This is a genomic window from Pseudomonas sp. UMAB-40 (assembly GCF_900095275.1).
GTDB lineage: Bacteria > Pseudomonadota > Gammaproteobacteria > Pseudomonadales > Pseudomonadaceae > Aquipseudomonas > Aquipseudomonas mandelii_B.
In genome coordinates this window covers 1-56,625 of sequence record NZ_LT607564.1, presented here as the reverse complement: position 1 = coordinate 56,625, position 56,625 = coordinate 1, and the positions used below count along the sequence as shown (strand labels likewise).

The window sequence follows — 56,625 nt, the reverse complement described above, 5'->3', positions numbered from 1 at the left end:
CCCACACAAGCCATAAGCAGAGAAAAACAAAGGCAAAGATCGAGTAGGGGAGCATCTTTCCGTTATCACCGAGTGCGTTGCCAATTTTCCACATGGCAATCATGATCAGCATGAGCACGGCATAACCAGCGCTGAAAACAAATGGCGCAAGCGCCAGGCACACGGCAACACGAATAGCAGTCTTCTTTTTGCTGCCTGGTTGATTCTTTTTAAATCGACTCATGGTCATCAGCATATTGGTAGTGTCCTGTTCAATGCATCGTGAAACGCTGTTGTACCTTGCTCACACTTTCGTACTGAAATTGGGCCTCAATAGGCGGGTTTGGGAACGCCGAGAGGTCGGTTTCAGCCATGGCGCTGAGCAAGTTGATTGGCAGGCTGAAATTCCCTTGTGGGACGGGCTTGCTGTATTTGAAGCGGCTGAACTCGGAAGGGTGGAAAACGCCATGGGGGGCGTCTGCGCCAAACCACATCCGTGCCCGGTAGTCGACGATGGCGCCGTCTGACAGCGTGATCCAGCAGTGGAGCACTTTTGCATTCGGATCGGTGGCAGGGAGGCTGGTATCAACCAACATGCCCATAAACACCGTGTATTGAATGCTGGCTCGATTGAAAAGGGCTGCAATCACCCTCGACATGCCGTCGCATTCCAGCGACAAATTTTCGAGGGGGTAGAGCCAGCGCTCGATGGCGGAATGCGCAGCAAGCGAAGAGGCGGGGTGCAAATTCATTTGGATGGTCCTAATTCAAGCAGTGATGCGGCCTTCTCAGTCAGGAACACATGCCGGCGCCCGCTGGCACCCCCTAGATACTCGCCTTCGGCAAGCTCGCAGAAACCCATGCTCCGCAAGCGAGTGATGCAGTTCTCTGCTGCTGTGCTGGCGCGGGTGCCCGTTGTTCGCTCATAGATGTTTGCCGGCGAGTCGCCCTGGTTATGAATCAGATCAACGGCCACCAGCAGCATCAACGCGTTTGTACGTGGGTGTTCGGCCAGTACCTCACCGACAAAACGGCAGAGTCCTTCAACGCGTGGTGTTGTTTCGTAGAGCATCAATCATCATCCTTAGCCGTTCCCGTACATCGTAGAGTATCACGATACGTTGCCTATTGACCTTGTTCAAGGTGAACCGCTGGTTTTAAACGCGGAGAGTGCTGTTTTCCGAAGTTGATGTAGAGTTTTGGAAATTGCTGAAACAAAAAAGCCCGCATGAGCAGGCTTGGGGGGGGGAATACCTTTCGTTAACTCTTCGCGTTAAGCGTGAAAGCCGCAATCCAAATTATCTGTTTTGGCCTTTGAGCCATCACGACGTTCTTGGAGGATGCGATACATCTCTACCTGAGCATCCGAATCGCCAGCTTCGGCCAAACACTCCAGGCAATCACCACCGCAATCTTGAAGCTCAGGCGCAGTTCCAAGCGGTCGCTTACAGATCAAACAAGCATTCATCGCGATATTCCTAAGCTGATTCTGCGTCGGGGATTATGTCACTCCGCCCTCGATGCTCTCGACTATAGGGGCTTTTCTTTCGTCACACATTCCATGTTTCTCGTTTATTTCGACTTCGCCGAGCTTGGAAAGCGCCTCCAGTTCGCTGGCCTTCTGCATGTGATTTTTGTAACGACTTAAACGCACTGAGTCGGAGGACTCAGAATAAAGGGCGGCAGTGGCCATAGCCCTGTGCGCCTTAGCTCGATTGGCTGGACTAGTAGGATTTAGGCTAAGCACCCGGCGCTTTTTCTTTATGGCGTCACTCAAGAATGCGGCTCCGTTCTTTTACATTTAAGCGTTCACTCGGTGATTTTCCGTTACAGGTTGTAGGTTTGCAAATAGGTGATGCAGTCAAGCATCGCTTCGCGCTCTGACTGTGCAGTACCCCAGCCATAGTCTTCACTAGCTCGTGAATCTGAGGCGATGCCAAACGTAAGCAAGAGTGCAGCCACGCATGGGAGGACTGAAGGGGGCTTGAGCATCAGGTTTTTCCCTGCTCGATCCTGGGGAGCGAAAAGCGTCCCTCTCTACGTCTTCGGCCCCAGCTTTTGAGGGTCGGGGCTTGGGATGCAGCGGACGACGTTTCCGTGGACTAAAAGGGATTGAACAGGATCAGTAACGCCGCCGCGATAACAGTCCATGCCAAGACGGTAATTTTTCGGGCCGGCTTACCTCGGCGCTTCAACCACACAGATCCTTTGTCGAAGGTCAGGATCGCCGGGTACTTCTCGGTGTTGTTCTCTTCCTGCGAAGGGATAGGATGGATCATGATATTTTCCTCTGCCTTAGGAATGAACTGAAGCCATTGGTCTACGCTAATAGTTTTTCGAGCAAAGGGCCAAGCATACGCTCGCAATAATTCGAGCCGTCCATTAGCAAAAACACGCCACCGATGCGTAATGCCTCCAGTGTGATGAACCCCGCTGCCTTGCTCGCCTCGCTTACTGTGGTAACGCACGATGTGAGTAGCGGCGCCGTCCTGATAAATACCGGGGTAGGCCTTAGCAATCTCGACCGCCTGTTTCAGCGTCGACAAGTCATTGCGATAGGGAAAATCATCCGAATTCGAAATCCCTCTTACCTCGTATTTTGTCCAACTCTTACGGGTTTCCATCGTCATTTTCCCTTAACTGGGGGCCTGATCGAGAGCGGCTGTGGAATCACGAAGATTTACGCTTAGCCCCCAAACACCAATGACTGCTACACCGACAAAGCCCGCGATTAAAAACGCCGGCAGGACAAATGCTAGGGAGTTGAAACCGTAGATGCCTCCGAGCGAAATGAGCGAGAGGAAAGCGGCCAAAAACGCGAGCAGTTTGGTAGGCAAAGACTCCCGCTCACGAACCCATTCAGCCTTCAATGTATCGACCCGAGATTGCAGGATTTGCGATGGGTACTGCATCAACTGCTCGGTGTGCTTGTTCATGCTTTGTTCCTTGTTCATCTCGTGTTTTTCAAGTCGGTTCTGTTGGCAGAGGCCTTTCGCTCACAGCGAAGGACGATCATCAAGCCAACCAACATCAAAATCAGGCCCATCCACCAGCTACCGAAATAGAATGTCAGATAGCCCAGCTCTAAGGTTACGAATGCGCAGATCCCCAACTGTCTAAAGCCTTTAGAGGCACAGACTTTGCCGGCTATGGCCGCTGTGAGAAACAAAACGATATGGCTCAGAATTGCGAGCATCGAATTTTCCTTTACACCTGAGGTGGAACGGCGGGGCCAGGTTTGTTGTCGTCAAGGTTCATCGCTGTGACCTTGAAGGTGAACCCCGATTTTTGGTCCTTCATTACGGTGTTGCTTTCGGGGATACCCTGGAGCAATTGATCGAAAGCCTCCTTGAGCGCCTGCTGCAAGTGCTCAGGCGAGGCCCCATAGAGGTTCAAGGCGACATGGACCTGGAACGGCAGTTGATTTGACATATCGATTTTCCGTGATCAGTTGATTGGTTTTTCATCATGTGAAAAATATCCGCCGTAAGGCTCGTCGATCTGCTGACGTCTTTCGTCCGCTGCGTCTTCTGAATTGCTTGGGCCAGTGAGCCACATTGCTTCGGCAGAAGCCCGACTTTCAAACTGCCAACGTTCTTGGCCGTCGCAATGAAGATCTACGGTCAAAACCACAGAAAGCTCTGTGCCGACTGCCCCAGCCGGCTCCGCAAACTCGATACATCCAGCGCAATACCAATCCCAGGCTGCTTGGCGGGTATCAAAAAGCGGTCGCCTAGCGTTGCCCACGGTTCCGTCATAGATCAGGTACAGCCTGCGGCCATCCTCGAAATCAACCGCGCCTAACGAACGTGACATACATTTTCCCTCAACTTGACGCGGCGGTCGGATGGCCAAGATCACGCAGCCCTGATAAAACCGCGCGAGGTTCTGCACCGGCCAAAATCTGATCGGTAAACGACTGAAGCAACCCGTTTTCTTCAAGATGACGCCAGTCGTCACCTGTTAGGATTTGACTGTACAACTTCACACCGTCCGCCTCGGTCATCACGTAAACGTGAGACGTGGGCGATGGGCATTCCTCGGGATACCAGTCGCCGTAGCTTTCTGCACGCTCCGAACCCTCTTCCTGTTCAACCCAGTAAGAGCATTCGGCATTGCTATCAGTGACGATGAGAAACTCGGCGGACGCCTTTTTGAAGTGTTGAGACATGACCTTTCCGCGTTACTTCGGCTGCAAAGCCGTGGTGGCCATTGACGCTGCGAACGCTGCGGCATGCTCTTGCTCAATTTCGCGCAGGGCCTGCGCGCCCTCGGCACTCATACCGGTGTCGTCTTGGTTGCCGAATTTCAGCAATGCGAGCATGGAGTAGAGGTGCAGGAGAAAGTCATCGCGGTTTTCTTGGGTGACGACGCCCTGGGCACGCTTTACGTAGAAATCTTTTACCACTTCCAACTCTTGGCGAGCTGCGTGGATCATCGTGTTTTCAAGCTGGCTCATCGGCTGCTGATCCTCAACAATTTGTCGAACGCAAAACTGCGCCCGTCTACGACCTCGGCCCGCACGAGGCGGGCTTTAGGGTGCAGCGGTCTTTACCTCGATCACTTCGACGCTGCGAGATAGCTGCCATCTGCGCGCCGCAGCATGGCGCGATCACCAGAGCGCTCTACTGTCCAAATTTCATCTGTAGGGCCGTCTGACAATCCCACAGTGACCGATACGGTTTTTGTGTCAGGTGCGATGACAACACACGACCGTTTGCCATCATCAGAATCAGGTCCGAAGATCGAAGTCATGACATTGGTGTTGGCCGGTGGGCACTCATCTTTGCCAAAAATCGGAACCTGCCGACCATCCACAAGCATTTTGTAGCCTGAGTTGAAAACGAGGGTCATTGGAGCATGATCCGAATTTTTGGCGACCTTTGCGCCTAGCTCTTTCGCTGCGTCACAACCCGACAAACCGAGTGCAAGAACCAAAAGTAGCGGTACGTTTTTCATTGTGAATCCCTTGTGTGATTGAGGTGGCGGTTTGCTGCCACTCAACTCATCGCCTCCCGGTCCACCGACCGGTAAAAAATTTGGCGGACAATTTCTATAACAAATCAGGCTTTGTATCGGCGCATGAGATAAGGGGTGGTAGCTTTGGTGGGCGGTCAGCTGGCCGTCCACGCAGCCCAACACGCTATAGGTTGGCGCCGCCGTCCCTGACCCACTGCATTGCGGTCGCGTTGTGGTGGTGCAGCTTGGCGGCAGTCGCCTCGCTCATCGGGAGCCCACCGATACCGGGGTATGCAAGGTCAGTCAGCGCGGTAAGTCGGCTGACCTGGGCATGTACGTCCGGTTTCTCCACTCCATCGGTTTTCCGGTGCTCGCTCTTGATAAGCCATCGGAGCTGCACCAGAGCTTTCTCAACCGCGACGATCAAAGCCACCTCCCAGTTTTCAGACATACCAGTTGCATCACGTTTTTCAATCACAGGGAGTCCTTAAAAGTTTTGGTTGGGCAAGTTGTTTATGATCGAATACTTTTGACTGGAACGCTAAATGCGTGCTTGTACTGACGAAGGCAACAAAGGGCCGGCGTGTTCTGCGATTTTTCCTATTGCTTAACGCAAACCGCTTTCAGGAAGATGTTTTGCTGGGACTTCTGCCATTTGCTAATGGCAAGTTCACAGGTTCTTTCGGATGTGAAGCCCGGAACGTAGAGCATTGGCTGATCCTCTGGACTCAGAATAAGCACCCAGCTTTCTCGTGAGTCATCGGCTTGAACCATTCCCGCTACAACCATAAGCACCGCGATAGATATTGCTTTCATCTGTCCTGCTCGATCCTGGGGAGCGATAAGCGTCCCTCTCCTACGGCCTCGGCCCAACGTTTGACGGCTGGGCTTGTGGTGTACCTGGGCGCTTTCCTAGATAACTGCGATCACTGCGCAGGACGTCGTTGTCTCGCGATTACAGACACAATCAACACACACCCTGCCATTCCAAAAATGGCAAGCGGTGTTGGTACGCCAAACACATGGCTTTGTGCGATGGATTCAACCAGCGACAGCCAAGGCCGGTCGTTGGGTGCCATGCTCGGAAGGAGAAACAGCCCGAGCGAAGCAATCCATACTGCAACAAGCAAAAGAACCGGTTGAAAGATCATGCAGACCGATTCCCATATCTTGGCGAGCAATACGCCAAACAACATGAACGGCAGCAGGACCAGAAAAAACAAAAACTCAAGTAGCACTATCATTGATGGCTCCTAGTGGTGGACGCGAATGCTGAATCCTTCTACTGCGTCGGCCCCGGCTGTTTGATTGGCCAGGGCTTGGGGTACAACGGGCGTTTTCCCTCAACTGCGCATGTTTTCAAAAATGACTCCAGCCAACTTACCGGCGGCAAGCCAGTCCGTTAGAAGATCGAGAGCCATCACTTGGAAATCGACCGTACAAGCTGCGTCTCGGAGTGCCTGCTCCAGATCACTAAGCTCCAGTCGCAGTTCATCGACGTCAGTTGCCGGCACCGAGTGAGTCAGCAAAGCGGTGGCGAGTGCTTCGTCAAGTTTTTGATCGAGGACTTCAGCCTCAGCCTGCGTCAATGGATTCCGGTTGGTTAGACGATCGTAAACCGTCAATGGGTGTGGATCTGAGCGCATCGCTTTCCTCGATCAGTTAGGCAACATGCTGGAGAGATAGAGCGCTGACCATGCCAACATTGTTGCGCTCGGTTGCTCCAAGGCCACACGAACCATTTCTTCGGCGTCCTGGCCGGTGCATGAATGCACCGCATGCCCGAGTCGCAACAACTCAACAGGAACACCCTGATTGCGGGCCATCGTTGCAAACTCGTACGCCTTGGCCTGACCGTAGACCGTGACCGCATTGAACCGCGAACAAAGCATTGCAATGGCCTGCACCTCGGCTTCTGGCAACAAAATGGTTTCACCGTCGCAGAAGACCTGACGGATGCCTTCCAAGGCATCTAAAGCTTCCATGTAACGCGTTGGCTCTACAGTTGCCGAAACAGATGGATACTCCGGGTAATCGTGTTTCATGGCGCATTTTTCCTTCTACTCAGCTACCGAGCTTTAGCCCGGCATTCTTGACGATTGCACCACCCTTATTCAAGGCTCCAGCTTGGTCTGTGACGACCGCGTAGTGCCCATCTGGAATGTCACTAGTCAGAGGCCCGCCGCACTGAGGACAGACTGGCACAGCGACAATTGCAACGTCAGACGGCACATCGTTTTGCCACCAGACTTTCCGGCAGATACCAAGGCAGGCATGGGCGGGCTTACCTTTATTGGCGCTGTAGATCAGGTGATTTTTCGTTTTTACGATTTGCATAAGCCTATTCCCTGGACTCTTGTCTACCCGAGCTACTTCATCAGCGGTCGGGCTGCGGTTCTCGTCTAAAGCTTTCAAGCCAATGTCGGATCGCTCGCTGCGCAGCTGTGCGACTTCCGCCCGAAGGCTTTCCACGATGTGGATGTAGTGGGGGAGCCCGCAGAATTCGGAAAAAATCGTACGCTAAGGTTTTTCGATCAGCCGTAGGGGCCTGATTCTGTGGCTCTGCGGTACGCCGAGATGAAGGAAATTTAGGACATTGGCTCTGTAGGCCATTGTTTTAAAGCCATTAGGTTGTAAATGCCCATGTCTCGCGGGTGATGGCCGCAATGGTGACAGCCAAAGCCTCGGAAGGGCCTCCTGCGACCAAACAACGTTGCCATGGCTCCACCTCGATTGCGGCATTTTTAGCCGTCGGGCGCACGACTACGAAGGCGTTGAACCCAGGTGATGCCTCTTCGACCTTCACATCCCACTCATAACTGGACGGCATGCCACGATAGCGTAGCGACAACAGGCGGATCGCATCGTCCAGCTTTTGAGTGGGCTTGAGCTGCTGAGACTGAATGCCTAGCATTTGCATGAGTTTGCGGTCTAACAGGTCCGAACCACCCTTGGTCTCGCTACGGGTAAGCTCCTTGAGTAAGTCGTCCAGTGCCCAGCGTGTTGCAGCGTTCGGAGTGCAGCGAGCTGTCGTCACCTCCCGGATTGCCAAGTCGCGGCCATCGGGTGGCAGATCCCAGTACCAAGCAGCAGCGGGTAAGCGATCACTTTGAAGCATGCCGTCTCGGTAGCCAGGTAACTTAGGCGTTGTGATATCGATTAGCACTTGCACTACGGCTCCGACAAGGAAGCCTCCCACGAGGCTGACCATAACCGTGCGACTCATTTCTTCGGTGGTGGCTGTCAGCAGAAATTGCCGCATGCTCTCGTAGTCACCAAGGGCACCAACAAGCAGCAGAAAAAACGGAGCCCACGGCGCGAGCCTGCCCCCTCCAACTATCGACTGGTGAATGACCTGGTGTAGGGTTGGGCGAGTCCAGCGGGACTCGATTTTGGCCCTGTGCTTACCAAGTATGCCGCTCACTGCGGCGTTGAGTTTTTCAATGTCCAATCCACGCATTATCGATCCTCGCGTGTGTGCCACAGGCGCAGCAGATAGATGGTGGAGCCCTGAATTTCGTAACGCAGCTCGTAGTGACCGATCTGAATTCGGCGCACATCGCGCGGATCGAACTCTTCCAGTCGTTCGCCAATTCGTGGATTAGTCAGCAACGTGGTTGGAGCAGTCGTGAGCTGTTGGACCGTATGCGCGGCAGCAGGTTGGTTCACGGCGGCCAGAAACTCGTACAGCCGGGTAATGTCGGAAAGCGCCTTGCTTGTCCACTTCAATTCCATCAGCGCGGCACCGGCAACGGAGTGTCGGTGCTGAGGCTATCTGCCCAGGCCTGGACAGCTTGGTGGTCAATAACGCGGCCAGCGTCAACATCGGCCAATGCCTCACGGGTCAGGCGACTACGCTCTTCTTCCTGGTCTATCCAGGCGGAAAGAGCCTGCTTCACGATCCAGTTTTTGGAGCGCTCTAGACGCTCTGCCATCAAATCAACCTTCTCAGCCAGTTGCACAGGGACGTGAGCCGTGACGGATCGAGTCTTGGCGGTAATAGCCATAATAATTACTCCAATGCTGCGAAATGCTATTTGTGAGAACTTGGGCGCCAAACAGGCGCGGCGTTCGCAAGCGTCATAGACCCTTGTTTGGTAAACCAAGCATGCCTATCAATTTCAGAGGCAAGCCGTGCAATCTCCAGGTGAACTAGCTCTTTAGACCAATGCGGGACTCGGGTAGAAAAGTCGCCGGCGCTCTCGATCAAAGCACGAATCAATTGATCCTCGAATCGAGTTGACGAAAAGCACATCAACCATTGCTCCAATTCTTCCTCAGTATTCATATCTGGCAACGACGCTTTCAGTCGCTCAGCCCGACTGGCCCCACCAAAGAAATAAATGACATCCTTTGCAGGCATCAAGACGTTGTTTTTAGCAGGCGTGGCCCAAAAGCGGGGTGACGGAACTCCGTGTAGTAGCCTGGCGCAGCGGGTGCCGGAGTATGGGTTGCTCAGCCACACATCTATCCGCACCTCATCTTTCCAACTGCCTGCCTTGGTCAACGCGTCTCGGGCGGAAATGAGTAAGCCATCCACCGTGCCGGAAATCTTAGTGGCAGCTCGTTCGAGCAGCATGGCTTCGGTCTGATTAAAGCGAGTCATCAATTACCTGTCCTTGCCTCAGTAGCGCTGTTCAGTATTTTGAATCGTAATGTATCACTACGATGTATTGTCAATCATAGTTAATAATTTCTTGTCGTCAAGCTCTGCTGTCAGTTTGGGCTATACCCTATCCTGATGTCAGGACGCTATAGGACAATCTGTCAGGTTAGAGCGTTAAATCATATTTATTGACACTTGCTAACAAAGGTCATAGATTTAAACCTGACACAACTGACGTGTTGAACGTCATCCACACCAAAAAGGAATCAATATGCCATCGATCAAATCAATACTTCTCGCCGGTGCCAAGCCGGAGGCAGGAACTCTATTGCAAGTGCAGGAAAAAATGGGGACACGCCCAGGGCAGTCGCTGGAATTTATGGTCTTTGAAGTCGAGTACGACCGAAAGAAATATTACTGCTGCTGGGCGGGTGGAGAGATAAAGGGCGGTGAACCGCATATGACCTTGGTTGGTCAGGCAGCCCTTGAAGCACTGTCCAATCTGCCGCTGGGACACAATGACTCGCTAATTTTCCAAGAGCTGAAGCTCGGTTCTACACCGCTTCGGAACAAGGTCAAAGCAACGCTTAAACGTGCACCGGCAAATTCGAAAATCTGTTTTATCGGTGATATGCAGGGTGAGTTGGATGGCCATCTGGCCCAGGTATTCAACTTACAAAAAGGCTCTATCAGCGTTTCACATTGAGAGCCACCGTATTGCAAGAAGGTTAAGAGGCGGCAAATGCTGCCTTTGATCAGTAACAATTGACCCAGCTTACGGAGGCGCCTTGCAGGGACAACGTATCGGCTATGTCCGGGTCAGCAGCTACGACCAGAACCCGGAACGCCAACTGGAACAGACCGAGGTGAACAAACTGTTCACCGACAAGGCCTCTGGCAAGGATACCCAGCGTCCGCAACTGGAGGCCATGCTCGGCTTCGTTCGTGAAGGTGATACGGTCGTGGTGCACAGCATGGATCGCTTGGCCCGCAACCTGGATGACCTGCGCCGGCTGGTGCAAAAGCTGACCAAGCGCGGCGTGCGTATCGAGTTTTTGAAAGAAGGTCTGGTATTCACTGGTGATGATTCGCCGATGGCCAATCTGATGCTGTCGGTCATGGGGGCCTTCGCCGAGTTCGAGCGAGCGCTCATTCGCGAACGACAGCGCGAGGGCATTGCCTTGGCTAAGCAACGTGGCGTTTACCGGGGCCGCAAGAAGGCCCTGTCTGACGAACAGGCTGTCGCAGTCCGGCAACGGGCCGCTGCCGGTGAGCCAAAGGCCCAGTTAGCCCGTGAGTTCGGTATAAGTAGGGAAACCCTCTACCAGTACCTTCGCACGGATGACTGATACATGCCCCGTCGCTCGATACTCTCGGCCTCTGAGCGCGACACTCTGCTTGCGCTGCCGGAAAGCCAGGACGATTTGATCCGCTACTACACCTTCAACGAGTCTGACCTGTCGCTGATCCGTCAGCGACGGGGTGATGCCAATCGCCTCGGCTTTGCCGTGCAACTCTGCCTGCTGCGCTACCCCGGTTACGCGCTGGCCAGCGACAGCGTGCTGCCAGATCCGGTCATTGAGTGGGTGGCACGACAGGTTCAGGCTGCGCCCGAAAGCTGGGCTAAGTACGGTGAGCGCGATGTCACCCGCCGTGAACATGCCCAGGAGTTGCGAACCTACCTCGGCTTGTTGCCGTTCGGGTTGTCGGAATTTCGCGCCTTGGTACGTGAGCTGACTGAGTTGGCCCAGCAGACCGACAAAGGCCTGTTACTGGCCGGACAAGCCCTGGAGAGTCTGCGTCAGCAGCGGCGGATCCTACCTACGCTGACGGTGATCGATCGAGCTTGCTCCGAAGCCGTGGCACGAGCCAACCGGAGAGTCTACCGTGCGTTGATCGAGCCACTGAGTCAGCAGCATCGCAACAAGCTCGATGAACTGCTAACCATCAAGTCAGGCAGCAACAGCACCTGGTTGACCTGGCTGCGACAGTCACCGTTGAAACCAAATTCGCGGCACATGATGGAGCACATCGAACGGCTGAAGATCTTCCAGTTGGTGTCCCTGCCTGAAGGGCTCGACCGGAGTATCCACCAGAACCGGCTGCTGAAGCTGGCCCGCGAAGGTGGACAGATGACGCCTCAGGATCTTGGCAAGTTCGAGAATGAACGGCGCTACGCCACCTTGGTGGCCGTGGTGCTGGAAAGCACCGCAACGGTGACCGATGAGCTGGTGGATCTGCACGACCGTATTCTGATCAAACTGTTCAGCAGCGCCAAGAACAAGCATCAGCAGCAATTCCAGAAACAGGGCAAGGCGATCAACGACAAGGTGCGTCTGTACTCGAAGATAGGTCAGGCCCTGCTGGACGCCAAAGCATCAGGTGACGATCCGTTCGCCGCCATCGAGGCGGTCATCCCTTGGGATGAGTTTGCCCAGAGCGTCACTGATGCCGAGCTGCTGGCCCGCCCCGAGGCCTTCGACCATCTGCACCTGGTCAGCGAAAATTTCAACACCCTGCGCCGTTATACACCGGCCTTTCTGGAGGTGCTTCAGCTGCGAGCTGCACCGGCAGCGCAACGCGTGCTGGATGCCATCCAGCAACTGCGGGAGATGAACGCGGACAATCTGCGCAAGGTGCCGTCGGATGCACCGATTGCGTTCATCAAGCCGCGCTGGAAACCGCTGGTGATCACACCGGAAGGCATTGACCGGCGGTTTTACGAGATATGCGCCTTGTCCGAGCTGAAAAACGCGCTGCGCTCCGGCGACATCTGGGTCAAGGGGTCCCGGCAGTTCCGTGACTTTGAAGATTATCTCCTGCCACCCGAGAAGTTTGCCGCACTCAAGAAGGAACAGGCGCTGCCGTTGGCGATCAACCCCAACAGCGACCAGTACCTGGAAGAGCGCTTGCAGCTGCTCGATGTGCAGTTGGCCACCGTCGCCAAATTGGCCAAGGACAACGAACTGCCGGACGCGATACTCACCGAGTCAGGACTGAAAATCACACCTTTGGATGCGGCGGTACCGGACACCGCTCAAGCGCTGATCGACAAGACAAGTCAGTTACTGCCACGTATCAAAATCACCGAACTGCTGATGGACGTGGATGAGTGGACGGGATTTACCCGTCACTTTACCCACTTGAAGGATGGGGCCTTGGCCAAGGATAAAACCCTGCTCCTGTCCGCAATCCTCGGCGATGCCATCAACATCGGACTGACCAAAATGGCCGATTCGAGTCCGGGCATGACCTACGCCAAGTTGTCGTGGCTGCAAGCCTGGCACATCCGCGACGAAACCTACGCGGCGGCATTGGCCGAACTGGTCAATAGCCAGTTAAACCATTCCTTTGCGGTCAACTGGGGAGACGGCACCACCTCATCGTCCGATGGACAGCGCTTCCGCGCAGGCGGACGAGGCGAAAGTACCGGGCACGTCAACCCGAAGTACGGCAACGAACCGGGACGACTGTTCTATACCCACATCTCCGATCAGTACGCACCGTTCAGCACCCGCGTGGTGAATGTCGGTGTGCGAGATTCGACCTATGTACTCGATGGACTGCTGTATCACGAGTCAGATCTACGGATCGAGGAGCACTACACCGACACAGCGGGCTTCACGGATCACGTCTTCGCCCTGATGCACCTGCTGGGCTTTCGTTTTGCCCCGCGCATCCGCGACCTTGGCGAAACCAAGCTGTATGTACCACAGAGCGTACAGGACTACCCGACACTGCGGCCAATGATCGGCGGTACGTTGAACATCAAGCACGTCCGGGCTCACTGGGACGAGATTCTGCGCCTGGCCGCGTCGATCAAGCAGGGCACTGTCACCGCCTCGCTGATGCTGCGCAAGCTGGGGAGCTATCCGCGCCAGAACGGTCTGGCCGTCGCCCTGCGGGAGTTGGGCCGGATCGAGCGCACGCTGTTTATCCTGGACTGGCTGCAAAGTGTCGAGCTGCGTCGCCGCGTGCACGCTGGGTTGAACAAGGGCGAGGCCCGCAATGCCTTGGCCAGGGCGGTGTTCTTCAACCGCCTTGGTGAAATCAGGGATCGTAGCTTCGAACAGCAGCGCTATCGGGCCAGCGGACTGAATCTTGTGACCGCCGCTATCGTGCTGTGGAATACCGTCTACCTGGAGCGGGCAACCCAAGGGCTGACTGACGCCGGAAAGCCGGTGAATACCGACCTGTATCAATATCTGTCGCCGCTGGGCTGGGAGCACATCAACCTGACCGGCGATTACGTCTGGCGGCAGAGCCGCAAACTTGAAGATGGTAAATTCAGGCCGCTACGACAGCTCGGAAAACCTTAGCGTACGATTTTTTCCGAATTCTCTAGGCTCCCCTAGTGCAGTGTCATCACCCCAAGCGTGACCTGGAGCGATGGATAGTTGAAGGCGTCACTCATGATCCACTCCCACGAATCGCGAATATTGAAGGGCGGATTTCAAGTTTAGTGTTCCGTGGAGCCCTCGTAGGATTGCGAGCCCAAAGGTCACGGAAAATTAGCAGCCGCGACTTTCCTCAAGCCGCGCCCATCCAAGAGATAAACAACGCGATATTCCTGCATTGCCCCGCGCTTCCGTGGCACTGCTGGCGATCCACGCTTATTTGCCCAAGAGATAAACCTCGCGATATTCGGCAAGCTCCAGCGCCTGCCGCTTTCAGAGTTAAATCCGTTCAACTCCCCCAAGAGACGGATGAGGCGATATTCGCTGCGGCCGTGCGCCGCTGCCCTAGCAAGGCTGGAAATCACACTGCAAATGGCAAAGAGATAGATCATGCGATATTCGGCAATGCCCCGCGCAGCAACGGTTCTGAAAGGGAACGACGCGCTAAAGGCCAAGAGATAGATCACCCGATATTCGCTTCCCCCAGCGCGGCGGGCCCTGTACAGCAGATGACCACGCCGCTCAAACCCAAGAGATAAAACACAGGATAATCGGCAAAGCCCCAGCAAATGTGGCCTGCACGAGAGCAGGGCGCGCAACCCAGAGACAAATCACGGGATATTCGCCATATCCCCCAGCGCAGCTGCCCTGCAAAGCAGGAGACCAAGCAGCTCAAACCCAAGAGATAAACCAAGCGATATTCACTTAAGTGCCCGCCGCTGCGGGCTCTACACGAGATATTGGCGCTGAAACGCCCAAGAGATAAAACACGCGATAATCAGGAAAGGCCCGCGCAGCAAGGGCCACGCGAGGGAGCGACCCGCTGGACCCCAAGAGATAAATCACGTGATATTCGGCTCAAGCCTGGCCATCTACGTCGCAAGGGGCAGCAGAGCGCCCGTGTAAAGCCAAGAGACAAAGCACGCGATATTCGGCAATGCCCCGCGCAGTAAGGCCCTCGCGACGGAGAAACCACTCAACCCAAGAGATAAAAGACTCGAAATTCGACGCACTCCCCATCGCATAGCGGGAGACCAACTCGCGTATAGCCAAGAGATAAAACACGCGAAATTCGGCAAAGCCCCGCGCAGCAAGGTCTCTGCGGCGGAGTTACCCGCTCAACCCCAAGAGATAAAACACTCGATATTCAGCGCAGGCACCAGCGCTGCTGCCCCTGCATAGCAGGAGACCAACTCGCGTATAGCCAAGAGAAAAAACGCGCGATATTCGTCAAAGCCCCGCGCAGCAAGGACTCCGCGAGGGAACGATCCAATCAGCCCCAAGAGATAAATCACGCGATAATCGGGTTAGGCTTGTGCATCTAAGCCCCGCAGGGCAGTAGACGGGCCGCGTAATGCCAAGAGATAAAACACGCGATATTCAGCAAAGCACCAGCGGCTACGGGGCTACGGGGAGGGGAGGGAGGCGATTCAACCCAAGAGATAGATCACGCGATATTCACATGGCCACCGCACCTGGTGCCCCAAGAACTGCCGACAGAGGCCAAGAGATAGAACACTCGATATTCACGATGCAGCCGGGGAGGCAGCTCGAACGGGAGCCTCAAGGGCAAGAGATGAAACCACCTAAAACCGAGAGACAGAAGGCTCTATATTCAAAATTGATCATAAATCAAACAGTTGCTACCCACTTATCCAGAGTTAGATGCCGCTGACCAAGAGATAAAAGGCGCGAAAATATAATCAGCCCAAGAGATAAAAGAACGTTTATTCCAGGCGCGGTGTAAAAATACCGAGCGCCACGGCTCAAAGCCAAGAGATAAAACTGCTTAAATTCACCGCTCAAAAGAGACAAATCAGCTGAAAACCAAGAGATAAAACGCCGTAAACCCAAGAGATTATGGCTCGCTTAATGCTGGTAAAACTCAATGGGGCTGGGGTTTACGGCCGATTCCCTTCTTTGCTTTTTCCCTTCTCCTTGTAATCTTGTATATCCACTCTACTACCGAGCTACTGGTCACCACTTGGCCTGGGTGACACTCAGCGCGGACGCACCCAAAACAGCTTAGGGAATATCGGCTTTGCCGACCAAATGCCCTCAACTCGGTGAGTGCATAGGTCAAAATCAGCTCTGAGACCATGAAAATGGATTTAGGTCGAAAAAATCATTAATCCTTGCAAACGCCCTGCGTGGCCCTACAGGCAAGGCTCTGTGAATATCCGCTGTTTTATCTCTTGGCACAAAACACGGAATAAACGTTGGTTTATCTCTTGGTTAAACGCTGTTTTATCTCCTGCCCCAGTTGCTAGCCAGCTGTGCAGGCGACTAATGTTCATCTCAATGTTTTCTGGCATACACCCCCAAAAGGTATATTCGGATGTCGAATCCCTCCCTCGCAGCTGAAGAGAAGATCAAGCTCTTTGGTCAAGATGGCGCTTTCACACCTAAGCCAACCCCACCAGCAAACCGCCCAGCTGAAGCCCTGCGATTGTTTCAAGGCTTCCTGTGCAATAGCGAGCTTGAGCGCAATGGCTTAGGCAACGTTATTGCTCTGTGGGAGCAAATCCCGAAGTACAGCGGAGAGCACCTAAACAACAAAGACGGGCTCGTTCCAAACGATCACGTCATTGATTTCACCATTGGGGACCAAGATGCACGAGTTACCCTGTTCCCTGGCACTTACTATCCGAACAGAAAGAATTCGCAGCCAAAACGCCGTTTCCCTGGTGTGAGAGAGCAAGCAGTCGAGCAAGCAATTATTCACCATGCCTGCCTGCAAGCCGAGACACATTCGGTGAAAGGGGAAGTCGCCTACTACGTGAAGTTTTCCATTAGCGGGCTGGCGCGCACCCTGAAATTTATGGGTAGCACTCTTAGCAACACGCAGATTCGCGAAGCACTGGAAGTCTTGTCCAGCAGCATCATGACAATTGGTTCGGGCGAGAACCTACTCAAGGATAACCGCGACCCAATCTTGCCGGGGTTTGAACGCAACAAGGATGAGCTTGAGGTTTCGAATGGCGATGATGTGTGGCGCGTAAAGCTGCATCCGTTGATCGCTCACGCGATCCTCAACGTCACCTACCGACAGTTCCCCATGGGAATCACGAAAGATTACACGCCGCCAGGCGCGTACCTGATCAGGTACATGCACTACATTGTCCCGAACATTTCGACCGCCACTCCATTTTCATTCAGATTGTCGGAAATGAAGCGGCTCACAGCAGGCCTTAATCACACACGAATCGCTGGGAGCATGGCTGCGTTGCTGAAGGATCTGGACAAGATGAAACTCCACGGGTTGCTGGAGTATTTCGACGTTGAGCAAATATTTCCTGTACGCCGCCCTCGTGGCCGTCCGAGTCCAATTGACTTTGAAATCACGATGTATCCTGGGCGGGAGTGGATTAAGAACGTGAAGGCCGCGTCCACTCGGGTAACAGTTACCGAGCAATCTCTTGGGCTACCTCGGAGTGAGCGCCAGCAGCGACAGCTGAACCTGCCAAACTTTTGAGCATAGTTGTGTCGCTGTCCCGATCAACCGCCATTCTGCACTATCAGCAGCAGCCTTCTGGCTGCTTGTGATTCATCGCGTTGGCCCGTGATTAAGCGGCATTGGCCGGAAGGCGTAAATGCGTGATGGCGTAAAGTCCCATGATCCCCTGCCAAGGTAAAAGATCATTCAGACCAAGGGCGAACTGCGACGGGGTCAGCGCTCCAAAACGTCGAACAGGCCATCGGCGCGAAGTAGATCGACAATCACCTGTTCATCACCCAGTAACCATAAACACAGCGGCGAGCGATCTGGACGCTCCCATCAGCATCAACTACCTCACTTTCGCGCGATGGATCGAAAGTGTCGTGGATCACCCCATCGACCACAGCAGTTGTATGTTTGCTGAGCTTCACGACCAACCTTCCCATCGGTAATTCACCGTGCGAAAGGTGTGTAGTACATCCCTTTCCGACGTACATCGTTGGCACCCAAGTAAACCCAAGCTCTAACATGAAATCTCGGAACCACTTACGCCGGGTATGCACTCCGCGCCGCGCTGTTGCGCCCATACTGCCGCGCTCCGCACCAACACCTTTTGCGATAGCTGCATAAACCTCGGCATAGGGTAGGTCGGCAGCTATCGCCACTGCGCGCGCAACACAATCATCGGCCTTACCGCGAAAGCCCGCAGCGGCTCGACCGCCATCGTCGAAGACGAATGGTAAACGTAGGCTTAGGGCAGGCATGCGGTATTCCCTGGATCATCTCAAGGGTAGGTAACAGCCACGTCAGAATCTTCGCACCAGCCCTGTTATTCGCTGCTACTAGCCCGCATTACCTAGGGTATCCATCTGGACCGACACGGCCTACAGGGTAGAAGTATGCTGAAGCCACGAGACAAACTTTTGCAAGGTCAGATTTGTTCTCTGGACATTGCTCAATCCTACTGACGAAGTGACGTTGGGCAATGAATGTGCAAGCTTTCCGCCGATCCAGTTGATGGCAAGGAAGAAGCCGTGAGACAGCAAGGTCAAACTCGTCAGGCGTGACGTCCCAGCGGACAGGGAAAGCAGAGCAATTGCCCAGTGGCACATCGTAATCGTGAAGACATTTTAGATCCCAATCCCGCTCCGACCTTGGCAGTCTTCTTAGGCCACGAAGCAGGATATGTAAAAGCTCTTTGTCAGAGCGCGGAGGATAAAGCCATTCAGCAGCCCACCACATCGAAAACTCCCACCAGAGCTTGGCCACCTCAGTTTCTGTCGTGCTGACCCCTGCTTTACTCAGCACCCGAATAAATCTTGCTACATGCTGCGGGTATTCAGCCATCATACGAAGGCCGCCATCCAGTCTTTCAGCTTCTGCCAGATCCATCTTGGTTCTCCTTATCTAGAAGTCCGCTCCAGACGATGGGGATTGCTGAGCCACTTATTAGGTAGCGGATCAGACCGAAAAGGTGCGCTCGATAGCAAATACTGTGCAGTCGTCGCCATATTCAACGCCGAATTGTGAGTTTAGCCATTCAGTGAGGAACGTCGGCATTTTCCCAACAGTTGGAACAGGCTTGAAGCCCTCAAAAGTCGCCACCATGGCAGGAGCACCAAACAGGGTGACGGTTGCGTCGGTAAGGTAGTCGATGACCTGGGTGGCGCGCATGAATTTGAGTGACAGGATCAACGATCCGAGGGGAGGTCGCTTTCCGTCCATTGGGGTGTTGATGTGAAGCCCTGGAGTAACGTGTGAAACCATCGTGAGCCCCGCTCTCATGTCCGTCATGGACAATTGCGAAAGGGTTGATTTGACGCGGTACTCAAATGTCGGCTCATTTCTAAACGCCATGCCTGTATCTGTCGAAACGTGCAGAACATCCATCACATCAACGGCATCATTGCCGATGAATAGCCCCATGTTCTTAGGCACATCCTGCTCTATCGCTGCGCGAGCAGCACGAGCAAGCCCTTTCCAGTCAACCTTGCTGTAGTCGGTCAGCTCTGGCTCGCCAGCATTGTTGAGCAGAGCACCACCGTATGGCGAATGCGGGCATACCAAGAAATGTAGCGCGATTGGCAATTCTGAGCGTCGAGCAGCGAGTTGCCATTCATGGTCTTCCATCGAGTGTGCACTCCAAGATTGAACTGATCCCCGTTTAGGCTAACGCCCTAATTGAGTGAGCCACCACAAACTATAGGTGTAGCCCGCGCTACCGTTCGTCGCTGTGCCGGCGAGTCTCAAGCCATGAGGAGCTGTCGAGAGTTACGCAACCCATCGGCTCATCAGCTGATGTACGCGCTGCCAGGGCCTGGCCTACAGCGCGCTGTCGCAACAGGTTTTAATCTTCTGCGACAGGTTTAATGGTCCGAATTGACAACGGCTGGAGCAATGATCCACCCCGTAAAAGATAGTCCATCCTCCCATGGATCCTTGGCCACCACCGCCGCACCGCCGCACCGCCCACTGCGTGGGCTACCTGGTCACACCGCACCACCGGCGCAAACCCGCCAGATCCCCACATAAATCTAGTCCATCCTCCTAACCCTAAGGGGCAGATCCACCGCCGTCCCGCCCCCTCCGGGGGCTGCCTGTACACCTTCTGCCGGCCCACCTGGGCCAGCCTGCGCCGCCCTCGCCAAGCTTGAATGCCGCCCCTGCGGGGCGGGCTTATCCCTGGCCACGCTCTCCGGTGCGGCGTGGCGGCCGTAGGCCGCATCACCTGGGAGGTGCGCTGTGGCTTTTCCCAGCGGGCTTGCCCGCGTCACCCGCGCATTGCGCGCCCGAGCGCAACCCCGCAGGGGGAGGCCCTTGTGGGTGTGTGCATTCTTTCGGACTGGGCGGGGGGGGGTGGCGCTTTTGCTTCTACGTGAGCGGTGTAACGGCTTTTACCGCTTTCGTTGAAAAGCGTTTTTCCCGTGACGTGTAAAAGCTCTTACGCCAGCGCAGGTTGTGCGCTGGCGTAGGACTCGTTGACCTGGTTGATTTCGCGTTGACGTAGAAGCAAAAGCTTCGTGTACGCATTGATGGGTTATCGCTGGGAGGGTGCGCGGTAACGTGGTGCTTCGTTATCGCTGACTTGCTGTGTGGCGGATTGATCCATGATTGGGTAGCGAACCACGGAGAACCAGATGGTGCGGTCACCTGTTTGAACGGTGTTAGGGCATTTCTCGCCGAGTTGCCCCCAGTAAGCTTGAACAAATTCAGCGCCGTATTCCTTTTCGGCTTCAGCTTGCGTCATCACGTCATCTTTGAACGGCGCCTCATCGTTGATCTGTTCGACCATCCGGTAGCGCATTTCATAGCGGGTTGAATCGTTCACGTCTTGTTCTGGGTCAGCGCTGATGATGCTGTTGAACGTCGGTAACGGAGAAAGGTTGTGACGGTTGGCAATGGCTTCAGTGGCGATTTTTAACGCCATTTTTTCCAGTGATTCAAGGACATTCATCAGCTGTAGCACTTGTCCTTGACCTTCAATCAGGAACAGTTTCGGGTTATCGATCACGTGATCGATCACCAGATTGCGCAAGTGCTCTGTCGTAAACGGAGCATTATTTTCTTGAACGTCATCGTCGTGATTTTCGCTAGCCATAAATCATTCCAGGTGAGCACACTTATGCAACGTACAATATCATAGTACGATGATGGCGCATGCTGGCGTGAATCTGCTTTTAACGTTAGCGCCGATAGGTCCGCTGACCCATTCGGACGTTAGCGCTACAAGCTTTACACGAGGGCGTAGAAGCGCTTTCAAGCGTTGACGTAGAAGCGCTGGCGGCAGCTTGCAGCCCAGCCGACTCCTCCGGTGTTGCTCGATGGGCGTCCAAAGGCCGCCTGCGGCGGGAGGGGAGAAGAGCAGGGCGGTGGTGGGTTCACAAATGATTTGTGGGGTTCACCGCGTCGCCCCCGAAGGGGGCAGGGCGATCTTGATGTTAGGGGTTCGCTTGGGAGGATGGACTAAATATAGGGTGATTGGATTGGCGTTTTGTGGCGGGTTTGAATTTCAGCCTTTGCGGGCTGGCCAAGTGAGTGTGGCGGTCGACGTCGACGGGCAGGCGCATGCGCTGCGTTCCGTGCGGACGGCGGCCGGTGCGTTGACCTGGGCGAACCTTGAACGGGGAAGCTGTGTGGCGCTGGCGGCCGTGGGCGCGTTCAACGCCTTCCACGCTCGCGGCGTGCGCCTGTTTCGCGGGCAGGCTTTGTCCAGCGCGCGCCAGTTGGCGCAGCTGGTCGTTCACCGCGCCTCGATCCTCACGCTCGCCGGTGGCCACAACGCGGCGGAGATTGAAAAGCAGGCGATTGAGGAGGTGCTAACCGCTGCCAGTGGACACAGCATCGCGTTCTCGCTGGAGCAGTTGCCACGGCTGGGCCTCGATATCGGTTACAGCCGCCAACGCCACGCCCTGCAACTGGTCATTAACCTGGCCGAAGCCAACGGCCTCGCTCAGCTGCTCGATGACCTGGTGATTGAACCGTGTGCGCAGTCCGGCGTGCAGCACGCGCGCAACTGGCTGCGAGATTACGCAACACCGCAAATGCTCAACGACATGAGTGAGTTTGCAAGCGTCGACGGGCTGGCACGCCAGCTCATTACATTTCAGCGCCAGCACTGTGAGTGCCCGCAGATCAATGAGGCTTTCCATGGTTGAGCAATTCGAAGTGGCTGTGTCGCGGTACACCTTCGTCGGCGACCAGCTGCAAGAGCAGCTGAGTCAAATGGCGTTGAAGGCCGTGACCCAAGAAGAGCTGACGGCGTTGCTGGTCAGCTACCAGCTCAAGTTCGTCCAGTCTGCGCTGTTCCTGAACAAGGCGGTGGCCATCGGCTCGGGCAATGTCCTACCGGATCTGATGTCGCAGCAGCAAGGCGGCACGCGGATCTGTTACGGCATGGTCGTATACGCGCTCGATGGTGAGGCACCGACGGCGCAAAGCATTCCGTTGATCGTCGACACCTTTGGCCTTGAACTGCGCCAGAGCTTCGGCAGTTCGCCGCGTTCCGCTGCGCCACACCGCGCTCCTACGCCAAATCTGAGCGGTTTGCGCGCTCATAGCCCACGGATGGCACAGGGGGCGCTATGAATCAGTATCTGGTTGAAGTCAGCGCCAAGAGCAAACCAGATGGTGAGTTCCGTCAACGGATGTTGCCGACGTACATCAGCGAGCAGCGCCTGTTGCGGATCTTCGAAACGCACGGCCTGGTGAAGGGCGCGCACCTTCAGCACGACGGAATGGTCGCGTTCTATTCGGCCGAGGGCCTGTATCCGCTCACTCGCATGCTGGTGCTGGAAAAGCCGCCACTGGAAGGGTCCGAGGCGTGGTTCGAGCTGCTGCTGTCGTCGCTGCAAACGCCGGTGACGTTCATGCCAGCTGTGCAGCTACAGCACGCATCCACATCCATGGCCTAACCCAATCGACCAGTCTTGTTGATTGGAAGGGAGTACCACATGAAAACGCCCCAACTTGCGCTGATCGCTTCGATGCTGCTGCTGTCACTTGGCGCAATGGCTGAAGAAGTCGAGACGTTCAATACCGTTGATCAATTGAAGGTCGGCCAGTGCCTGTATGGGGGCGTGATCTACGAACCGGGTGAGTTCTTCTACGGGGACGCACCGGGCGTAGCCCATGTCTGCACCAATGTGAACGGCAAGGGTGTTGCGCTGACAGTCACCAGCACCTCAATGGATCAGCTGAATATTTCGTCGACCGTGAAGTACCGAATCGTGTACGCCTTCGGTACACAGATCCGCCTCGCCGATACCACGTTCAGTAAGGATGGCGTGGTGACTGTCTGTAAGCAGCACCTGAGGGCTGCCGATCAAGATGACGTAACGCTCACGACCAGTTTCAAAATCCAACAGGACTGTACCCAGCGCAGCGCAACTCGCGCAGATGAAACCCAATGAGAGCGGATAGGAGCCCGTCATGACTGTAGCGTTCAGAGGTATCTTGGTTTTGTTTTGCCTGCTCTTCAGCGCGCTGATCTGCATAGTGTTGCTGCGCAATCCACCCGGTTCGAATTCGTGGATTGGTGTTCTGCTGTTGCTGGCGGCGCAGTTCGTTATTGCGGTGCTGTCCGGTTGGTTTGATCGCGATGATGGTCAGCAGAGAAAGGCTGCTGCCGCAAGGAAGGCAATTGCCGCTCGTGGTGGTTATACCGACCCTGCAAGAAACAAGGTCGTCTCACTTCAGCAACTTGAACGGGATTGAGCAGGTAGACCATGCGAACGTGCCAGATCTGCAATAACGACTTTATGGGCAAGTTGGACGATAAATTTTGTAGCTCCTGCTTATGGAGTGAGAGCCGATACAGCGAAGGGTTCTTCGAACTCGACGATAACTATGGCGAATTACAGCCGGCGTTGTTGCTCCCAACACGCAAGCTGACGCTCGCCGAACGATTGGAGTGGTGGGCGGGCAATGCCAACACGTCCATGTGTATGCGCTTTTATATCGTTGGCCTTGATTGCCTGCTGATCCCGCGTAAATGGCGCCGACTCTTTGCCCGCACAGAATGGCACCGCGCCTGGCTGAACGGGTACATGGCGATTTACCGCGAAAGTGGCGAGTTTCATGGTGTTTGTCAGCGCGACTGGATGTGCTGGCGCAGACGGCCTGATGGTGCTCCCGACGACAACATGTGGCTTGTGCTCAAACACCTCGCAGCGCCTTGGAGCCGGCCGATTCCGGTAGTGGACCGGTAACGGAGTTGACGATGGACACTACGCAAGGTGCTGGAAAGTTTGAGTTCAAGCCTGTCTCTGAGCCGGAAGTTGATGCATTTACTGGCGGTCCGCTGATAGGCGACGTCGTTAAGTGTTCTAAATGCCTGTGCTGCTACGGGGCCGAAAGTGCTGTCGCGCTTCGTGAACACAACCGAGGGTTGTGCATTGGGTGCGGTGCACCTGTAGATCCAGCAACGGGCAGCGAAAAATGATCATGCAGTCACAGGCATTTGAGGCATATTCAGCGCCCCAGCAGAATGACCACTCAGCGCCCGTCGGGGTCGCTGCCGGCCAGAATTGTCACTGATAGGAATCCGAACATGCGCCAGCCAGTAATCCTCCAAGTCAATGGCCTGGGTGTACCAGTCATCGTTAGCGGTCCCTCCGATGTACCAGACCTGCGCTGGTCCTCGGATCCGGATATCAGTCCAGACGCACCCGCGTACTTGTTTCGCGAGTCGACGGACATCCGCAACTTTCTGACCCATGGCATCGACAAGCGCTTCATCAGCGAAAGTTCGCTGGAAACCATCCGCGTTGAAGCGCCAGAGTCGGCTATGTGCATTTCGCGTGAGGAGGCCATTAGCTTCGGCGCCGACGCTTCGAGCTGGGATATGGTCCGTGCAGGTATGATTATCAGCGGTAATGCCGCCACCGGCCCTGTGAGCGATGCCTTGGAGTGGGTCGGCGAGCGCGCCGAGTACCAGCTTGGCGCGCACATGATGGAAGCGTTCCAGTACGCCCGTAAGCGCGAAATCACCAATCCCATCATCATCCCGCACAACGAATCCGGCCATACGCTCAATGCAGCCGAATTCATGACCAATTTCCATAGGACCATCAAGCCGCAGTTGCTCAACGCGCATCAGGTGCTCAATCGCCTGAGCGGTGAGCTGATGGCTTTGGACCTCGACGCGATCAACCCTGACCGCGCGCACCACATTCTGCGACAAGTACAGAGCGCCATCGCCGACCAGCAGTCGCAAGACAATCTGCTGCGTCAAAGCCTGGGAATGGAAGTCAAAGAACTTCCTGTGCCCGAGCAACCGCAAACCCGGATCACTGCATCCACTGAAGAAGTGGCCAGCAATTATTCGGTGTCGGTTTCACCCGCAGAGCCCGACCCCCAACTTTTCCGTAGCCCCAGAATGGGCTGACACAATTGGAGTGACAGGGCATGCCCGGTCTTCAGAGCCTGTTCGATACGTTTGCGCCTTCTTCACTTGGATACGCCCAAAACGGCGAGCTGGTTTTTCAGCACCCGTTGACGTCGATGCGCCTGGCGCTGGCCGCTTCAGCGGATACCGCTGAACAACTCGCCAGTTACGGCTGGGCCATCGCGTCCGGCACCGACTCGCCAGCGTTTAACACGCTCAGTGCGCTGCGCCGCGCCTTTCCTGGACTGCACAGCCAGCATCCCGACGATCTGGCCAAGGTGCTGAATCAAGGCAGTGTGCAGTTTCTTCTGGAGTCGCAGCCTGAGGAACAGCGCGGCCGCTTGGCGCGCTGGTTGATCAGTCGCAGTCAATCCACCGGAAACGCTGAGCTGGCGCGCTGGACGAAAGAGGCATGCCACGAACTTCCAATGAAGGCTGACCACCCGTTGGCGCCTTCCGCTGACGGTGCAACGTATTTGGCTTCGCCGGCCGGCGTGGCGCGTATCACTGGTGATGAGCTGTCGGGCTACACCCTGTTCCAACGTTTCGACTCTACCGGGCGCACGCACCTTGTCTCGGCGCCGACGCTCGATGACCTCTGGTTCCCAAGCAACGAATGGACTGTTGCGCAGTGGGACGCTTACGAGCAGCTGCTCGTGTCGTCTGCATGTGACGCGCAGACTTTCGCACTCCGCGCGCGCGCCGACGTGGTTGTCGCAGCGACAATGCCCCAGCATCTGCTGGCGCAAACCATTGGTATTTCGGCGTACCTGGGCGCTGCCGTCGACGACATTCGCCGTAAATTCCGCCATGCGCCAACGTCGCAATGGTTGGACTTGGCCAGCGCCAGCACCGGTATCAGCTTGCACAGTGCCGAAGGCATAAAACTGCTGACTGACCTGTACCTGGTTGAGCAACTGGATGACGCTGCTGTTGCCGATTTCATTGTGCCCGCGATGCGCGCGGCCGATGACGTGCTGGCGCAGTTGACCGTCGAGCAGCTGCTCGCCATTTGGCGCAATGCCTATGACGCGGTGCTCACCAGCGCGCCAGCGTCAAGGGCTGGGGATTCGATCAAGTTCCGGACTGGCGAACCAGCACCGCGTGAACGGTCTACCGCGCAAAGCATGCGAACGCTGCTCTCTGGCTACTACGGCGAGTCCGCCATCGAGTCTCTTGAGCGGTCTGGCAAGTTGCACCTGGTCACGCACATCAACGAACTGCCGTCCGAGTTCCGCGATGAAATCATGCTCGGTGGGATGGGCAACGGTCCGTCGGCGTTCTGCTTTGAAAACACCGTGTACATGATCGGCGACAACATCGAACCGGATCGCGTCTGCGGGACGTTCCTGCACGAAGTTGGTGAACACGCGGCACTCAGCCAGATGCTGGGCCGTGACTACGGCCGGATAGTCAGCCGCTTCAATCAGCTGCTAGCAGAGGGCGATACCTACGCCCTGCAAGCCGCGATGACTGTGCCGGCGTCAACGCATCCTTCGAACCTTTCGAGCGAACATCTCGCTTACCTAATCCAGCTCACGGCTCAAGACATGGAAGCCCGTGAAGGCGGTGAGCAGGGGTATGCACTGGGTGAGCGGTGTATTCGCGATCTGCGCACCTGGTTGTACCGCCAACCGCTCATGCGCGATTTGGAGCGCCAAGGCGAGCTGGAGAATTTCAAGCTGGACCCGCAGGACATCGCGACGCTTGCCCGCGAAGCGGTTGATTACTACGTTGCCGGTTCTACGGTGCCTTCGCTCGATCACAACCAGTGGGAGTCACGACTCGACGCTCAGCTGCTCGGCGCCCTTCATGGCATGACCAGTGCCGCACAGGTTGAAGTGCTCGAAACCATGCCGGCCGATCTGCAAATGGCCTACCTGTATTCGCTGGCCAGCCTCAACTCGCCGCAGGCGTATGCCACGCTCACCAGCATGGCTGAAGCGGTTGCCAACGCAACCACCAGCCATGACCCGGATACCCGCGCCACGGCCGGCGAAATCACCACGCTGACCTTTCGCCTGAGTAATCGTGGCCGCGCCGCCGCCAATCTGGAAAGTACCGGGCTCTTTGCCGCGATCAGCGGAACCGGCAGCCCTGAATCATCCGTTTTGACGATCATCCGGCAAGTCGCCGACAACGAATGGCAGGCAGAGCATTACTCGCGGGGCTTGGGTCTCACGCTCACAGAGAGTTTCCGCTCCATTGAAGAGGCCGCCCAGATAGTCGGCCACACGCACTTTGCCGTTGATGAGGGCGAATTTGATTCCGTCGTAGCTCAGTGGGGCCAAGTGCTGGCGCAGGAACATGGCCAAGTCGATAGCCTGGCGTTCGAGCGCTGGCACAAGGGCAGTGTGGCCAAACACAACGACGGCTCACCGATGGTTCTTTACCACGGCACCGCGACGGACTTCTCCCGCGCCAAAGGGATGTTCTGGGCCAGTGCGCCAACACCCGCCGAGTTACGACCTCAACCGACACCCGCGCCAGCGCCGGCCGCTGAGGCCGCGCCTGTTGATCCATTTGGGGAATGGTTTGCCGAATCCAAAATAATTGGGGACGACGGTAAACCGGTGAGGCTCTACCACGGCACAAACGCGAACTTTAGTACCTTCCAGATCAGTCGTTATGGCGTCCTCGGCGCCGGCATCTACACAACGACCAGCAGCGGCGACGCCCAGCAGTATGGCGATACCGTGATGGCGCTTCACGCCAGCATCAGCAACCCGCTGTACGGCACCCACGCTGAAATAAAAGCGATGCAGCGTCCAAATGAAACCTCGGAAATGTTCACCGAGCGCCTGATCGGGCTCGGCTACGACGGCATCGCCACCCTGGATGCGGAAGGCGACTTTGATTACGTGGTCACCTTCAGACCTGAACAGCTCAAGTCCGCTACAGACAACAACGGACAGTACGATCGTTCGAATGCCGACATCCGTTTCGATACGGCAACGCGTCCACTTGGCATGACGGACAAGCCAGAATTCCTGAACTGGTTCGACGGCTCCAAGATCGTGGATGGACGTGGCCAGCCCATCGTCGCGTACCACGGCACCGGCGCCGACTTCACACGTTTTGAGGAAGGTCCGACCTACTTCACCAGCCGCACTGATTACAGCTACATCCGCAACAGCGCCGTTGTCATGCCGGTATATCTGAATATTCAGAACCCATACCGACCAGCTGATCAGAGCGAGATTGAAACCATCCGCTCAAACCCAGCACGATTCGAAGAACTGAAGGCGCAGGGCTACGACGGCATGGTCTGGGCGAAGCCAGGCGACATGCTGCGCGGTGGCTCTGGATGGGGCGATGACCTGCCGCAATTTGTCACGTTCTACCCCAGCCAAGTGAAGTCGGCCATTTCCAACGTCGGTAGTTTCGACCGCGCCAGCGCCGACATTCGTTTTGATGCAGCCCGCGCCATTCAGCAAACCGAACTGCCGGCGTTCAAGCGCTGGTTTGGCCAGTCCGAACTGGTTGATGCAGGCGGTTCACCTCTGGTTCTGTACCACGGGACCAATCAAGATTTTTCGACGTTCGATAGCTCTGCGATCAACTCGCGGTTTCCCTATTCGTTCGGCTTCCACTTCACTGATTCGCGTAGGGAATCCAGCATCTACGCGGATAGCGTGACCAACGCGATCACCGGCTTTAATCCGACGTCACGCTTTTCCAAGCCGCCGATGGTAGGCGGGAATGTCATGCCGGTTTACCTGCGCGCTGAAAGGCCGTTGATCATCTACACGGATCAAGTGGCCGCCTCCATGGAAGCGGACCTGAATCGCAACCAGATCACCGCCACCCTTGAGGCTGCACGACTGGCAGGCAACCCCTACGATTCCGTCATCATCAAGCGCGAGCGCGGCGATGAATTCGACGGGATCAATGTCATCGTGTTCGACCCGGCTCAAATCAAGTCGGCAACGGCAAACGTCGGGAGTTTTGACCTGGCGAGCGCTGACATTCGCTTTGAGATGGGGAACAGCATCGCCCCTGTCCAGCAACCGACGTTTCAAAATTGGTTTGGCCAATCCAAAGTTCTCGACGCGGCCGGCATGCCGCTGGTTGTTTACCACGGCACCGGTGCGGACATAACGACCTTCAATCCCGATTCGTTTTGGACTGATGATCCAAGCATTGCGCAGATGTACGCCAAGGCTCAGTCGCGTCAAACCGATGGATCAGGGCCTAACACTGTAGCCGCGTACCTGAGCCTGCAAAATCCGTTCGTGTTTGACGACGCCGCCGCCCGCCGCAATGGAACCTCGTTCTTCCAGACGGTGTGCCCCGAGGGCGCCAGCGGCCCGCGCATGAAAGCCGCCTTTCGCGAGCTGGAGCGGCAAGGCTATGACGGGGTAATCCTGCACAACTACGCGGACCTCGGCGGCCACCAGACGCAGTACGTCGCCTTCAGCCCAACACAAATCAAATCGGCGATCAGCAACGTGGGCAGCTACGACCGCGCCAGCGCCGACATTCGCTTCAGAGCTGACAGCCGTGTCCCGCAAACTGCGCTGCCGACATTTAACCGGTGGTTCGGCGAATCCAAGGTGCTCGATGAGAGCGGGGCGCCGTTGGTTGTTTACCACGGCACACACAACCCATTTACCGTGTTCAGCAATCGAGACGGCGCGCACCTGGGCTTTCACTTCGGTAACAAGGAGGCGGCGAATACCCGTCTCGAAGACACAGCCGACGCCCACTTCAACCATGCCGAGCATCTGCGTCTGCATGAGCGCGCATCCAAGCTCTGGCTGGATGTGAGCGCCTACCAAGCCAAGCTGGACAAGAAGGCCGCGACGACCAGTCCCGAAGCCATTATTGAGTACGCGACGCAGCAGGGTAAGCAGTTGTGGGAGGTCATCGGGGACTTCGCCTATCGGCCAACCCCTGATGAGGTCGCGGAGTACGAGCGTCTGAAAGCTCGGTACGATCAGGCCAACGTCGACGCGCATAAATACGGCGCGGGAAGCCATATCGACGCGTTCTACCTGTCAATTGAACGTCCGCTGCGCCTGCGTGATGTCGGGGACTGGGGCACGCTGGCCAACGTGGTCAATGCGTTGCCGTGGGACTCCGATGCGGATGAGTTTGAAGACTTCGAGGATTTGATCAGCGCGATCAAGCAGCGCGGTTATGACGGTATCGTTTACAAGAACGTCGTTGAAAACAGTCCTGGGCAACAGGCAGATAGCTTCATTGCTTTTGATCCCGAGCAGATCAAGTCCGCCATCAGTAATGTGGGTTCCTTCGACCGCGAAAGCGCCGACGTGCGTTTCACCTTTGCCGGCCAAGGGGCAGCCACTGCCTCGCGCTCGCTTCTGTCTGAGGCGAAGTCGCGTCGTGAACAAGGCGAAGATCCTGAGCAGATCCGTCAAGAGACTGGCTGGCTACAGGGTGTTGATGAGAAGTGGCGTTTCGAGATTGATGACAGCACTGCGCGGGCCAGACAAACCTGGGGCTTGTTCAGCCAGAACAAATCCCCTGCAACCTTCCGCCTGGTGGACGTGCTCGATCACTGGAAGCTGTTTGACGCGTACCCACACCTTCGGTACATGAAGGTAACTGTCGATCCGGGTCTAAACCTCGCGAATGGCATGTTTGACAAATTCGAAGGTGGCGTGTGGTTGTACGCCGAACGCGATGAAGGGCTGACCAGCCTCAGCGCGGGCCAGATGAAGGCATTGATTCACGAGGTGCAGCACTGGATTCAGGACAATGAGCAGTTTGCTCAGGGCGGTTCGCCGACGGATATGGCACTGCCTTCCAACGAGGCGGTGCTGAAGCGACTGAATGAAACCTTCGGCGCTCGCAGCGATGAAGTCAGGAACAGTCCGGAGTACTCCGCCTATGTTGAGGCGCGACTGGCCGAAATTCCCCCCGCCGAGCGCATGCGCGAAGGTCGTAATGGTCTCTATGATCATGGGATGGACGTTGCGCGGAATTTGGCCTACGAGCACTTCCTTGAACCGATTGATCAAGAACGGCTGGCCAAGTTCGACGCCCTGAGCGCATTAAAGGGGCCGCTTGAGCCGTGGGAAGGTCGCGCACTGGCGTATCGTCTGCTTGCCGGCGAGACTGAGGCTCGCAATGTTCAGGAGCGGATGCTGCTTACCGCTGCTGAACGACTCGCCACGCCGCCGCACCTGACACAAGATGCACCTGATGACTCCCTGTACTTGTGGCACAACGACGAAGTGCAGTTGGCCAGCGAATTGCGCGCGCACAACGCTGCCGCACCCGAACTGCTCGTGGCCAACGGCCGGATCCGGTTCTCGTACAGCAATGCCAACCTCAACGCCAACATGGCCGCCCTGGCAGACTTTTACACCAAGGACGATGACTACCAGTTCAACGAATATGAGCAGCGCGAAACCATCGTTCAGGCGTTGACCGAGCAACTGGCCAGCGACGACTCGTTCAAGGGCATGATTTTACCGGTAGGCTTCGGATTCATCACCATCACACCTTCAGCCAAACAGGTTGGCGCGTGGCAAGTCACCGCGCTGAACCCGCAGATGAGGCCCTTGAGTGATGAGGGCATTCAATCCAAGGAAGTGGCCTTGGCCACCTTCTTTGAGCAGTTCGATACCCGCTCGGCAGTCGCGGTGCAAAACGGTCATACCGAGGATGTCCAATTGGCGGCGACGGCGACGGCGCCGATGTCCGACGCGGCGCTCAAGGGATCGATCCTCGCTGATCAATACGCTGAAATGCGGCAAGACTTTTCCCTGTACAGCGAAGATGAGCTGGATGCTAAAAGCGCCCTGATCATGCCCGTGTACCTGAGTGCGAAGCATCCGTTCGATGCGGACCAGTTCGAATCGACCACGCTGGAAATCGGCAGTTTCCGTGATGAGCTGGTGCGCCAGGCTGAAGCCGCTGGCCGGCAACTGAACATCCCGAAAATTGGCGGGCTGGTAAAGACGTTGCGGCTCGCTGCGCGCAATGAAGAAAGCGGGCCGTACTACCGCGTCCACGACTTCTGGCTCAACAATTCCTATTCGTTTGGCGGTGCCGGCAATGCGGCCATCCGCCAACTGTTCGAGGAGTGCGGGTTCGATAGCGTGAAGTACACCGAGCAGGACCACCTGTCTTTCGGCGTGTTTGAGCCGTCGCAAGTAAAGTCGGCGATTGGCAACACAGGGCTGTTCACCTCAAGTCCTGACATTCGCTTTAGCTTTGCCGGGGTGAAGGCCGCCAACCACAACCCAACCCGCCTGCAAATCGCACAGCAGATGCACGAAGAGTCGCTATCGCCCGAGCAAATCTGGCAAGAGACCGGATGGATGTACGGAGCTGAGGGCGCATGGCGATTCGAAGTCGACGACTCAGCGGCGCGCATTCGTGGGTACGACTACGAGAAGGACGAACCTGAGGTCACCACCACAGATCCGTCAAATTACATGGACTGGGCTGAAGAGGCCCTGAACAGCTCCAATGGTGTGCCGCTGAGCATGGTGCTCGATCACCCTGCGCTGTATGAGGCATACCCACAGTTGCAGTCACTTCGGGTCAAGGCGTTCGAGCGCAAACCCGATGAATTGACCTATGGCTATTTTGCCCATCATCCGCAGAACTTTAGTCGATCCAAAGTATTTGTTGCCACGCCCTGGACGATGCCGGCCGGCACTTTGCTGACTGCCCTGTCCCACGAACTACAGCATGGTATCCAGCAGATTGAGGGGTTTGCATCCGGCGCCACCGTAGAGGCGTTCGAGAAAGAGACGCAAGACTCTAGCCCGTACCTCAAGGCTCAAATGCAGCAGTACATTGACATCGAAGTTGGTGCCAAGGACTTGGGTTGCTCGCCTGAAGCATTTGCTGTGATGTCCGGCTATGAGCCGCTGGTAATTGAGCGCGTTAAAACGTGGCAGGAAAAGGGGAACTGGGACAGCAACGTGGCGTGGTTTCGCCGTAGTCTCATGACGCCCTATGACTTGTACTTCCACGAAGCGGGAGAGGTCGAGGCACGCAATACCCAAGCAAGGTTGGCGATGAACACCGAGGAACGTGTCCGGGTTTATCCTGGCGCGACGACTGACGTGGACGCGGCCTTGGTCAAGGCAACACGTTTCATCTACAACGTTGCCGCGAGCAACGATGAAGCGCAAGGCTACGTTGATCGGGCCGAGCATTCGCTTGGCTGGGCACTGAAAACGCATCGTTGGCACGATAGCCTGCAAGATGGGGCGGAACTGGTCCACACAGGCGACACCTACAACCTGTTCCGTATTGCCCACCAGATTGTCAACGCTACCCGCGACGGCGAGCTGTATGCCGTCACGTTGCAAGGGGCGGTCATAGGAGCGTTTCTCTACGGTCCGGGGCCTGACTCATCTGTTCAGGTTGCAGCCATGGTCGCTCCAGATCATCGCCGCCGTGGCATCGCGAGCGCCGCCCATGACGCCGTGGAGCGCATTACAGGCAAAACACTCACTCGTGGCGCCGTTGCGATTTCAGAGAGCGCCAGCGCGTTCTGGGGAGCCCGCGAAGCCAAAGACACAGCCGCCGTGCAACCACAACCGGCTGATTCTCTGGCGCAGTGGTTCGGTGAGTCCCACACAACACAAGCCAATGGCTCTCCGAAAACTTTCTACCATGGCAGCCTGGCTGCATTCAGCCGCTTTGATGCAGCGCGTCACCGCTCCATTTTGAACAACCAGTACCAAGGCGATGCTTTCCATTTCACTGAGTCGCCGGAGGTGGCCAGCACCTACGCTGTTGCTGCGCGTAACCAGATGTTCCGCCAGCACGACGTGTTCACTGCGCTCGAAAGCGCCCAATCTCAGCCTATTGCCGATCTGCTCAAGGACTTTGTGCTTCAGGGTGACGCCGTGTGGAACGGGATGACTCCCGAAGGCTTCAACCAGTTGCGCGAGTTGGCCACGGCGAGCGGCTTCGATTTGGACGACATTCGAGAGGTGGCAAGCTACGTTGAAGGCAGCGCCTGCGCGCAAGATCACGAGAACTTTAATCTCTTCGCAACGCACCACAACAGCGACATGCCGGATCACATCAAGGACTTAGCCCAAGCCATGGGCCTTGGTGAGGCAATCCCCACGCCAGTGGTCATGCCTGTGTACCTCAAGTGCAATAACACGCTCTACACGGACGACCGGCACCAAGCGCGTAATGCTCGGGCGCTGGGTTATGACAGCGTTTGCTACTCGGGGGAGGACGCCGTGGCCGGCAAAGCTGAATGGATGGTGTTCGACGCCAAGAACATTCGAAGTGTGTTTGAGTTCAACAAGGACGCGCAGATCTTGAAGCCGCAGCAAAACAATACCCCGCTCCTGCCCCCCGTATCCCCAATTGCAGCTCCAACCGACGCCGGCTTTGATCATTGGTTCGAAGACAGCCATTGCAAAAACCTGTTCGGCGAGCCGCGACTTGTCTTTGCCCAGAGCAGCGATGGGGCACCGTTCCAAATGTTTGGCGACGCCGATACTGCCTCTGTCGACGCCTACGGCCGCATCACGCCAGCCTACCTGGCAATGCGAGCGCCATTTGTCGTCACCAACAGCCCGATCATCAGCCAGACCGACCTACGCGAAAAGCTCGGCGAGCGTAAATCGGCGATGTTGATGGGTGACTTGTCGCGAGACGGTCAGCTCTTCATTGAAGACATCATCGGCAACCCGCGCGGGGCAAAATGGCTGGAACAGGCTGGGTTCGACGGTGCGATTTATCGCAACAGAGCTGGGAATAACAGCTACGTCTTGCTTGGCGCTGGGCAGTCAATGACGGCCTCGCCAGTGAACCGCGATTTGTCTGGCCCTGTAGTCTGGTCACCGGTGCCAAAGTTACCGCCGCGCATGTTCGCCGGCGAGCGCGCTTTGGGTCGGCAGTTCACACTCACCAACCTCAACAAGCCCCACGGCCATGTCGTGCCCATGGACTCGGCGGACCAGTTCCTGGCGACATCGGATCGACTCTATGCCAACTGGTTGAATGGCGAACGTATCACCGCTCCATGGATTGCCGATAAGTGCAAAGACCATGGCACGCCAGAGAACCTGAAGGATTTCTTGAAGCAAAACAGAAAGGCGCTTATAGGGAAAAACCGGGTCGAAGACGTGTTTGTATCGCACATGGCTAACCTGCGCGAAAGCATTGAAAACGCACGCAGAGAAGGGCGGTACGACTCAGCTCAGGCCAGCTACCATCGGGTGATGGAAGACAAAATGTGCAATGCACTGGCATGGGCGATGGATTGCTCAACCCGCTGCAAGTCCACACGCGGTGTCGTTGCCGCTGACCTGCTGCAATGGAACAAGTCTCTTGATCAGCAAAGCACGATGGTTCAACAAGCCCTCAGCACCCTTGGCATTGACGGGTTTTACCAAGTGGAAAGAGATGGCATTGCAATACTTCAAACCGGTAACCGGTACAACGCGGAGCAAAGTGCGAGCGAACATGGCGGAACCTTCAGCGCGCTCGAAGCATCAGCAGTCACCGGCCGCGCGTGTTACGAGGAGTTGGCAAACGATTTGGGTGGAAGTAAATGGGCGTCAAGCGTGCTGGCATCCATGGGAATTCTCGGCGCCCAGCAAAGTGCAGGGGAGGTGATGCTGTTCCAACCTGAGTTCAATCATCAACCACAGGCAAAGATGCAGATCAACAAGGGCAGTCGATCAGGCCTGAGCACCGATTCGGTCCAACTGAACGATCTTGGCGGTGTTTTGATCGACGGGGGGATTGGTCGTGCATGCATTAGCATCGAGTCCAGCCAGAACCGCGCGCTTGAAGTCACGGATGCCAACATCCGGCTGCTGATGGCCAGGGAAGCCAACAGGGATCTTCAAATCGGCTCAACTTCAGGTTCAACTGAGCAGACAAGGGCGTTGCTCGCCGATGCTCGCTCGCTGAAAAAAGACCTGTCGTTCATGGTCACCACGCGCGATTACCTGTCGTGGAAAGAACCAATGACGGAGCAGCAGGTGCAAAAGCTGGCGCCGCTCATTCAACTCGATCATTCGCACGCGCTACCTGGTTCAGCTGCGGTTGAATTACTCGCTGGCCAGCACGGTGTTCGCCGCGCCGTCGAACTGCTGAGCCGCGTCGGCATTGCCGGCGTTCACTCAGACAATGAAACGGTGTGTTGGACCAAGGGCGCACTGAAGGTGTTCAACGTGGTGAACGGTGATACTCCGCGAGCGGGCTCAGAACAGGCAGAACGATTGGACGTGAAGCATGAAGTGAGGATGGGAATGAGCGCCTGACCGAAAAAGATGCAAAAAAAGGGGCCTTCGTTGGCCCCTTTTCGCTCGCTATTTCCACCGGTTGACGTCAATCGCCTTGATATTGAAGGTAACAATCGTCGGGTCATATTCAAGATATTGACTCATGTTAAACGTATAGCTGCCGGGTGGAATATTACGAACACTAGCCGGCCAAAGCTCGTCAGTAGACACGGGTGAACCGGATTTGTCGTAGCCGGTTATTTGAATTTGCACTCCGACGGCCTCTGCGCAAGTGTTTTCCAGCGTGGCGACGCCAGTCATGTGAGGACTGCATTTTGTGCCCCCACACGTATCCACAAACTGGGCTTTCATCGCCGTTATTTTGATGTCCGACACCGAACAGCTGGCATGGGCGAACTGGGTAGCCGCCAAAATGGCGAGCGCTACGATGTACTTCATTGGGTAAATTTCCTTTTAATGGTTGTGCAGCTCAAATGTGTGGGCTACTCAAAAGGTATCGCGCAAAGCGTGGTCAGGGTGACCATTCTGAAGCAATAGCCACAATCGTCGCAGGCCATACGCACTCTCAAATAGCGGAAGCGATTAGCACGCGTATTCCGCTGCGAACGCCATAGGTGATTTGTCCGGGTCGAAGTATGGCCTTACAATCATTTAAAAATTAATACCTTCAGGCCTCCAAATGCACATACAGCACTTCACAATCGTCCAACACAAATTCCTTTACGTGAACGAGAATTGCGAAGCCTTTTGGTTTCATGAAGGGTTACATCCATCAGATGGGATCAGGCAGCGGCTAATCCCCGTACTAGTCCTTACGCTCAACGTTGAGGGTTTGGGTCTCTATCATCAAAGGTATTACCGACATGATGAGGGAATCTCGCTCGCGGAGTTCTTTCACGATGCTTGGACGAATAGCACCGTCCTCAAAGGAATCCCTGAGCAATTGTGCATAGATAAGGAACTGCTAAATGCGGCTCCGTTAATCGACATCCTGAAGCAGGTTGATGAGCATGGACATATCAAACACCTGGTAACTAATGGTGGCCGGGTATTTGGCGCAAGCAAGGCACAGGCGCAAAAGCAGACTTATACTGCACTCAGCTGGGACGACATTCGTGACAAACCAAAGCCAGACTCAATTAAATCAATGTTCAAACTCTTTAGTGAGAACTTAAGAGACCATGAGTCGTTTTGCACTCAAATTACTTCAACTCGCCCGAAAAGCCAGTTGGAAAATTTTTACCATCATATGGCTAGGACACCTGAACTTCCTTCCCACCCAGAACAATCTGACTTCTATCGATTCAACGAAGGTTGGGTGACACGACCTTCCAGTAAAGTCCCTCCCCTTGCTGAAGGGCAAGTTTTTATCGGCGAATTGGATAAGGGATGGGTGCACTGGGTTTCTCTGGGTTATGAAGACGATCATTTCGAAGACGAAGATGCCGAAGATGAAAACGACTTCGTGAGCGCCCCTCTATGGGGTGATAGCCACTACTGGGCATCCGAACTAGATGGCTTGCAGCCCGCATTGCAGGCCTTGCCTTACCCCCTTGATCATCACTTACCACTTAGTCTGCCAAGCACTCAATTTCAGGCATTTCTGGCAGGCCGTGAAGCATTGTCTAAGTTTAGAGTTTCCGATCTTGTTAACTTGATACACTCTCTCCCCTTAATAATTTTTCCTAAAACCTATAATGATAGCAGGCTGAGCTTCGAGTATCTAAGTCATGGCGGCGACTGTCGGTACATCGTTGAGTTAGTTGGCGGTCTTCACACCAATTCAAAATACAGAGTTTTTGCCTGTGATGGTTGCGCGGTAGGGCTGTTTCTCATTGTGATTAAAGCAGAATCAAAAGCCAACGGGCCTAAACTCAAGTCCGCATTTTTCTGCATCGACGAAGATCTGAACATAGGACAGGCAGGCTTCGCGGCACTAACATTTTGGATAGACAAAGTTGCAGAGCTTAAGTCTGAAAAGCTCTGTTCAGTTGTTTTGGACATGGTCCGAGAGATTCTGAGAGTTTCGCCTCCCGCGAGAATTAGTTATTCGTGATCAGCTCTTTGAGACGGTTGGCAGTCAGCCTGAATAACGGTAAAACTGGGAAGTTTTGCGGCTAGCATTACCTGGTGCTCAGCGCTAAAGAGAAAAGGCAGCCTAGCGAGGTCAGCCGCACGGCACACTGCCATGCGATTGTTGCCGCCGACGATCACTAACTTTCCCATATTGACAGCCAGCATGGGCGGGGTGATCAGAAGACCATTGCACCAGTAGAGAATGCAGCGCGCCACTTTGTCTTGGCTGTTCAGCCAAAGCTCGCTTTTTTTTCTTCGGCTGCTGCCGTGCAACTCACCATCAATTTCTGCAAGATTCGCTTCGCCGATCAGTACGTGGCTGTAATCATCAGAAAAATCACTGGCACTTTCACCATCGAGAGCACGGTGAAAGTGCTGCGGCGAATAGTCCCACGCGATGGAGAACGTAGCCGGCCATTTATCATGCGGCGCACCTCGGATTGCCTGGTTTTCAGGATGTGAACCTGTATACAGCTGGTCCTCAGTGAATCCGTAAAGGTCACGCATGTCGATGGTGTCAACGGCGCCTGTATTCATTCCCATAGTTTCCCAGCGTTGTGGCCTATCCAGTATGACCGGAACGACCTTGTGAATTCAGCGGCACTGATCATAAACCCGACGCCACCCAAACAAACCCTAACAAAGACCAAACAAACACCAAACTTACAAACAAAAAAGGGGCCGAAGGCCCCTTGAGTGTGTTGCCTGGGCATTACTCACGCCGCAGCGTCTTCCTGGTCCTGCGCATTCGCGAGAATGTCCAACTGGTTCGGATCCGACTGTTGTGTCTCTGCCGGCTCTGTCATCTGCGCCTTCAGTTGTTTCAGCAATTCCAGATCTTCCGCAGACACTTCAAGGAAGAACTTGTCGTCGATCAGTCGTACCGACTCGATACGACTGCTGAGACCAGTGAAGCTGCGAGTCATGGAAGCAACGACCTGTTTGCTGAGCTTCGGCGCCGCGCCAACTAGACGGTCGATATGCTTTTTCATTACTTTCGGCTTGGCTGGTTTGGCAGGCTCGGGAGGGGTGCTAGCCGATTCCTGCGCAGTAGTGACTGGTGCCACGCCCGAGTCTGTTGCCGACGCCACTACAGCGGATTCTGGGGCTTGAACCTCAGCAGCGTGAACAACCGTTTCAACGCTGCCGTCCAGCACATCCAGAAGATCGCCAGTCACCAATGCCGCAACGCCTGCGGTCGTCGCTTTGTCGGTGGCTGCCTCCAAATCCTTCCGCTGAATCTCGGCCGCTTGCTTGACCAAATCTACCGAGTCACTGCCGTGTTCTTTGTACAGATCCAGTGCCAGCGTTGGCGTAATGGTGCCATCAGTGATCAGCTTTTTCAGGGCAATCGGCAGCTCCAGCATCGAACGGTACTGACGCACATGCTCGCCCGTCTTGTTGAAGCGCTTGCCAATCTCGGCATCACTAAAGTCCCAGTTGTGATATTTCACGTAGTGGGCCGCCCGTTCCAACGGCTTCAGTTTCTGCCCCTCCTGGGACATCAGCACCAGATCTGCTTGCGCGACTTCGTCGCCCTTTACCTCGACAACAGGGACTTTTCCAATTGTCGCACCTTCAGACACCGCGAGTTTAATGGCACGGAGTCGACAATGGCCGTCACGCACATAAGGTGTGCCGTTGCGGATAACGATAAACAAATGAGGAAAAACGTCACCACGCTTGTAGCCATCCGCCATTTTGCGGATATGAGCGACCAGATCCGGATCGTCGTAATTGCGCGGGTTAAAGCCTTCTTCTTCCTCAATAACCTCCCATTTCATCGAGTAGCCATCTACACGAGTCACGTCATCGTCGGTGTACGCCTTGTAGGCGGAGAGGGTATTGATCGCCTTCGAGGGCTTACTCGGGGCAACCGCATTTGCCAATGGGGTTTTGTCCGCCACCTGCGCCGATGCGGTTTTGGCCGCCGACTTGGATGCTGGCTTTGCTGCGGTACTGGATTTATTTGCGGCAGTAGTCTTAGTGGTGGCGGCCATGGTCACATCCTCGCTGTAATTTGTGAGATTGCCTCTGTTGGAGCTGATTCTAGAGAAATCCCGGGGCTCTTGCAATATCCAAGTACAGTACTTATTAATTAATTAACCAATAGCTACGCAAAGCCTTTAAATTAAAGGCTTGGCGTGATGGTTGGGATTAGGTATTTCTGAGTTTTACGCGTGTGGTTAGGCCATTTGAGACCTGAAATGTGCACGAATTTCATCACTATCGGTCATGTCGTAGCGTTGCGTCGTCGTGATGCTTTTGTGCCCCAAAGCAATTTTGGCGAACGATATTCCCTTCGCGCGGATCAGGTTTGTGGCCACTGTTCGGCGCGCATCATGCGGCTTGACCACAGGAATGCCGGCAACCAGTGACCGGAGCTCCAAGGCCTTGTAGAGCCCGCCTGGCTTCATATCATTCAACGCTCGGCCGCCATTACTCACGCGCCGCAGAACCGGCCCTGTGGTCTGTCCCTGCTCGGCAAGCACGCAAAGCCACTCCTGTAAAAGCTTTATCGCCCAGCCAGCGAGGTACTTTTCAACAAATCGGCCACCTTTGACTGTCACTCGGAACGAGCCTTGAGAGAGGTCAAGGTTTTCTATCTCCAAGCTGACAGCTTCCGCGCGGCGGATTCCGGCCCCAAAGAGTAAGGCGATGATTGCTTTATCTCGAACCGCCAGCGTCCGCCGCTCATCAACCTCACAGCTTTCAAGCAGCTTGTGTCGGTTTACATCCTCAACGTACTTGCCGCGCCCAACTTCGTTGGTGTCACCGGCAGCTTTGACCTCGCTGAGCAGGGCGTAAGCGTGCTGCGAAATCAGGCCATGGGTGAAGCATGAGCGCAGCAAGCCACGCACTGCGTACACGTGCAACTTGAGTGTTGCTCCAGCCATGTCGGTTTTCCAGATTCCAATCAGCCTCTGTAGAACCGGGTAATCGACTTTGTCCCACGGCACATCCTTCAGGTCGAAATCATAAAAGCCCAAATCACTTGCAGCCCTGGTAAGGGCGTAGCCAATGGTGATCCAGCTCGACGGCATCATCCGAGCTTTAAACGCCTCCAACGCATGCCCGACGGTGTACCGCGTCGATCCATCAGCGAGAAGAACACTGTCGACCAACTGAACGGATGGTGGAATAAGAGCGATATCGTTCATATGGGTGCCTTTATTACCTTTGTCAAAACTCGCCAGCTGGCAATAGAAACTAAAGTCACAAACTAGCCATCTGTGAAAAATAAGCTTTTCCGATGCTTAAAATATCCTAGCTCAATTTATAATTAAGCAATAGTAGTTTCCAAAGTTAAATCATCATGAGAACAAAGATCAATATTATGCTGATAATTTACTATTGGCGGAGGAGGGCAGGGAAGGGCGTTCACTATTTTTTACGGCAAAGTAAGCAGCCCATAAATCAACAGAGAAAACCGCGCCAAAACATCGCAAACCCCCTATTTTAGAGGGTCTCACCATGAATCCAAAAAGCCTTGCACGATTTTTACTTATTATAATTAAAATCAAGAACTAACTTTTAAACAATAAGAAGACAGTATATAGGGGAGGGCGCACATAACGTTAAAGCAGCAATCAAATGTAGAACCTGGCTATCAATTGACCGTGTTCGCTTTTCTACAATTGGTACGCCGACAGCAAATTATAATAATACAAAACCCCGAACCATTACGCTTAACCCATTGAAGACCGCACAACCTAAACCAACTAACAGATATTAAACAACCCAAAAAATTCAGAATTACTTATAAAACCAGCGAGTGGCGCGGCCAACAACCGCTACAAGCAAACCCCGAAGCCGCCATATCAGCCGCCACGGCGCTGACTCAGACGCAGGGGGCACTCCCGGCACGGCCCTGCGCTGGTGCAGACGCAATCCAAAAGCATCTTGGATCGTACAATCCAAAGTGATGACGCTACGTGAAATTTGCTGCCCAACCACCCTGCTAATCGCTCAGATTTCACGTAGGAACGCGCAAAATCAATAAATCGTTTAAAATCAATGACATAGGGAATCTAAAACGTCTTCGTCGCGAGTTAGTCGACATCCCAGCTGCAAAACGGCCTGGTACAGGTCCGGCCTCGCCGAGTCCGCGCCGTGACGTCTCAATGGCATATAACCAAAAGGAATTAAATCTACTAAATAGTGATTTAGTAGATCTATCTAGGCTTAATATTACTAAACCATGTCAGCGAAGCTTAACAGAGACGCCGGCCTAAGTTAATCGCCTAAACTATGATTTTAGCGACTAACTGATTTCGCGCTGGGGAGGCCTTCAGGATCGGCTGCCAATCCTGAAAAGGAGAAATTCCTTGGGAGAATCCTGGCAGGCCAGCTCGGCGGCCTGTAGGAAAACACGGCTCTTGATGAGCTGAGGCTGGCCAGCTTCCAGCGACTTACGAACTGCTTCAAACTGCTTGGCTGTACTCAACGATCACCATAGCTGGTGATTTTACTCCTTGCTCGGCGAAGCCGACCTTTGCCCGACACACGGTTAAGGCCGCCGCGAGCATCCAGACGAAGGAAATGCACATTGCTGATTTTGACTCGCCGCAACACAGAAAGCCTGATCATCGGTGACGGTGAAATCACCGTCACTGTCCTGGGCGCGCAAGGTAGTCAGGTGCGGATCGGCATCAGCGCGCCAAAGGATGTGCCAGTTCACCGCGAAGAGATTTACGAGCGCATCAAGCGCGAGGGTGAGGATGAAGCCCGGTAGATCAGCGTGATTTAAGCGTGCCACACAAATTAATTGTGTGGCACGGAAATAATTCATGTACCACATAAATCGTCAATTCATGTACCACATAAATCGTCAATTCATGTGCCACTGGAATAGGCTCTTAACCGAGTCGCGGACCTGTGTAGACCTGCGGCCGCAACTCTGCCTCAAACCTGGTGCAGACTTTGGCGAGCATGGCGGTGTCCGCCGTGTTGGCGCCAGCGGCTTCAAAATAACCGGCCGCCTCACGCGTTACCGAATACACCTCTTCGATGATAGTTCGGGCCTCATCCTTTCCACTGATGCCGAAACGTTCCGGCGTACTCATCAGGTTGCTGATGGTTGATAGGCGCCCCTCACTGCCGATGATCAAAGCTTGTAATCCGAGCTGAGTCGGATGCGGCAACACGTCGAACACTGGCGACAAACAGTAGCTGGCAGCGGAAGTGTTCGTCATCAAGAAACCAAATTGGAGACTGTGGTCGTCGCTATTTCCGATGAGTACGTTGAAGCACATCCTACGAAAAAGGTCGCGCATATCGAAGGTTGCGTCGTCACTGATTTTCTTCAACACGTCGGCAATCCGCGAATAGGACATTGCCCCTTCGACCGATCCGACTTGCATGCGTGGTTTTTCCGCGCTGATCAGGGAGTTGGCACTCAGGTAGTGCTCCCTTCCGGTGCCGTCATGTCGGTCGAACCGTTCAACCATCAGCACTGGGCGCCCCGCTACCTCGACCAGCTTGTGACCTGCTGCCGGTAGCCCAGCCGCTTGCGCCATTTGTAGGCTGGCGAATTCTGCACGAGGCTGATCAAACACATCATCGCTTCGGCCGAGTTTCGCAATCCACTCTTTGCCTTCGTGGGTCACCGTAACTTTTGGCCTGGCGCCGCCCATTGAGCTGCCAAACTCGAACAGGCGTGCAAGCTCGGGTGGAAGCTCGACGTCACCTTTTTCAATTTGATCCATCGCAAGCATGATTTTTTCGAGGTCTTCGAACTGCGGCGGCTCGTGCAAGGTCGGCAATTTTGTTCGCGAAGCACTGAAAAGCAGACATCCTACACCGGCGCCGCGAGACGCCAACAACCACTCAATATCGTTCTGCGGTTGCTGTCGGTGGGTCGCGAGCAAAACTCGCCGCCCCCAGTTATCTGGCGTTGCATCGTCTAGTGCGCCGAACATCCGTGGCGAAAAATATTGCCTGGTTGTCAGCGGCAGGTTGAGTGGATCGACTGCAAATGAATTTGGACGGGCGAGCCAACTGTTCGCATAACGAAAGACAAACCCACCCCCATCCATGGCGACCTCGCCAACGGGAACAGGATCGCCTACGTCATGTGCCGAAAAAACAAAGGCATTACCAATCGGAGCCCAGTTTGACATTTCCGCCCTCTCCTTCTGTTCGGACGCGTTCCGGCTCGCGAGCCAACTCAAGCGTCAATCCAACCTCATCAAGGTGAGGCGCGGCTATCATAGCCATAGCTTCTTCAAGGTCGAGTGCGCTCAAGACGTTCATCAGTACGCCAAGCGAAATACCAGACTCGCCCTTCTTCAGACGCTGGTACGTTTGATTCGAAATACCAGCTCGACTGCAAATCGTAGAGGCTTTTAGCCGTCGCCGTATTCTTGCCAATTCAATGTTTTGGCCGAGCTGTGTCAACAGTTCCTGGGAGCGGGCTGAGACATAGCCCTTGCGCGCACTCTGCATGATTTATCACCACATAAGCCCTGTTAGTGATGATATTTCACCACCGGATAATAGTCCACTCGCACACAAATCATTTTTTACGCAGCGCCTGGCAACAATATGCGCGCACGCGAAACGGTCAGCGAGGTGACAGAGTTTTGGAAGAGTTCCGAGAATGGAATGGCGCTCGGCCGAAGGGTCAGCTGCTGAGCGTCGCTTTATGAGGCGAGCGCCCGAGCTTTTCACAGGTGGAAAGGTAATCGTCGACGGCGACTTCAAACGCCTGCTCTAGTGAAACGAGTGATTCGCCATGAAAGCCTACGACTTCTGAAATGCCGTCCAGATGTCCGACGTATACGCCGTCTTCTTGGCTGTACTCATAGCGAGCAGTGAAGTCTTTGTACTTCATAAAAGACACGGGATCAGGCAGGGCTACGCCCTGGCTTTACCTGCAAGCGGACCTACCGGCTCTTTCGACTCGCGCTTCGAAAACAAGCTTTCGAGCAGAAAGGTGTCGGTCCGGTTAGTGACTGCAACCTTTCGGAAAAGATGCAGCTTTAGGACGCGACCATCCCAAGGCTCGTAGTGCTTACCGGTTTTACCGCGCAGTGTCGCTTTTACCTTGCTCATATATTCACCTCTGAAACCATCGTAGCCTCAATCAACGACCATCTCAAGTTGGCGGCCATTGTATTTGAATCCAAGATCAAGGTAATGGGGTATTGCCCCTTCCCACGGCTCATCAACCACTATGACCGAAGCGTCAACAAGTTTGCAGTACTGGTTAACTGCCAACAGCATCAGTGTCGTCACCTGACCCTTCAGGGGATGAGCCTCATCGGGATTCCCCTCAAGCAATTTGATACGCACCAATGTCCTTCCTGCGCTCGGAACGGCAAAGCAGAGGCCGCAAAGTTGATCGGCAAACCAAAGTGACAAATCGAGGCACTTGGGATCACTCTTCACCGTATTGGGTGAATCCCACCAGTCGAAATTTGGTTCCTTCCGCCAGCCCTCCAGCGCGGTGAGGGCCGCATTATTGATGCTTTCGAAGCGAACCTGACTGTAATCGGTCAGGCCTTCATAGCCGTTTTCTAAAAATTCGCGATGCATTGCTTGGACACGTTCGCCGGCCTTTGTACGGGCTACAGCCGCTCTCGCTCTCCATTTTTCTTGTTGTACCGGACGCCTCATAACCCTCCCCGTCTTTCCGAATCTGCTTTCCTTGCGCACCTTATCATCACGGTGGCTGGCAAACATCAACGGCCAAAAATGTTAACGCAACGTGTTATTGTACCTTGTACGCCCAACACTTATCCACGGCAGCTGTTGATAACCCTGTGACTAAAATCAGGACATCCATATACAGCGCGCCGCATGGATTATGATCAAATAATGACCAGCGCCTGAGATTGAGGGAAACCCACGTGGCCGACGAAAACGCACCCAACGGACGCAGCCCTCTGCAAACTGCAATGCAGGTTGCACGCATCTATTTTCAGAACCACCTCAAGGAAGATCCGGTGGCCAAGGAGTACGTGCAGAAGCGCGGCCTAACCCCTCAGTCGCTATACAAATTTCAGATCGGCTACGCACCTGATCAGTTCAAAGGGCTGTGTGACCACTTCACCTTCCATAGGGTGAGGCTTGCCGCCGAGCAAGCCAGTCTTTTGTTCACATTGCCTAACAGCAAGCGTATGGGCGACTTTTTCCAAGGTCGACTCATGTTCCCAATCAAGGGCATGGACGGCGATATTCTCGGCTACGCCGGCCGGCTGCTCGTTCCCAAGGAAGGCTCTGGCAAATACATCAACACGGCAGAGACTGCCATTTTCAAAAAAGGCGAACTGCTCTACGGCATGTACGAAAACTCGCAGGCAATAAAGGCTGCGGATGAGGCGATGCTCGTTGAGGGCTACATCGACGTTATCACCATGGCCGCCAACGAGTTCCCTATCGGGCTCGCGCCCATGGGCACCGCGCTCACCGGCAATCAGTTCCGGCTAATTTTGAACATGGGGGTGAAGAAGCTAACGGTGTGCCTGGACGGCGACGCCGCTGGCCAGCGAGCAGCTGACCGGACAATCAACGTCGTCATGGACCAATACCACCCGAGCATGCAGGTGTGCGTAGCGTTGCTACCTGATGGCCACGACCCGGACTCGATGATTCGCGAGCATGGCGTCGAAGCCTTCCGTGCCGCGAAGGATTGCGCCATTCCACTTGATGAGTACATCCATCAACTGTGCGCGAAGGGACACAGGACGCCACCTGGTCTTGAGGATCGCGCTGAATACCTCCAAAAGCTGAAGGACTACCTAACGCGTTCAAGCGGCGTGCTCTATTCCAAGCTGTACAGCCACGCTGAAAAGTATTCCGGCTTGCCCACCAAAGAGTTGAACGCGCTGCTTCCAAATGCCGAAGCCACCAACAAAATAAATTGGGACGCCAACACCGCGCTCGCCGCTCGCTGGCTTGTTCACGACCATCACCTTCAAAAACGCATCGCGGCCCAAATCGCCGGCATCGAGTTGAAGACAATGGGCCTTGGAGAACTCACAGACCTCGCCAAGCAGTACCTGGATGGAAGCGAGCCATCCGGCAAGCTTTATCAGTTTGCGAAGGCTCATGGGGCTCTGGCGCCCACTGAGGTCGCCGAGTTACGTGGCAACTGGAAGAGCTGGATGACGCGCGCGTCTATCGAAGAGAACCTTGGGCGCATCGCTGAAAATCCATACAACGATGCAGCAAAGAAAGCGATTCGAATGACGCTCAACTGAGAATCATAGCCGCGCCTTCAGTGGCGCGTCAGCGGGCCTACTTCTGACGCCATGCTCATTCCGGCAGCCCATTCAGCCTGAGCGTCATCCGGATTTCTGCGAACATGCGCCGCCATTCCCGCCGTCGCCACTTGCTCGACTGTTTGTGGCAACAGGGGTTGTGCGCTATCGCCGTTGGCGCCAAACAGTCTCAGTACCGATGCGCCGCGCGTTGCAATCCAGTCGACCATCACCAGATGGATGCTTGCCACCGACTCCTGCGGAGGCCTCGCCGCCCACATCGCCGTGCTTCTCGCGAAAATGGTCGCACCTGACAGCAGCGTATCCACGTGGCTTTGTGCCTTTTTCCCGCTCGGCACAATGTCGAATTGATTGATGATCGTCAGAACACCATTCAAAAGTTGATCGCCCTTGATCGCAGCGTCGTTATGCTGATCAACCACTGCCTGAGGCAGTCGGTATTGCGCGCGAACGCCAATGCCTGGGCTGTAGGAGTAAATCCAAATGTTCGACATTTTCTCTGCCGGCTTTGCGGGGTACTGTGGTGCCATGATCAGTCTCTTAGTGGTTGGGGCTGCGCCCCTTTTTGTATAGGTAACGACTTACTGGAAAACGCATCGATCTGCGACTCATGGAGCGTTCTTGCACGCGTACACTCACCCTCATCATGCTGCCATGGCTTTTTTACCCAGCCGGGGTGCAGGTCGATATTCCCTCGATTCAAGCGTCGCAGATTCGCCGTGCACTGTTTTCTGCGCCGACGCTGGAGGACCACGACATAGATCAGAGCGAGCAGGATTGCCCCTGGGAATATCCAGATCGTTCCAGTCAGCCACGCGACCGCGCCGACACCTGCAAGAAACAATAATATCAGCCCCATTAATCCCCCTAGCGGTTATCAACAACATCCAAAATTTCAGCGGCCGTACACATCACGAATGAGCTTATCTGCTTCGGCGTAGCGCTTGACCGCACGGCTGACAGTCGCCTGCTTCAAGTTGAATTCGTTCGCTGCTGCGACCTGGGTAATCCCATCGATCAGCACGCGCCGCGCTGCTTGGTTTGCCTTGCTTTCAGGGATGCCACGCATCAGTTTCACCAAGGCGTCGTATTGTTCGCCAGTCATCGATTTTGTGATTCGCACTGCGCTGCTCCGTTACTGCTTCAACCATCATGCCCTGCCCGGTCACCGCGCAGTTGCGCGGGTGCGGACCGGAAAGAAATTTCCTGAAAAGGGCAAAGTTTTTCCCTTGTGCTGCGGATCGGCTCCCAGCCTGCTCAGACTCATCGCGCTCGCCGCCTGAAACCGCCAATTTCGCACCTCTACTTGAACACTTTGTCAGGCTGCGTGGCGTGGTCATTGATCCAGTTCAACGCGACCTGGGACAGGTAAGGAACCGCCTCCGAAAAGCTTCTCAACGGCCGAGATACATACTTGCCGCCGACGTAATCCTGAGTATTCGTGCGCTCTTCCCGTCTCAGCACTTCTTGCCAGTTACGAGGGATACCCTTGCCGCGCTCTTGATACCCCGCTTTCTCAAACAACTGATCTGCACTGGTGCTGTAATAAACCTCCAGCGCCGGCTGATCATCACCTAGCTTTTCAAGCCATTCCAGAGCGGCCTCGGGCTTGGCATAGGTACTACCGAAATACAGCCTCAATCGTTGTTTTTGCAGTTCGTCGCCGAACTTGAAAAGCAGTGCGGCTACGCCCTGGCGAACCACCAGCTTATTGAATTTGGTGGCGCCGCTCTTCGAATCACGTGCGCTTAGCTCGTCTTCACGACAATGGATACCTACCTGAGCCACCATGGCTGGCAAGGCCACCCTCCCACGGGAGTTATCTGCAACGTAGCGAACAAACTTGCGGTAAAGAACGTCCCAGTCAAACGCCCCACTGAAGTAATCCAATCGATCAAGATTCACATCAGCCTCTGCAATCAACTTGTCGATGGCGGCCGGCGTCAAATCATCAGCCATTGTTTCCTTCGCCCAATTACCTTGGTGCTCGGGCCACTCATGCAGTGTTGTTTCTTCTGCGGTGACCTTTGGATAGATGATCAGCTTGCGGCTCACCTCCCTCAGGCCAGATTTTGTCCGCTCGACGGTGATGCGCGTCACCCATACGTGCTTGTGGATTCTTTCCTCGCGCTCGGCCGCAGGGGTGACGACGTAAAGCCCATACTTGCCCTTTCCCGTCATCACAAAGCGCAGCGGAGTGAGGTCGTTCGCAAGCAGAAACGCTGGCATGTCATCCATTGGATTGTGGCCCGCGCGCAGCAGTTGGTAGAGCGTTGCAAGGGCGGACTTGAGCACAACCGGGTACTCCGCATCACCTGGCGATGGCGGAACCTCACCGCGATGGGATGCCCGCCATAAGCGAATAGCCTTATCCGCCTCTTCATCCAATGAAACGTCCAATGGGATTTTGAGCCGACCTTGTTGCGCTGCATTGACCAGTGCACATTTGAATGGCGCTTCGAGGTCGAACTGCTCTTGTGCAAGATCCCCAATGGCGAATAGCGTTTCCATGTAACGGGAGTAGAACCGGCGATTGGTCCGCGACTCTCGATAGAACGCGATATCACCCGGTTTAACGGCGTCCATCACCAAGTGCGTGAAAGCCAGCTCATCGTTGGCGTGACGCCTGTGTCCGCCGCTCCCAAGGTAAAGCTTCATCTCTGCGCCCGCCGTGCTTTGACTGCACCTCAACGTAATAACGGTCACCTTGTCTCTTTGCGATGAGCAGCTGAGATTGCGGGCCTGCCCATGTAAACCGCTCATAGGCCTGATCGCGGTCTGGCCCGTACATGGTGAACGCACCGCCGACTTGATCCTGGTTCCAGTTCCCCGGCAGGTACACAAGGACACGCGAGCCCGACTGCAAATGGGCATTCATCGACTTGAACCATACGTCATAGGGTGGTCGCTGGGTGCCGAGCTTTACCTCGTCTTCATGCACAAATCGGAAATGCTTGGTCTGAAATCCCAGATCAAAAAAACCGCGAGACGTTGCAGGGTCATAGAACTCGCCAAACAACTGGTGATTGTCATTGAGCCCCCATAGCAGTATGAGCAACCGCTTATAGAAGAGCGCAAAGGCGTCGTGTTGGGCGAGCTTATCGGTGTATTTCAAGTCGTCGACAGAGATGTCTTTGCCGTCGATGCCGGCGAAAATCTTGTCCGCGTCATCGCTACTAGGAAACAGCCGCGACGCAGTGTCAGTGGCAAGCTCAGACCAGACCTGATGGATATTCTCGCCGTTGCGAATCAACAGGAATGACGTCAGGTTAGGCTGGTTCGCAATCATGTTTTCGTAAGCAGCACCCATTCCCGATTCGGTGTTATAAACGGCTCCGCGACGCCGAATCCGCGCCAGCACAACGGTGCGCGGGTAAGGAAGGATCCTGTCCCTAAGCGCCTTGTCGGTCTTCAGAGTGGCAATGAAGGCAGGCATAGAATTCACGTCCATTCCCGCATCATTGAGCTGAATCAGGAACTCTTCCTCAAGGAACATCAGGTCTTGAAACAACCAAATCGGCTCGTCGGCTGGCGCTGATTCGCCACGCACCCAAGTGTTGATTTCAACCCCTTCGCCCGTGTAGAGGCCCATTGAGGCAACACCCTTTTTCAGGTGTTCTGCGTAATCCATAACGTCGCTGACTGACGCCAGGCTGGCGCTGGCGTGCTCGCCGTAGAAGCGCACAAGAAGGCCTGTCGCCTTGGCGATGTCCTTGGTCTTAAGCTGGATGAAATCGGTGTGACGCTTTGCGGTTTCGATGACCGATTGTGTTTGAACCTTGAGGTCGCCGAGCGATTTTACATGCTGCACCATCGCGCCAACCGTCGGGCTCCCCTGATTCGTCGGGGGCGCCAGCAACGCTGGAATTTCACTTGGTGGCGGACCGGCAATAATTTCTTGCTGTAGGCGTCCAAGCTCCAGCTCAAGGACTTGGCGCTCTTTCAGGCGGACAGCCTCAGCGTCAAAGCATCGCTCAAATAACTCGTAGAACTCAGCAGCGAGAAATCTGATGTCGCTCTGTGAATCCCAAAGCGGATGCGCAGCCATGATTACGGTGTGCAGCCCGACGTCATCATGCCGAAGGTTTTTCACGAGCAAGACAACACCCGCGTCTACGCCTTTGCGCAGCACCTCGCGCCGCTCGTAAAAAGTGTCTGCTTCGTTATCGTCCCATTTGTGATGCTTCACCTGGGTGACGTTGACTTTCTCAGGTATGGCGCTTGAAGTTTTCCAGAACTGGCCCGCCTTCAGTGGCTCCAGATTCGCATCAAACTTGCTTGGGCGAACTTCGTCTTCGAAGGTCGTCGAGGAAGGAATGAGTTCATTTGCCATGAAGGGGTCAGATCCATATGAGTGCATTTCGATTCGTAGGCGCTCACGATTGTTGCCACGTGACCGCACAATCAAAATAAGCCTCTAGAGGCTAATTCGCAAGCAAACAATTAATTATATTTGCATATCTCAATGAAGACCCCGCACAGAGGCATCACGCGGAAGGGATCAGCTCCTCGATAGAGGCTTTCAGTTTGCGCTTGGACGCATCGCCTTCAGCGCCGTGAAAGAGACGGGCATAGTCCAGGCCAAGCAGAATGCCTTTCGCAAGAATGGCATCTTCTTGCTTGCCAGTTTCGCGGGCGACTTTGATTTTTGCATCAAGCTCGGCGAGTGCATCTTTTGCGATTTCGGAGCGAGGCTTACGACTGATCACGATATATTCCGTTATGGGTTGTTTGGCTGAGCGTTTTGGGCAGAAGATCCTGGCCCAAGCTGGCGTAGTCTAACTGCCGTGGCCATCACAGCTCAAACCACCAAATCGCTAATTCCATGGTGGCGCTCACGGTGACAGTTGGGACATAGAGCGAATGCGTTCTCTACAGTATCGGCACCACCCTCCGCCAACTTAACCTGGTGATGAACTTCGAGGTATGGCGTGCCATTGGATTTACGAGTAAACGGCGCCGCAAGCTTGCAGCCCTCGCACACGCCCTGCGCTCGTTCCAGCACCTCGACCACAACGTATGGGTTGCGATTGAACTGCTTTACAAGTCGGTACTCGACCACAGGCTGAGTTGGTGCTTCGGCAATTAACCGACGACGCTCCTCAGGCGGCAGACGCTTCGCCCGCTCGACTCGCGCCTCAAAGTCCTCAACCGGCACAAGCGCGGCCGGTTCAGCGGTCAGCAGTTGTGTGAAGCGAGCAAAGGTCGCTCTCAACCCGACGCAATTGTGGCCGGTTCTATTTTCAAAGTAGAAGATGTGAGCTTCAAGCGCCCTCAGCGCCGAATACAGCCCTTGCGCGCCGAAGCTGGCGAAGATACTCGTCAACATCATGTTGACGCCCTGATCGCTCACCGTGGCCGTCCAGCGCCGCCCAGAGCGCATACACGCGTAGCAGTTCAGATATGCATTGGCGGTGTATGACGTGAACTGATGTTGCTGCATGAGCGTCTCATGCCCCACCGCCCGAATGAATCGGCCCTGCTCGATCCCTTGAGATGCTGCAAGTGCAGCCCTCGTCATTGCCATATCCACTTCGGCGCCAGCCATCCGATGAGTCCTTTTTGTCGATCAATCAAGGATGCCGCCAGCCTACGTTGAGACTGCCGGTAAAAAATGTGAGTGGACCACTTGGAAGAATGTCGGCGCTAAAGTAGAGTCGCGGCCGCCAGAAGAGATTAAGCTCCTCCCTGGCATTTTAAAACCCGGCGCTCAGGCGCCGGGTTTTTTTTGCAAAAAAATTGGGATTGCCCAGCTGGCCGCCGCCTCGCCGTCCTCAGCCATACTGGTAGGCTTCACTGATGAGGATCTTCTTCACGGCAAGGGTGCGCGGTGAATCCTGCGGAAAACCGATTGGGTTTGGCAGGCGCGGCTCCACGGCACGACTGATTTTGTGCGTGCGGGAACGCAGCCAGTTCGCGTCAGCTGTAAAGTTGGCCTCACTATTGTTTTCACGAAGCGCGGCCAGCTTCTGCTGCAACTCCTCTGTCATGACCACACGCCCGAGGATGTGAAAGTCATCATGGCGAAGGGTGGCGCAATCCTCGGCCGGCATCGCGGCCAAATTTGAAGGGATGCCCGCACACAACTTGCCCGTACCAAAGATCCGCTTCGCTTCAGCCAACATTTCCCCAGCGGTCAGCTGGCCACATTGAAGTGGGACGATCACACGAGCGCCGGCATCGATCCACGAGAAAACCCGTTTCGCGTGCTCCTCCCAAAGCGCCAGCGTCTTCACCTGGTCACCGATTACATCGGGCGCGACAATGGACAACCCCTCAGGCCGGTCCGTCATGGTGATAACGCTCTCGTAGGCGCGAAACACCTTTGGCCAATCCACGGGCTCCCCTTTCTGAAAGGCCGTAAACGCGCCCGAGTCAATGAATACGCTGCCTCCGCGATCCAAGTGCCGTGGCAGTACCAAGATTGTTTTGTTCACGTCCAAGAGCGTTGCCACAACACCTACAGGTACTCCAACGTCAACTGCCGCGCGCAGGTCACTCTTAGCGCTCATGCCTGAATGATAGGCAAGCGTCCATGGATTCATCGAAAAGATCCTTCTCCGGCCGCAAGCCGGTTGGTGTTTGAGCGCCAGCTGCGAATGCAGGTTGACGGTGGGTTCGCGGCGACGCCGCATTCTCCTGCTGCACGCCGGATGGCGCGCAGGTGTTACCAGTTCAGCCCTAAGCGCAGCGAGGTTCGCATTGGCAGTGATTGAAACTGCCGGCCGGATCCGCCAAGTAACTTTTGCTCTGCCGCACCATGCCCTGGCGGTCCGAAGGCTTCACGCTGGTGCCGCAAGACCAAACTGGTGATTGACCCTCTAGCCACTCAACTCGCTTGAGGTGGTGAGCGCGGTCGGCAACCCGCTGCGCTTTGGCCATTTGCCGGGCCTTCATGGCGTCACCACCGATTCACCATCGTCGGCCTGTACAAGGTCGATACCGGTCTGCGCAAACCCGTATGCAATCAGACAGCCTTTGGCACCGCCCAGAATCGTCTTCCGAGCCTCAGCCCATTCTCTCTCTGTGAAATACATGTGCTGGCGAGCAGCGCGAAAAGCGTTTTCCAATCCGACGACCTTCAACACAGAGCCGTTGGCGCAAGAAACCTGAAAGGTTGCCGCCTGCACGAAAAGATCGGGGTGATCCTTCAGAACCCGCGTCGTCGGCATCGAAGGCAGAGCGCCGAAGTCCGGCGCATCAGGGCCATTGAAATAGATCGCGTTGTTGCACGCTGCATGATGAACGTCGACCAGCGCCGCGTCAGCAGACTCCGCATCAGAGAAGGAATGAAAGTCAGGACCGAAGGTAACAATCCATTTACGGCCGTGATTTACCAGCGCTTCTACAGTTGCCTGATTTTGGAAGTCTGCCAAAGCGAGTTCGTGCGGGGCCATTTCTATTTCCTCGAAGGTGATTCAACGAGGAAAAGGTTAATCCATACGACAACCTTTATGCAACTAATTGTTGTCGTGTGCGACAATCTATTTCTTTGTTTTTTTGGCCTTGCACTTTGGAAGGCCCTTTACTGCGTCATCCCAGTGAGGCTCGCGATCTTCATCATTAACAATCTTGCTGATCCAAGGCGGCGTTTTTTTCCAGCGCTCGGCCAGGGCGCGCCCTGACCAACCTTGGGCCTTCATCAATTCCTTAAATTCCAGCGCTGTTAAGCGAGCTTCCGACATACCTAATTCCTTCATACTGAAATGGTGACATCAATCCCATCAATCGCCATCGGCACCTACAACGGATTCCATCTGCCTGGAGCAGATCAACGGAGAGCAAACGAGTGCCCAGTTCGCGCTGATCCAAGTCAGCCGGGTAACGTGTCTCCGCTGCAATGCCCCTCTTGCACATCGTCCTTTGCCACGATGGCATCCAGCAGCGCGGTGCATTCGCGCTGATTGTTTATCCACCACAGCACCGCGTCGAGTATCCAGTCGTTCATGGTAATCAGAACTCCACTTTCCGCGCTCGCCAGGTCCGCAGCTTCCGTGACACTCGCACGCACGCCATCCGGAAGCCGGATTGCATCACGCCGTTCAGGGGTATGGACCTCCACCGCAAAAACAGCCACCTTGCTGAGGACGACGGCGGACTCAATCAGGCCGAGCTGGCGAACAAATGACCTTCGGATAGCCGATGCCCTCTTTCGATCCCCCAACGACTCTACGATTGCTGCCGTGATTTCAGCGTTTGCGCTCCTACGATGCAGATCCCCTAGCGCTGACATGGCGCCCATGACATCCCCTCTTGCACGGAGAACGAACTTATCCGCCGTTCGTGAGTTGGACTGAGGGCGCAGTCCAAGCTCTGCCCTCTTCGCTTCTCGGGTGGTTTGTGCGATATGCCTTGCAGCGTTGTTCATTTTTCAGTGCTTCCAGCTGTACAACGTTCAATTCTTGAGCAGCTATCGTTCGGATCGGGCGCAATTCGCGCATCCTGCTGTTCCCCCACAACCCCCGCAGGGGGGCTGAGCACTTTTGTGCTTGCTGCCAACGCAAGCCGATTTCGGCCTTTTGATGCGTCACATACAAAAGGTTTAGCGATGGACGTGATTAAACCATAGGACAACTATTAAGCAATAAATAGTTGTCTTGGGGTTTAACCATATAAGGCATCCTGAGCAGCTGGATATTGGCTATTTGGTCGGGTGGACCGGCGATTCGTGGTCGGCGTCGATCAGCTTCGCCCTACCGCCGAGCTTTTCTGGCTTTTACTGCCCCATTTACCGGGTTAAGCTATAACTGTACATAAATACAGTAGAACGCCATGAATGCAACGCTGCTCGCAAAACTGACCGATAGCATCCCGAAAATCGCCCTACCAATGGCGGGTCAGGCG

Annotated in this window: 60 protein-coding genes (1 of these 60 only partly in view); 15 read left to right on the top strand and 45 right to left on the bottom strand. The window is 55.1% G+C overall.

What is annotated here, in order from left to right; all coding sequences use genetic code 11:
- The 21 genes from K0F88_RS19755 to K0F88_RS19655 form a co-directional block, all read right to left on the bottom strand.
- On the bottom strand, positions 1–235 hold the 5' portion of the coding sequence (locus K0F88_RS19755) for a hypothetical protein (protein ID WP_219096182.1). The gene continues 173 nt to the left of window position 1, outside the view; the window shows 235 of its 408 coding nt (coding positions 1–235); it begins with the start codon at positions 233–235; its stop codon lies off the left edge, out of view.
- A 16-nt stretch (positions 236–251) separates the two neighbouring features.
- Positions 252–731: a hypothetical protein gene (locus tag K0F88_RS19750; protein ID WP_219096181.1), complete on the bottom strand. Its 480-nt coding sequence runs from the start codon at positions 729–731 to the stop codon at positions 252–254.
- On the bottom strand, positions 728–1,051 hold the full coding sequence (locus K0F88_RS19745) for a hypothetical protein (RefSeq protein WP_219096180.1): 324 nt from the start codon (positions 1,049–1,051) through the stop codon (positions 728–730). Before K0F88_RS19745 ends, K0F88_RS19750 begins: the two co-directional genes overlap by 4 nt.
- A 429-nt stretch (positions 1,052–1,480) precedes the next feature.
- Positions 1,481–1,672, bottom strand: coding sequence for a hypothetical protein (locus tag K0F88_RS19740; RefSeq protein ID WP_219096357.1), 192 nt, complete (start codon positions 1,670–1,672; stop codon positions 1,481–1,483).
- A 409-nt stretch (positions 1,673–2,081) separates the two neighbouring features.
- Positions 2,082–2,603, bottom strand: a complete 522-nt coding sequence (locus tag K0F88_RS19735; protein WP_219096179.1) for a hypothetical protein — start codon at positions 2,601–2,603, stop codon at positions 2,082–2,084.
- Positions 2,604–2,615: 12 nt separating this feature from the next.
- Complete coding sequence (locus K0F88_RS19730) at positions 2,616–2,915, bottom strand: hypothetical protein (RefSeq protein ID WP_219096178.1); 300 nt, start codon at positions 2,913–2,915, stop codon at positions 2,616–2,618.
- Positions 2,916–2,929: 14 nt separating this feature from the next.
- Complete coding sequence (locus tag K0F88_RS19725; protein WP_219096177.1) at positions 2,930–3,175, bottom strand: hypothetical protein; 246 nt, start codon at positions 3,173–3,175, stop codon at positions 2,930–2,932.
- 11 nt (positions 3,176–3,186) lie between these two features.
- Positions 3,187–3,411 carry a hypothetical protein gene (locus K0F88_RS19720; RefSeq protein ID WP_219096176.1) on the bottom strand — a complete coding sequence of 75 codons (225 nt, stop codon included), beginning with the start codon at positions 3,409–3,411 and terminating at the stop codon, positions 3,187–3,189.
- A 15-nt stretch (positions 3,412–3,426) separates the two neighbouring features.
- A complete protein-coding gene (locus K0F88_RS19715) occupies positions 3,427–3,795 on the bottom strand; it encodes a hypothetical protein (protein ID WP_219096175.1) in 369 nt (122 codons plus the stop codon).
- A gap of 10 nt (positions 3,796–3,805) precedes the next feature.
- Positions 3,806–4,150, bottom strand: a complete 345-nt coding sequence (locus K0F88_RS19710; protein ID WP_219096174.1) for a hypothetical protein — start codon at positions 4,148–4,150, stop codon at positions 3,806–3,808.
- A gap of 12 nt (positions 4,151–4,162) precedes the next feature.
- Positions 4,163–4,438: a hypothetical protein gene (locus K0F88_RS19705; RefSeq protein WP_219096173.1), complete on the bottom strand. Its 276-nt coding sequence runs from the start codon at positions 4,436–4,438 to the stop codon at positions 4,163–4,165.
- A 101-nt stretch (positions 4,439–4,539) separates the two neighbouring features.
- Complete coding sequence (locus tag K0F88_RS19700) at positions 4,540–4,938, bottom strand: hypothetical protein (protein ID WP_219096172.1); 399 nt, start codon at positions 4,936–4,938, stop codon at positions 4,540–4,542.
- Between the two features lie 184 nt (positions 4,939–5,122).
- Positions 5,123–5,416: a hypothetical protein gene (locus tag K0F88_RS19695; RefSeq protein WP_257605304.1), complete on the bottom strand. Its 294-nt coding sequence runs from the start codon at positions 5,414–5,416 to the stop codon at positions 5,123–5,125.
- A 448-nt stretch (positions 5,417–5,864) separates the two neighbouring features.
- A complete protein-coding gene (locus tag K0F88_RS19690; RefSeq protein ID WP_219096171.1) occupies positions 5,865–6,182 on the bottom strand; it encodes a hypothetical protein in 318 nt (105 codons plus the stop codon).
- A gap of 99 nt (positions 6,183–6,281) precedes the next feature.
- Positions 6,282–6,584: a hypothetical protein gene (locus tag K0F88_RS19685; protein ID WP_219096170.1), complete on the bottom strand. Its 303-nt coding sequence runs from the start codon at positions 6,582–6,584 to the stop codon at positions 6,282–6,284.
- A gap of 12 nt (positions 6,585–6,596) precedes the next feature.
- Positions 6,597–6,983, bottom strand: a complete 387-nt coding sequence (locus tag K0F88_RS19680; RefSeq protein WP_219096169.1) for a hypothetical protein — start codon at positions 6,981–6,983, stop codon at positions 6,597–6,599.
- 19 nt (positions 6,984–7,002) lie between these two features.
- Positions 7,003–7,275, bottom strand: a complete 273-nt coding sequence (locus K0F88_RS19675; protein ID WP_219096168.1) for a hypothetical protein — start codon at positions 7,273–7,275, stop codon at positions 7,003–7,005.
- A 289-nt stretch (positions 7,276–7,564) separates the two neighbouring features.
- Complete coding sequence (locus K0F88_RS19670) at positions 7,565–8,398, bottom strand: hypothetical protein (RefSeq protein WP_219096167.1); 834 nt, start codon at positions 8,396–8,398, stop codon at positions 7,565–7,567.
- Positions 8,398–8,673, bottom strand: coding sequence for a type II toxin-antitoxin system RelE/ParE family toxin (locus tag K0F88_RS19665; protein ID WP_219096166.1), 276 nt, complete (start codon positions 8,671–8,673; stop codon positions 8,398–8,400). The genes K0F88_RS19670 and K0F88_RS19665 overlap by 1 nt, the downstream gene beginning before the upstream one ends.
- Complete coding sequence (locus tag K0F88_RS19660) at positions 8,673–8,945, bottom strand: CopG family ribbon-helix-helix protein (RefSeq protein WP_219096165.1); 273 nt, start codon at positions 8,943–8,945, stop codon at positions 8,673–8,675. The genes K0F88_RS19665 and K0F88_RS19660 overlap by 1 nt, the downstream gene beginning before the upstream one ends.
- 26 nt (positions 8,946–8,971) lie before the next feature.
- Complete coding sequence (locus K0F88_RS19655) at positions 8,972–9,544, bottom strand: hypothetical protein (RefSeq protein ID WP_219096164.1); 573 nt, start codon at positions 9,542–9,544, stop codon at positions 8,972–8,974.
- A gap of 271 nt (positions 9,545–9,815) precedes the next feature.
- Here K0F88_RS19655 and K0F88_RS19650 point away from each other — a divergent pair, with 271 nt between their 5' ends.
- The 3 genes from K0F88_RS19650 (at position 9,816) to K0F88_RS19640 (ending at position 13,863) form a co-directional block, all read left to right on the top strand.
- A complete protein-coding gene (locus K0F88_RS19650) occupies positions 9,816–10,250 on the top strand; it encodes a hypothetical protein (RefSeq protein WP_219096163.1) in 435 nt (144 codons plus the stop codon).
- A gap of 82 nt (positions 10,251–10,332) precedes the next feature.
- Positions 10,333–10,893 (top strand): recombinase family protein, encoded by a 561-nt coding sequence (locus K0F88_RS19645; RefSeq protein ID WP_219096162.1) that lies wholly within the window; start codon positions 10,333–10,335, stop codon positions 10,891–10,893.
- Between the two features lie 3 nt (positions 10,894–10,896).
- The gene (locus K0F88_RS19640) at positions 10,897–13,863 is read left to right on the top strand and encodes a Tn3 family transposase (RefSeq protein WP_219096161.1); all 2,967 of its coding nucleotides are present in this window, start codon (positions 10,897–10,899) and stop codon (positions 13,861–13,863) included.
- Between the two features lie 182 nt (positions 13,864–14,045).
- Here the strand turns inward: K0F88_RS19640 and K0F88_RS19635 are convergent, their stop codons facing one another.
- Positions 14,046–14,408, bottom strand: a complete 363-nt coding sequence (locus K0F88_RS19635) for a hypothetical protein (protein ID WP_219096160.1) — start codon at positions 14,406–14,408, stop codon at positions 14,046–14,048.
- Between the two features lie 1,871 nt (positions 14,409–16,279).
- On the opposite strand from K0F88_RS19635, the gene K0F88_RS19630 reads away from it, so the two are divergent.
- A complete protein-coding gene (locus K0F88_RS19630; protein WP_219096159.1) occupies positions 16,280–17,416 on the top strand; it encodes a hypothetical protein in 1,137 nt (378 codons plus the stop codon).
- 245 nt (positions 17,417–17,661) lie between these two features.
- On the opposite strand, the gene K0F88_RS19625 is transcribed toward K0F88_RS19630, so the two are convergent.
- The 4 genes from K0F88_RS19625 to K0F88_RS19610 form a co-directional block, all read right to left on the bottom strand.
- Positions 17,662–18,144 carry a hypothetical protein gene (locus K0F88_RS19625; RefSeq protein WP_219096158.1) on the bottom strand — a complete coding sequence of 161 codons (483 nt, stop codon included), beginning with the start codon at positions 18,142–18,144 and terminating at the stop codon, positions 17,662–17,664.
- An 88-nt stretch (positions 18,145–18,232) separates the two neighbouring features.
- A complete protein-coding gene (locus tag K0F88_RS19620; RefSeq protein WP_219096157.1) occupies positions 18,233–18,772 on the bottom strand; it encodes a hypothetical protein in 540 nt (179 codons plus the stop codon).
- A gap of 69 nt (positions 18,773–18,841) precedes the next feature.
- Positions 18,842–19,510 (bottom strand): hypothetical protein, encoded by a 669-nt coding sequence (locus tag K0F88_RS19615; RefSeq protein WP_219096156.1) that lies wholly within the window; start codon positions 19,508–19,510, stop codon positions 18,842–18,844.
- A gap of 907 nt (positions 19,511–20,417) precedes the next feature.
- On the bottom strand, positions 20,418–20,978 hold the full coding sequence (locus K0F88_RS19610; RefSeq protein ID WP_219096155.1) for a hypothetical protein: 561 nt from the start codon (positions 20,976–20,978) through the stop codon (positions 20,418–20,420).
- 433 nt (positions 20,979–21,411) lie between these two features.
- Between K0F88_RS19610 and K0F88_RS19605 the strand changes: the two genes are divergently transcribed.
- From K0F88_RS19605 to K0F88_RS19570, 8 genes are all read left to right on the top strand, one after another.
- On the top strand, positions 21,412–22,035 hold the full coding sequence (locus K0F88_RS19605) for a hypothetical protein (protein ID WP_219096154.1): 624 nt from the start codon (positions 21,412–21,414) through the stop codon (positions 22,033–22,035).
- Positions 22,028–22,465 (top strand): hypothetical protein, encoded by a 438-nt coding sequence (locus K0F88_RS19600; protein ID WP_219096153.1) that lies wholly within the window; start codon positions 22,028–22,030, stop codon positions 22,463–22,465. Before K0F88_RS19605 ends, K0F88_RS19600 begins: the two co-directional genes overlap by 8 nt.
- Positions 22,462–22,791 (top strand): hypothetical protein, encoded by a 330-nt coding sequence (locus K0F88_RS19595; RefSeq protein WP_219096152.1) that lies wholly within the window; start codon positions 22,462–22,464, stop codon positions 22,789–22,791. Before K0F88_RS19600 ends, K0F88_RS19595 begins: the two co-directional genes overlap by 4 nt.
- A gap of 39 nt (positions 22,792–22,830) precedes the next feature.
- Complete coding sequence (locus K0F88_RS19590; protein ID WP_219096151.1) at positions 22,831–23,289, top strand: hypothetical protein; 459 nt, start codon at positions 22,831–22,833, stop codon at positions 23,287–23,289.
- 19 nt (positions 23,290–23,308) lie between these two features.
- The gene (locus K0F88_RS19585; RefSeq protein ID WP_219096150.1) at positions 23,309–23,593 is read left to right on the top strand and encodes a hypothetical protein; all 285 of its coding nucleotides are present in this window, start codon (positions 23,309–23,311) and stop codon (positions 23,591–23,593) included.
- A gap of 44 nt (positions 23,594–23,637) precedes the next feature.
- Positions 23,638–24,087, top strand: coding sequence for a hypothetical protein (locus K0F88_RS19580; RefSeq protein ID WP_219096149.1), 450 nt, complete (start codon positions 23,638–23,640; stop codon positions 24,085–24,087).
- A 341-nt stretch (positions 24,088–24,428) separates the two neighbouring features.
- Positions 24,429–25,265: a hypothetical protein gene (locus K0F88_RS19575; RefSeq protein WP_219096148.1), complete on the top strand. Its 837-nt coding sequence runs from the start codon at positions 24,429–24,431 to the stop codon at positions 25,263–25,265.
- Between the two features lie 20 nt (positions 25,266–25,285).
- Positions 25,286–36,496, top strand: coding sequence for an LPD23 domain-containing protein (locus K0F88_RS19570; protein WP_219096147.1), 11,211 nt, complete (start codon positions 25,286–25,288; stop codon positions 36,494–36,496).
- A 48-nt stretch (positions 36,497–36,544) separates the two neighbouring features.
- On the opposite strand, the gene K0F88_RS19565 is transcribed toward K0F88_RS19570, so the two are convergent.
- Entirely contained in the window at positions 36,545–36,916 is a 372-nt protein-coding gene (locus tag K0F88_RS19565; RefSeq protein WP_219096146.1) for a hypothetical protein, read from the bottom strand.
- A 241-nt stretch (positions 36,917–37,157) separates the two neighbouring features.
- Here K0F88_RS19565 and K0F88_RS19560 point away from each other — a divergent pair, with 241 nt between their 5' ends.
- Positions 37,158–38,534, top strand: a complete 1,377-nt coding sequence (locus tag K0F88_RS19560) for a hypothetical protein (RefSeq protein ID WP_219096145.1) — start codon at positions 37,158–37,160, stop codon at positions 38,532–38,534.
- Here the strand turns inward: K0F88_RS19560 and K0F88_RS19555 are convergent.
- The 3 genes from K0F88_RS19555 to K0F88_RS19545 all read right to left on the bottom strand — a co-directional run bounded on the left by K0F88_RS19555 (position 38,525) and on the right by K0F88_RS19545 (position 41,715).
- A complete protein-coding gene (locus tag K0F88_RS19555; protein ID WP_219096144.1) occupies positions 38,525–39,091 on the bottom strand; it encodes a hypothetical protein in 567 nt (188 codons plus the stop codon). The genes K0F88_RS19560 and K0F88_RS19555 overlap by 10 nt on opposite strands.
- Before the next feature lie 179 nt (positions 39,092–39,270).
- Positions 39,271–40,554 carry a hypothetical protein gene (locus K0F88_RS19550; RefSeq protein WP_219096143.1) on the bottom strand — a complete coding sequence of 428 codons (1,284 nt, stop codon included), beginning with the start codon at positions 40,552–40,554 and terminating at the stop codon, positions 39,271–39,273.
- Between the two features lie 186 nt (positions 40,555–40,740).
- On the bottom strand, positions 40,741–41,715 hold the full coding sequence (locus K0F88_RS19545) for a tyrosine-type recombinase/integrase (protein ID WP_219096142.1): 975 nt from the start codon (positions 41,713–41,715) through the stop codon (positions 40,741–40,743).
- A gap of 1,388 nt (positions 41,716–43,103) precedes the next feature.
- On the opposite strand from K0F88_RS19545, the gene csrA reads away from it, so the two are divergent.
- Entirely contained in the window at positions 43,104–43,289 is a 186-nt protein-coding gene (gene csrA / locus K0F88_RS19540) for a carbon storage regulator CsrA (RefSeq protein WP_219096140.1), read from the top strand.
- Positions 43,290–43,413: 124 nt separating this feature from the next.
- Here the strand turns inward: csrA and K0F88_RS19535 are convergent, their stop codons facing one another.
- The 5 genes from K0F88_RS19535 to K0F88_RS19515 all read right to left on the bottom strand — a co-directional run bounded on the left by K0F88_RS19535 (position 43,414) and on the right by K0F88_RS19515 (position 46,093).
- A complete protein-coding gene (locus tag K0F88_RS19535) occupies positions 43,414–44,676 on the bottom strand; it encodes a type II toxin-antitoxin system HipA family toxin (RefSeq protein WP_219096138.1) in 1,263 nt (420 codons plus the stop codon).
- Complete coding sequence (locus K0F88_RS19530; protein WP_257605303.1) at positions 44,651–45,001, bottom strand: helix-turn-helix domain-containing protein; 351 nt, start codon at positions 44,999–45,001, stop codon at positions 44,651–44,653. The genes K0F88_RS19535 and K0F88_RS19530 overlap by 26 nt, the downstream gene beginning before the upstream one ends.
- A 178-nt stretch (positions 45,002–45,179) precedes the next feature.
- Entirely contained in the window at positions 45,180–45,389 is a 210-nt protein-coding gene (locus K0F88_RS19525) for a type II toxin-antitoxin system HicB family antitoxin (protein WP_219096136.1), read from the bottom strand.
- 23 nt (positions 45,390–45,412) lie between these two features.
- Positions 45,413–45,610: a hypothetical protein gene (locus K0F88_RS19520; protein ID WP_219096135.1), complete on the bottom strand. Its 198-nt coding sequence runs from the start codon at positions 45,608–45,610 to the stop codon at positions 45,413–45,415.
- Between the two features lie 27 nt (positions 45,611–45,637).
- The gene (locus K0F88_RS19515) at positions 45,638–46,093 is read right to left on the bottom strand and encodes a hypothetical protein (RefSeq protein ID WP_219096134.1); all 456 of its coding nucleotides are present in this window, start codon (positions 46,091–46,093) and stop codon (positions 45,638–45,640) included.
- A 314-nt stretch (positions 46,094–46,407) separates the two neighbouring features.
- On the opposite strand from K0F88_RS19515, the gene K0F88_RS19510 reads away from it, so the two are divergent.
- Positions 46,408–47,760: a toprim domain-containing protein gene (locus K0F88_RS19510; protein WP_219096133.1), complete on the top strand. Its 1,353-nt coding sequence runs from the start codon at positions 46,408–46,410 to the stop codon at positions 47,758–47,760.
- A gap of 17 nt (positions 47,761–47,777) precedes the next feature.
- Here the strand turns inward: K0F88_RS19510 and K0F88_RS19505 are convergent, their stop codons facing one another.
- From K0F88_RS19505 to K0F88_RS19460, 10 genes are all read right to left on the bottom strand, one after another.
- A complete protein-coding gene (locus K0F88_RS19505; protein ID WP_219096132.1) occupies positions 47,778–48,311 on the bottom strand; it encodes a hypothetical protein in 534 nt (177 codons plus the stop codon).
- 365 nt (positions 48,312–48,676) lie between these two features.
- The gene (locus K0F88_RS19500; RefSeq protein WP_257605302.1) at positions 48,677–48,904 is read right to left on the bottom strand and encodes a transcriptional regulator KorA; all 228 of its coding nucleotides are present in this window, start codon (positions 48,902–48,904) and stop codon (positions 48,677–48,679) included.
- Between the two features lie 179 nt (positions 48,905–49,083).
- Positions 49,084–50,439: a hypothetical protein gene (locus K0F88_RS19495; protein WP_219096131.1), complete on the bottom strand. Its 1,356-nt coding sequence runs from the start codon at positions 50,437–50,439 to the stop codon at positions 49,084–49,086.
- Positions 50,390–52,114 (bottom strand): hypothetical protein, encoded by a 1,725-nt coding sequence (locus K0F88_RS19490; RefSeq protein ID WP_219096130.1) that lies wholly within the window; start codon positions 52,112–52,114, stop codon positions 50,390–50,392. The genes K0F88_RS19495 and K0F88_RS19490 overlap by 50 nt, the downstream gene beginning before the upstream one ends.
- 154 nt (positions 52,115–52,268) lie before the next feature.
- Entirely contained in the window at positions 52,269–52,490 is a 222-nt protein-coding gene (locus K0F88_RS19485) for a hypothetical protein (RefSeq protein WP_219096128.1), read from the bottom strand.
- 92 nt (positions 52,491–52,582) lie between these two features.
- Complete coding sequence (locus K0F88_RS19480) at positions 52,583–53,329, bottom strand: HNH endonuclease (protein WP_257605301.1); 747 nt, start codon at positions 53,327–53,329, stop codon at positions 52,583–52,585.
- Between the two features lie 226 nt (positions 53,330–53,555).
- Positions 53,556–54,326 carry a hypothetical protein gene (locus K0F88_RS19475; RefSeq protein ID WP_257605300.1) on the bottom strand — a complete coding sequence of 257 codons (771 nt, stop codon included), beginning with the start codon at positions 54,324–54,326 and terminating at the stop codon, positions 53,556–53,558.
- Positions 54,327–54,674: 348 nt separating this feature from the next.
- Positions 54,675–55,178, bottom strand: a complete 504-nt coding sequence (locus K0F88_RS19470; protein ID WP_219096127.1) for a hypothetical protein — start codon at positions 55,176–55,178, stop codon at positions 54,675–54,677.
- A gap of 87 nt (positions 55,179–55,265) precedes the next feature.
- The gene (locus K0F88_RS19465) at positions 55,266–55,466 is read right to left on the bottom strand and encodes a helix-turn-helix transcriptional regulator (protein ID WP_219096126.1); all 201 of its coding nucleotides are present in this window, start codon (positions 55,464–55,466) and stop codon (positions 55,266–55,268) included.
- A 128-nt stretch (positions 55,467–55,594) separates the two neighbouring features.
- On the bottom strand, positions 55,595–56,149 hold the full coding sequence (locus K0F88_RS19460) for a hypothetical protein (RefSeq protein WP_219096124.1): 555 nt from the start codon (positions 56,147–56,149) through the stop codon (positions 55,595–55,597).
- Positions 56,150–56,625 lie beyond the last annotated feature (476 nt).

Coding starts and splice junctions, on each gene's coding strand:
- K0F88_RS19750 (WP_219096181.1), bottom strand. CDS start 731: ATGAATTTGCACCCCGCCTCTTCGCTTGCTGCGCATTCCGCCATCGAG.
- K0F88_RS19745 (WP_219096180.1), bottom strand. CDS start 1,051: ATGCTCTACGAAACAACACCACGCGTTGAAGGACTCTGCCGTTTTGTC.
- K0F88_RS19740 (WP_219096357.1), bottom strand. CDS start 1,672: ATGGCCACTGCCGCCCTTTATTCTGAGTCCTCCGACTCAGTGCGTTTA.
- K0F88_RS19735 (WP_219096179.1), bottom strand. CDS start 2,603: ATGGAAACCCGTAAGAGTTGGACAAAATACGAGGTAAGAGGGATTTCG.
- K0F88_RS19730 (WP_219096178.1), bottom strand. CDS start 2,915: ATGAACAAGCACACCGAGCAGTTGATGCAGTACCCATCGCAAATCCTG.
- K0F88_RS19725 (WP_219096177.1), bottom strand. CDS start 3,175: ATGCTCGCAATTCTGAGCCATATCGTTTTGTTTCTCACAGCGGCCATA.
- K0F88_RS19720 (WP_219096176.1), bottom strand. CDS start 3,411: ATGTCAAATCAACTGCCGTTCCAGGTCCATGTCGCCTTGAACCTCTAT.
- K0F88_RS19715 (WP_219096175.1), bottom strand. CDS start 3,795: ATGTCACGTTCGTTAGGCGCGGTTGATTTCGAGGATGGCCGCAGGCTG.
- K0F88_RS19710 (WP_219096174.1), bottom strand. CDS start 4,150: ATGTCTCAACACTTCAAAAAGGCGTCCGCCGAGTTTCTCATCGTCACT.
- K0F88_RS19705 (WP_219096173.1), bottom strand. CDS start 4,438: ATGAGCCAGCTTGAAAACACGATGATCCACGCAGCTCGCCAAGAGTTG.
- K0F88_RS19700 (WP_219096172.1), bottom strand. CDS start 4,938: ATGAAAAACGTACCGCTACTTTTGGTTCTTGCACTCGGTTTGTCGGGT.
- K0F88_RS19690 (WP_219096171.1), bottom strand. CDS start 6,182: ATGATAGTGCTACTTGAGTTTTTGTTTTTTCTGGTCCTGCTGCCGTTC.
- K0F88_RS19685 (WP_219096170.1), bottom strand. CDS start 6,584: ATGCGCTCAGATCCACACCCATTGACGGTTTACGATCGTCTAACCAAC.
- K0F88_RS19680 (WP_219096169.1), bottom strand. CDS start 6,983: ATGAAACACGATTACCCGGAGTATCCATCTGTTTCGGCAACTGTAGAG.
- K0F88_RS19675 (WP_219096168.1), bottom strand. CDS start 7,275: ATGCAAATCGTAAAAACGAAAAATCACCTGATCTACAGCGCCAATAAA.
- K0F88_RS19670 (WP_219096167.1), bottom strand. CDS start 8,398: ATGCGTGGATTGGACATTGAAAAACTCAACGCCGCAGTGAGCGGCATA.
- K0F88_RS19665 (WP_219096166.1), bottom strand. CDS start 8,673: ATGGAATTGAAGTGGACAAGCAAGGCGCTTTCCGACATTACCCGGCTG.
- K0F88_RS19660 (WP_219096165.1), bottom strand. CDS start 8,945: ATGGCTATTACCGCCAAGACTCGATCCGTCACGGCTCACGTCCCTGTG.
- K0F88_RS19655 (WP_219096164.1), bottom strand. CDS start 9,544: ATGACTCGCTTTAATCAGACCGAAGCCATGCTGCTCGAACGAGCTGCC.
- K0F88_RS19650 (WP_219096163.1), top strand. CDS start 9,816: ATGCCATCGATCAAATCAATACTTCTCGCCGGTGCCAAGCCGGAGGCA.
- K0F88_RS19640 (WP_219096161.1), top strand. CDS start 10,897: ATGCCCCGTCGCTCGATACTCTCGGCCTCTGAGCGCGACACTCTGCTT.
- K0F88_RS19630 (WP_219096159.1), top strand. CDS start 16,280: ATGTCGAATCCCTCCCTCGCAGCTGAAGAGAAGATCAAGCTCTTTGGT.
- K0F88_RS19625 (WP_219096158.1), bottom strand. CDS start 18,144: ATGCCTGCCCTAAGCCTACGTTTACCATTCGTCTTCGACGATGGCGGT.
- K0F88_RS19620 (WP_219096157.1), bottom strand. CDS start 18,772: ATGGATCTGGCAGAAGCTGAAAGACTGGATGGCGGCCTTCGTATGATG.
- K0F88_RS19615 (WP_219096156.1), bottom strand. CDS start 19,510: ATGGAAGACCATGAATGGCAACTCGCTGCTCGACGCTCAGAATTGCCA.
- K0F88_RS19610 (WP_219096155.1), bottom strand. CDS start 20,978: ATGGCTAGCGAAAATCACGACGATGACGTTCAAGAAAATAATGCTCCG.
- K0F88_RS19600 (WP_219096153.1), top strand. CDS start 22,028: ATGGTTGAGCAATTCGAAGTGGCTGTGTCGCGGTACACCTTCGTCGGC.
- K0F88_RS19595 (WP_219096152.1), top strand. CDS start 22,462: ATGAATCAGTATCTGGTTGAAGTCAGCGCCAAGAGCAAACCAGATGGT.
- K0F88_RS19590 (WP_219096151.1), top strand. CDS start 22,831: ATGAAAACGCCCCAACTTGCGCTGATCGCTTCGATGCTGCTGCTGTCA.
- K0F88_RS19585 (WP_219096150.1), top strand. CDS start 23,309: ATGACTGTAGCGTTCAGAGGTATCTTGGTTTTGTTTTGCCTGCTCTTC.
- K0F88_RS19580 (WP_219096149.1), top strand. CDS start 23,638: ATGGGCAAGTTGGACGATAAATTTTGTAGCTCCTGCTTATGGAGTGAG.
- K0F88_RS19575 (WP_219096148.1), top strand. CDS start 24,429: ATGCGCCAGCCAGTAATCCTCCAAGTCAATGGCCTGGGTGTACCAGTC.
- K0F88_RS19570 (WP_219096147.1), top strand. CDS start 25,286: ATGCCCGGTCTTCAGAGCCTGTTCGATACGTTTGCGCCTTCTTCACTT.
- K0F88_RS19565 (WP_219096146.1), bottom strand. CDS start 36,916: ATGAAGTACATCGTAGCGCTCGCCATTTTGGCGGCTACCCAGTTCGCC.
- K0F88_RS19560 (WP_219096145.1), top strand. CDS start 37,158: ATGCACATACAGCACTTCACAATCGTCCAACACAAATTCCTTTACGTG.
- K0F88_RS19555 (WP_219096144.1), bottom strand. CDS start 39,091: ATGAATACAGGCGCCGTTGACACCATCGACATGCGTGACCTTTACGGA.
- K0F88_RS19550 (WP_219096143.1), bottom strand. CDS start 40,554: ATGGCCGCCACCACTAAGACTACTGCCGCAAATAAATCCAGTACCGCA.
- K0F88_RS19545 (WP_219096142.1), bottom strand. CDS start 41,715: ATGAACGATATCGCTCTTATTCCACCATCCGTTCAGTTGGTCGACAGT.
- K0F88_RS19535 (WP_219096138.1), bottom strand. CDS start 44,676: ATGTCAAACTGGGCTCCGATTGGTAATGCCTTTGTTTTTTCGGCACAT.
- K0F88_RS19530 (WP_257605303.1), bottom strand. CDS start 45,001: ATGCAGAGTGCGCGCAAGGGCTATGTCTCAGCCCGCTCCCAGGAACTG.
- K0F88_RS19525 (WP_219096136.1), bottom strand. CDS start 45,389: ATGAAGTACAAAGACTTCACTGCTCGCTATGAGTACAGCCAAGAAGAC.
- K0F88_RS19520 (WP_219096135.1), bottom strand. CDS start 45,610: ATGAGCAAGGTAAAAGCGACACTGCGCGGTAAAACCGGTAAGCACTAC.
- K0F88_RS19515 (WP_219096134.1), bottom strand. CDS start 46,093: ATGCATCGCGAATTTTTAGAAAACGGCTATGAAGGCCTGACCGATTAC.
- K0F88_RS19505 (WP_219096132.1), bottom strand. CDS start 48,311: ATGGCACCACAGTACCCCGCAAAGCCGGCAGAGAAAATGTCGAACATT.
- K0F88_RS19495 (WP_219096131.1), bottom strand. CDS start 50,439: ATGAAGCTTTACCTTGGGAGCGGCGGACACAGGCGTCACGCCAACGAT.
- K0F88_RS19490 (WP_219096130.1), bottom strand. CDS start 52,114: ATGGCAAATGAACTCATTCCTTCCTCGACGACCTTCGAAGACGAAGTT.
- K0F88_RS19480 (WP_257605301.1), bottom strand. CDS start 53,329: ATGGCTGGCGCCGAAGTGGATATGGCAATGACGAGGGCTGCACTTGCA.
- K0F88_RS19475 (WP_257605300.1), bottom strand. CDS start 54,326: ATGAATCCATGGACGCTTGCCTATCATTCAGGCATGAGCGCTAAGAGT.
- K0F88_RS19470 (WP_219096127.1), bottom strand. CDS start 55,178: ATGGCCCCGCACGAACTCGCTTTGGCAGACTTCCAAAATCAGGCAACT.
- K0F88_RS19465 (WP_219096126.1), bottom strand. CDS start 55,466: ATGTCGGAAGCTCGCTTAACAGCGCTGGAATTTAAGGAATTGATGAAG.
- K0F88_RS19460 (WP_219096124.1), bottom strand. CDS start 56,149: ATGAACAACGCTGCAAGGCATATCGCACAAACCACCCGAGAAGCGAAG.